This window comes from Bryocella sp., assembly GCF_058498515.1.
Window position 1 is genome coordinate 1 of record NZ_JBMHYI010000049.1, and the last position, 57,671, is coordinate 57,671.

47 protein-coding genes and 2 tRNA genes (1 of these 49 running past the window's edge) are annotated in these 57,671 nt (G+C 62.9%); 24 read left to right on the top strand and 25 right to left on the bottom strand.

Translation table 11 applies throughout. The annotated features are described in order from the left end of the window. Nucleotides 1-16: 16 nt before the first annotated feature. Both AC5E6W_RS15900 and AC5E6W_RS15905 read right to left on the bottom strand, forming a co-directional pair. On the bottom strand, nucleotides 17-1,240 hold the full coding sequence (locus AC5E6W_RS15900) for a phosphatidylinositol-specific phospholipase C1-like protein (protein WP_491753309.1): 1,224 nt from the start codon (nucleotides 1,238-1,240) through the stop codon (nucleotides 17-19). 117 nt (nucleotides 1,241-1,357) lie between these two features. Beyond that, a complete protein-coding gene (locus AC5E6W_RS15905; RefSeq protein WP_491753310.1) occupies nucleotides 1,358-4,867 on the bottom strand; it encodes a TonB-dependent receptor in 3,510 nt (1,169 codons plus the stop codon). Between the two features lie 558 nt (nucleotides 4,868-5,425). Here AC5E6W_RS15905 and AC5E6W_RS15910 point away from each other — a divergent pair. After that, nucleotides 5,426-5,641 (top strand): hypothetical protein, encoded by a 216-nt coding sequence (locus AC5E6W_RS15910; protein ID WP_491753311.1) that lies wholly within the window; start codon nucleotides 5,426-5,428, stop codon nucleotides 5,639-5,641. 44 nt (nucleotides 5,642-5,685) lie between these two features. Here the strand turns inward: AC5E6W_RS15910 and AC5E6W_RS15915 are convergent, their stop codons facing one another. From AC5E6W_RS15915 to AC5E6W_RS15925, 3 genes are read right to left on the bottom strand one after another with little or no spacing between them, the layout of a single operon-like run. Beyond that, complete coding sequence (locus AC5E6W_RS15915) at nucleotides 5,686-6,483, bottom strand: hypothetical protein (RefSeq protein ID WP_491753312.1); 798 nt, start codon at nucleotides 6,481-6,483, stop codon at nucleotides 5,686-5,688. A 21-nt stretch (nucleotides 6,484-6,504) separates the two neighbouring features. Beyond that, a complete protein-coding gene (locus tag AC5E6W_RS15920; protein WP_491753313.1) occupies nucleotides 6,505-7,740 on the bottom strand; it encodes a glycosyltransferase in 1,236 nt (411 codons plus the stop codon). After that, entirely contained in the window at nucleotides 7,737-8,897 is a 1,161-nt protein-coding gene (locus tag AC5E6W_RS15925) for a PHP domain-containing protein (RefSeq protein ID WP_491753314.1), read from the bottom strand. The genes AC5E6W_RS15920 and AC5E6W_RS15925 overlap by 4 nt, the downstream gene beginning before the upstream one ends. Nucleotides 8,898-9,106: 209 nt before the next feature. On the opposite strand from AC5E6W_RS15925, the gene AC5E6W_RS15930 reads away from it, so the two are divergent. Beyond that, a complete protein-coding gene (locus AC5E6W_RS15930; RefSeq protein ID WP_491753315.1) occupies nucleotides 9,107-9,655 on the top strand; it encodes a hypothetical protein in 549 nt (182 codons plus the stop codon). Between the two features lie 318 nt (nucleotides 9,656-9,973). Here AC5E6W_RS15930 and AC5E6W_RS15935 read toward each other — a convergent pair. The 3 genes from AC5E6W_RS15935 to AC5E6W_RS15945 all read right to left on the bottom strand — a co-directional run bounded on the left by AC5E6W_RS15935 (nucleotide 9,974) and on the right by AC5E6W_RS15945 (nucleotide 11,700). Further along, nucleotides 9,974-10,050: transfer RNA gene (locus AC5E6W_RS15935), tRNA-Pro, on the bottom strand. Nucleotides 10,051-10,088: 38 nt separating this feature from the next. Beyond that, complete coding sequence (locus tag AC5E6W_RS15940; protein ID WP_491753316.1) at nucleotides 10,089-10,781, bottom strand: LuxR C-terminal-related transcriptional regulator; 693 nt, start codon at nucleotides 10,779-10,781, stop codon at nucleotides 10,089-10,091. A gap of 727 nt (nucleotides 10,782-11,508) precedes the next feature. Beyond that, nucleotides 11,509-11,700, bottom strand: coding sequence for a Flp family type IVb pilin (locus AC5E6W_RS15945; RefSeq protein WP_491753317.1), 192 nt, complete (start codon nucleotides 11,698-11,700; stop codon nucleotides 11,509-11,511). Nucleotides 11,701-12,095: 395 nt separating this feature from the next. Between AC5E6W_RS15945 and AC5E6W_RS15950 the strand changes: the two genes are divergently transcribed. Then, on the top strand, nucleotides 12,096-14,585 hold the full coding sequence (locus AC5E6W_RS15950) for a putative bifunctional diguanylate cyclase/phosphodiesterase (protein ID WP_491753318.1): 2,490 nt from the start codon (nucleotides 12,096-12,098) through the stop codon (nucleotides 14,583-14,585). A gap of 111 nt (nucleotides 14,586-14,696) precedes the next feature. On the opposite strand, the gene galE is transcribed toward AC5E6W_RS15950, so the two are convergent. The 5 genes from galE to AC5E6W_RS15975 all read right to left on the bottom strand — a co-directional run bounded on the left by galE (nucleotide 14,697) and on the right by AC5E6W_RS15975 (nucleotide 18,963). Then, complete coding sequence (gene galE / locus AC5E6W_RS15955; protein ID WP_491753319.1) at nucleotides 14,697-15,677, bottom strand: UDP-glucose 4-epimerase GalE; 981 nt, start codon at nucleotides 15,675-15,677, stop codon at nucleotides 14,697-14,699. A 5-nt stretch (nucleotides 15,678-15,682) separates the two neighbouring features. Beyond that, nucleotides 15,683-16,723: a UDP-glucose--hexose-1-phosphate uridylyltransferase gene (locus AC5E6W_RS15960; RefSeq protein WP_491753320.1), complete on the bottom strand. Its 1,041-nt coding sequence runs from the start codon at nucleotides 16,721-16,723 to the stop codon at nucleotides 15,683-15,685. Beyond that, a complete protein-coding gene (gene galK, locus AC5E6W_RS15965) occupies nucleotides 16,720-17,919 on the bottom strand; it encodes a galactokinase (protein ID WP_491753321.1) in 1,200 nt (399 codons plus the stop codon). Before galK ends, AC5E6W_RS15960 begins: the two co-directional genes overlap by 4 nt. Nucleotides 17,920-18,137: 218 nt before the next feature. Further along, a tRNA-Cys gene (locus AC5E6W_RS15970) sits at nucleotides 18,138-18,213 on the bottom strand. 93 nt (nucleotides 18,214-18,306) lie between these two features. After that, entirely contained in the window at nucleotides 18,307-18,963 is a 657-nt protein-coding gene (locus tag AC5E6W_RS15975; protein ID WP_491753322.1) for a peroxiredoxin, read from the bottom strand. 608 nt (nucleotides 18,964-19,571) lie between these two features. Here AC5E6W_RS15975 and AC5E6W_RS15980 point away from each other — a divergent pair. Together AC5E6W_RS15980 and AC5E6W_RS15985 are read left to right on the top strand one after the other, a co-directional pair. Next, on the top strand, nucleotides 19,572-20,474 hold the full coding sequence (locus AC5E6W_RS15980; RefSeq protein ID WP_491753323.1) for a PhzF family phenazine biosynthesis protein: 903 nt from the start codon (nucleotides 19,572-19,574) through the stop codon (nucleotides 20,472-20,474). A 698-nt stretch (nucleotides 20,475-21,172) separates the two neighbouring features. Continuing rightward, nucleotides 21,173-21,601, top strand: a complete 429-nt coding sequence (locus AC5E6W_RS15985; RefSeq protein WP_491753324.1) for a response regulator — start codon at nucleotides 21,173-21,175, stop codon at nucleotides 21,599-21,601. Nucleotides 21,602-21,753: 152 nt separating this feature from the next. Here the strand turns inward: AC5E6W_RS15985 and recG are convergent, their stop codons facing one another. Next, nucleotides 21,754-24,306, bottom strand: coding sequence for an ATP-dependent DNA helicase RecG (gene recG, locus AC5E6W_RS15990; RefSeq protein WP_491753325.1), 2,553 nt, complete (start codon nucleotides 24,304-24,306; stop codon nucleotides 21,754-21,756). A 191-nt stretch (nucleotides 24,307-24,497) separates the two neighbouring features. On the opposite strand from recG, the gene mreC reads away from it, so the two are divergent. From mreC to AC5E6W_RS16025, 7 genes are all read left to right on the top strand, one after another. Then, nucleotides 24,498-25,718, top strand: coding sequence for a rod shape-determining protein MreC (mreC, locus tag AC5E6W_RS15995; protein WP_491753326.1), 1,221 nt, complete (start codon nucleotides 24,498-24,500; stop codon nucleotides 25,716-25,718). 68 nt (nucleotides 25,719-25,786) lie between these two features. Beyond that, entirely contained in the window at nucleotides 25,787-26,311 is a 525-nt protein-coding gene (mreD, locus tag AC5E6W_RS16000) for a rod shape-determining protein MreD (protein WP_491753327.1), read from the top strand. Nucleotides 26,312-26,485: 174 nt separating this feature from the next. Beyond that, the gene (mrdA, locus tag AC5E6W_RS16005; RefSeq protein ID WP_491753328.1) at nucleotides 26,486-28,471 is read left to right on the top strand and encodes a penicillin-binding protein 2; all 1,986 of its coding nucleotides are present in this window, start codon (nucleotides 26,486-26,488) and stop codon (nucleotides 28,469-28,471) included. A 15-nt stretch (nucleotides 28,472-28,486) separates the two neighbouring features. Then, nucleotides 28,487-28,735, top strand: a complete 249-nt coding sequence (locus tag AC5E6W_RS16010; RefSeq protein ID WP_491753329.1) for a hypothetical protein — start codon at nucleotides 28,487-28,489, stop codon at nucleotides 28,733-28,735. Continuing rightward, entirely contained in the window at nucleotides 28,722-29,189 is a 468-nt protein-coding gene (locus AC5E6W_RS16015) for a hypothetical protein (RefSeq protein WP_491753330.1), read from the top strand. Before AC5E6W_RS16010 ends, AC5E6W_RS16015 begins: the two co-directional genes overlap by 14 nt. A 1-nt stretch (nucleotide 29,190) precedes the next feature. Then, complete coding sequence (rodA, locus tag AC5E6W_RS16020) at nucleotides 29,191-30,300, top strand: rod shape-determining protein RodA (RefSeq protein ID WP_491753331.1); 1,110 nt, start codon at nucleotides 29,191-29,193, stop codon at nucleotides 30,298-30,300. 552 nt (nucleotides 30,301-30,852) lie between these two features. Continuing rightward, the gene (locus AC5E6W_RS16025; RefSeq protein ID WP_491753332.1) at nucleotides 30,853-34,539 is read left to right on the top strand and encodes an Rne/Rng family ribonuclease; all 3,687 of its coding nucleotides are present in this window, start codon (nucleotides 30,853-30,855) and stop codon (nucleotides 34,537-34,539) included. 135 nt (nucleotides 34,540-34,674) lie between these two features. On the opposite strand, the gene AC5E6W_RS16030 is transcribed toward AC5E6W_RS16025, so the two are convergent. Both AC5E6W_RS16030 and AC5E6W_RS16035 read right to left on the bottom strand, forming a co-directional pair. Next, on the bottom strand, nucleotides 34,675-35,052 hold the full coding sequence (locus AC5E6W_RS16030) for a VOC family protein (RefSeq protein WP_491753333.1): 378 nt from the start codon (nucleotides 35,050-35,052) through the stop codon (nucleotides 34,675-34,677). A 20-nt stretch (nucleotides 35,053-35,072) separates the two neighbouring features. Further along, complete coding sequence (locus AC5E6W_RS16035; RefSeq protein WP_491753334.1) at nucleotides 35,073-35,744, bottom strand: FMN-dependent NADH-azoreductase; 672 nt, start codon at nucleotides 35,742-35,744, stop codon at nucleotides 35,073-35,075. 42 nt (nucleotides 35,745-35,786) lie between these two features. Here AC5E6W_RS16035 and AC5E6W_RS16040 point away from each other — a divergent pair, with 42 nt between their 5' ends. Then, nucleotides 35,787-36,182 (top strand): winged helix-turn-helix transcriptional regulator, encoded by a 396-nt coding sequence (locus AC5E6W_RS16040; protein ID WP_491753335.1) that lies wholly within the window; start codon nucleotides 35,787-35,789, stop codon nucleotides 36,180-36,182. A 118-nt stretch (nucleotides 36,183-36,300) separates the two neighbouring features. On the opposite strand, the gene AC5E6W_RS16045 is transcribed toward AC5E6W_RS16040, so the two are convergent. From AC5E6W_RS16045 to trxB, 5 genes are all read right to left on the bottom strand, one after another. Beyond that, nucleotides 36,301-36,729 (bottom strand): SRPBCC family protein, encoded by a 429-nt coding sequence (locus AC5E6W_RS16045; protein WP_491753336.1) that lies wholly within the window; start codon nucleotides 36,727-36,729, stop codon nucleotides 36,301-36,303. Further along, nucleotides 36,726-37,052, bottom strand: a complete 327-nt coding sequence (locus AC5E6W_RS16050) for an ArsR/SmtB family transcription factor (protein ID WP_491753337.1) — start codon at nucleotides 37,050-37,052, stop codon at nucleotides 36,726-36,728. The genes AC5E6W_RS16045 and AC5E6W_RS16050 overlap by 4 nt, the downstream gene beginning before the upstream one ends. 117 nt (nucleotides 37,053-37,169) lie before the next feature. Further along, complete coding sequence (locus AC5E6W_RS16055) at nucleotides 37,170-38,684, bottom strand: S10 family peptidase (RefSeq protein ID WP_491753338.1); 1,515 nt, start codon at nucleotides 38,682-38,684, stop codon at nucleotides 37,170-37,172. An 87-nt stretch (nucleotides 38,685-38,771) separates the two neighbouring features. Further along, nucleotides 38,772-39,542 carry a hypothetical protein gene (locus AC5E6W_RS16060; protein ID WP_491753339.1) on the bottom strand — a complete coding sequence of 257 codons (771 nt, stop codon included), beginning with the start codon at nucleotides 39,540-39,542 and terminating at the stop codon, nucleotides 38,772-38,774. 466 nt (nucleotides 39,543-40,008) lie between these two features. Further along, nucleotides 40,009-40,965, bottom strand: coding sequence for a thioredoxin-disulfide reductase (trxB, locus tag AC5E6W_RS16065; protein ID WP_491753340.1), 957 nt, complete (start codon nucleotides 40,963-40,965; stop codon nucleotides 40,009-40,011). 109 nt (nucleotides 40,966-41,074) lie between these two features. Here trxB and AC5E6W_RS16070 point away from each other — a divergent pair, with 109 nt between their 5' ends. From AC5E6W_RS16070 to AC5E6W_RS16080, 3 genes are all read left to right on the top strand, one after another. Beyond that, entirely contained in the window at nucleotides 41,075-41,275 is a 201-nt protein-coding gene (locus AC5E6W_RS16070) for an allantoinase (RefSeq protein ID WP_491753341.1), read from the top strand. Between the two features lie 175 nt (nucleotides 41,276-41,450). Further along, nucleotides 41,451-42,143, top strand: a complete 693-nt coding sequence (locus AC5E6W_RS16075; RefSeq protein WP_491753342.1) for a hypothetical protein — start codon at nucleotides 41,451-41,453, stop codon at nucleotides 42,141-42,143. Beyond that, nucleotides 42,130-45,057 (top strand): choice-of-anchor Z repeating domain-containing protein, encoded by a 2,928-nt coding sequence (locus tag AC5E6W_RS16080; protein WP_491753343.1) that lies wholly within the window; start codon nucleotides 42,130-42,132, stop codon nucleotides 45,055-45,057. The genes AC5E6W_RS16075 and AC5E6W_RS16080 overlap by 14 nt, the downstream gene beginning before the upstream one ends. A 149-nt stretch (nucleotides 45,058-45,206) precedes the next feature. Here AC5E6W_RS16080 and AC5E6W_RS16085 read toward each other — a convergent pair whose 3' ends face one another. Beyond that, nucleotides 45,207-46,631, bottom strand: coding sequence for a sugar MFS transporter (locus tag AC5E6W_RS16085; protein WP_491753344.1), 1,425 nt, complete (start codon nucleotides 46,629-46,631; stop codon nucleotides 45,207-45,209). Nucleotides 46,632-47,150: 519 nt separating this feature from the next. On the opposite strand from AC5E6W_RS16085, the gene AC5E6W_RS16090 reads away from it, so the two are divergent. Both AC5E6W_RS16090 and AC5E6W_RS16095 read left to right on the top strand, forming a co-directional pair. Next, the gene (locus AC5E6W_RS16090; RefSeq protein WP_491753345.1) at nucleotides 47,151-48,128 is read left to right on the top strand and encodes a type I phosphomannose isomerase catalytic subunit; all 978 of its coding nucleotides are present in this window, start codon (nucleotides 47,151-47,153) and stop codon (nucleotides 48,126-48,128) included. 181 nt (nucleotides 48,129-48,309) lie between these two features. Next, nucleotides 48,310-49,203, top strand: a complete 894-nt coding sequence (locus AC5E6W_RS16095) for an FRG domain-containing protein (protein WP_491753346.1) — start codon at nucleotides 48,310-48,312, stop codon at nucleotides 49,201-49,203. 96 nt (nucleotides 49,204-49,299) lie between these two features. Here AC5E6W_RS16095 and AC5E6W_RS16100 read toward each other — a convergent pair whose 3' ends face one another. The 3 genes from AC5E6W_RS16100 to AC5E6W_RS16110 form a co-directional block, all read right to left on the bottom strand. Further along, a complete protein-coding gene (locus AC5E6W_RS16100; protein WP_491753347.1) occupies nucleotides 49,300-49,506 on the bottom strand; it encodes a DUF2188 domain-containing protein in 207 nt (68 codons plus the stop codon). Nucleotides 49,507-49,645: 139 nt separating this feature from the next. Next, the gene (locus AC5E6W_RS16105; RefSeq protein WP_491753348.1) at nucleotides 49,646-50,629 is read right to left on the bottom strand and encodes an ABC transporter substrate-binding protein; all 984 of its coding nucleotides are present in this window, start codon (nucleotides 50,627-50,629) and stop codon (nucleotides 49,646-49,648) included. After that, entirely contained in the window at nucleotides 50,626-51,936 is a 1,311-nt protein-coding gene (locus AC5E6W_RS16110; protein ID WP_491753349.1) for an amidase, read from the bottom strand. The genes AC5E6W_RS16105 and AC5E6W_RS16110 overlap by 4 nt, the downstream gene beginning before the upstream one ends. Nucleotides 51,937-52,016: 80 nt before the next feature. On the opposite strand from AC5E6W_RS16110, the gene AC5E6W_RS16115 reads away from it, so the two are divergent. The 6 genes from AC5E6W_RS16115 to AC5E6W_RS16140 form a co-directional block, all read left to right on the top strand. After that, on the top strand, nucleotides 52,017-52,565 hold the full coding sequence (locus AC5E6W_RS16115; protein WP_491753350.1) for a nucleoside deaminase: 549 nt from the start codon (nucleotides 52,017-52,019) through the stop codon (nucleotides 52,563-52,565). Nucleotides 52,566-52,638: 73 nt separating this feature from the next. Further along, entirely contained in the window at nucleotides 52,639-54,012 is a 1,374-nt protein-coding gene (locus tag AC5E6W_RS16120; RefSeq protein ID WP_491753351.1) for an FAD-binding oxidoreductase, read from the top strand. Nucleotides 54,013-54,104: 92 nt separating this feature from the next. Further along, entirely contained in the window at nucleotides 54,105-54,905 is an 801-nt protein-coding gene (locus tag AC5E6W_RS16125; protein WP_491753352.1) for a creatininase family protein, read from the top strand. Further along, on the top strand, nucleotides 54,902-56,650 hold the full coding sequence (locus AC5E6W_RS16130; RefSeq protein WP_491753353.1) for a CocE/NonD family hydrolase: 1,749 nt from the start codon (nucleotides 54,902-54,904) through the stop codon (nucleotides 56,648-56,650). Before AC5E6W_RS16125 ends, AC5E6W_RS16130 begins: the two co-directional genes overlap by 4 nt. Then, a complete protein-coding gene (locus AC5E6W_RS16135; protein WP_491753354.1) occupies nucleotides 56,647-57,423 on the top strand; it encodes an ABC transporter ATP-binding protein in 777 nt (258 codons plus the stop codon). Before AC5E6W_RS16130 ends, AC5E6W_RS16135 begins: the two co-directional genes overlap by 4 nt. After that, nucleotides 57,420-57,671, top strand: the start of a protein-coding gene (locus AC5E6W_RS16140) for an ABC transporter permease (RefSeq protein WP_491753355.1). The gene runs 564 nt beyond the window's last position; 252 of the gene's 816 nt are visible here — the first part of the coding sequence; it begins with the start codon at nucleotides 57,420-57,422; its stop codon lies off the right edge, out of view. The genes AC5E6W_RS16135 and AC5E6W_RS16140 overlap by 4 nt, the downstream gene beginning before the upstream one ends.

Here is a 57,671-nt window from a genome sequence, read left to right on the forward strand (position 1 = left end):
CGAGCCTGCAGGGCGACTACTTGCTATCCGCCGCAGGCCCTGGATGGTTCGAGGGTGACGGCGTACCACCGCTCTTCGCTCCCGGTTCCAGCAACGTATCCTTGCAGCCTTTCGGTGCGTTGAGAAGATTACACCGCGCGGGCAGCCCATTGCTGAAGCCCACCGAATAACCAGTCCACTGCGAGGGCTCGGACAGCGGATAGTCAGTCGAGATCATCTGCGCTCCGCTGTCCAGCAGCTCATCGCGGCGAGTGGTATCGTTGGTCCGCGCCGCCACCGTGCTGTCATCGGCACGGGCGCGCACGAGGTATCCTTCGCGTACCAGCCCATCGATCCTCTCGCGTGAGCCGCCGTTCTCCTCAGTGAATGCAGCATCAGGCTCGCCCGGAACGGCGTTGGTGAACAGAATGCGCCCCTTCAGCGAAGGATGGCCTTCGGTGTACACCGTCTCCATGGGACGCTGATCCATCAGGAAGATCACCTTGCCGCGACTCTCTGCGAGCGTAGGCCAATGGCCAGCCCTGATCGCCGCATTCAGCGTGGGATAGCTTCCTCGCACGGCATCGGGAAGGATCATCTCGCCATCGGAGAACACTGAGCGGATCTCTGCATCGAGTGCATCGAAGGCTGCCGGAGTAAAGTCCTCCGCGTAAACGCTGCCAGGGATCTCCTTCACGTTCCCGTGCTTCGTCTCGACCAGCAGGAACAGCGGCACATGCTGCGGATGCGCCTTCGACCACGCGCGGATCTCCCTGAGGCATCCTGTAAACAAATGGCACGAGCTGCGCTCGCTCAGGTCCCCGATGTGGATGACCTTCATGCCCGGCTTGTCCATCTCATGCTGCGGATCGAAGTCCGGGTCCGTTGGGAGTCCAGCCTGCTTCGTCAACTCGACGATCTTTGGGTGCGAGAAGCGACCGCCCTTGGCATCCTGCACGATGTCGATCTCGAGCTGCCGCACACCGCCGTCGAGCTGCTTGGTCAGAGTTTCGTGCTTGTACTCCAGCGAGGCATAGCCCTTCGGATTCATCTTCTTCATCCAGGCCTCCTCGCTCGGAGCAAAGCCCAGGTTGTAGCTATTGTGCGAGCCGATTACCTGGATCTGATTCAGGTGCACGCTCTTGTCCTGCTGCGCCACCGTCTGCGCCGCTGAGGGAAGCGCGCCGAGGCTCAGAGCTCCCAAACCTATCGCCAGGCCCATCGTCAGGCACACCATCGGGACGTTCGCCTTGTCATTCAACACTGGAATCTCCTTTGTCCGCGACCCGCGGACCTCTTCATTCAACCAAAGAAAACGGCGAGGAGCCGATATTGCGCTCCTCGCCGTGAATACACGCCATACGGTTCGAGAAAGATCCTAGAAGATGATCTTGCCGGCGAACTGCGCCTGACGTGCGGGGAAAGAACTACCGATGGCGCCAAAGCTGCCGTTACCGTCGGAGTAGGCTCCGTCCGGTGCTGCCCAGTTGGTCACGTTGAGCGCGTTGAACAGCTCCGCGCGGAAGTCGAACTTCACTCGATCCGAACCCAGAGCGAACTGCTTGTGCAGACCGAAGTCGGTGTCGAAGTAGAGGAAGCCGCGGAACTTGTTACGCGAGACATTGCCATACGCCGAGGTGTTGCCATAGGTGGCGTTCGAAGGGTAGGCGTAGCTGGTGAACGGTAGATAGTTCGTCAGCGACGCTGTGTTGGTGGCCTTGGTGAACGCCGACTTCGGGTTGCGCCACGGTGTGCCGGTGATGTGTTCCGGACGCAACGTGACGAGGTCCGAAGTAAACAGCGGACCGGCAGTAGTCGAGCTTGAAGCGGAGCTGGAGTAGGTGAGGTTGAACGGCATGCCGCTGGTCATGGTGTTGATCAGATTCAGCTGCCATCCGCCCAGTACTGCATTCATCAAGCCATGGGCGTTCTGGCCCCAGTGCTGGCCATGGCCATAGGGAAGATCCCAAACCACCGAGGTCGTGTTGTCGATGGGCTGGTCATAGCTCGATGGGCCGTAGTCGTTGCGGGGGTTGGCAAAGTTGACGCGCGAGTTGTCACCGTTGTTCGCATCGAGGTGACCCGAAGAGAGATCGAACGCGCGGCTGTAGGTGAACGAGTTGAGAAACTGCAGAGCGCCCACGCGCTTCTCCAGCTTGGTCTGGACCGAGTTGTAGCTGGATGAACCCTCCGGCATCGAGATCTCGATATCGCCGAAGGTGGGGACCGGGCGACGTGCCTGGTAGGTCTGCCCGGCAGCGTTGCAGAGGGCCACGGTGGCCAGGAGGCAAGGTGCTGCCTGGTTGTAGTCCGCCAGGATCTGCAAGCGACGGCCCGTATTGCCAACGTACGCGACATCCAGCATCACGCCCCAGGGAAGCGTACGCTGCACCCCAAGGAAGTAGCTCTGCACGTAGGCGGTGGAGAAGTTCGAGGGGATGTAACGGGTGGTGACCAGCAGCGGGTTGAAGTTAGCCGAGCTGGTGAGACCGGACGCATAACCCTGCTGCGTTTGACGGAAGCAAGTGGCCTGGTTCTGAGTGTCGCTGGTGCAGAGGTTCGAGCCCACCGGGGTGACGAACGGGCTGGGGTTGTTGATCGCGGCGTTGACTACATTCGGCCCGTTGTAGGTCAGGTTGTTCTCGCCACCCTCACGGTTGTACTGCGCGTATACCAGGCCGTAGCCGCCGCGTAAAGCGGTCTTCGGGTCAATGGCGTACGAGAAGCCGAGGCGGGGAGCGAAGTTCTTCATCGGAACATGGACCAGCGCGCGGTTGTAGATGCTGCCGCTCGAGGCCTGGGTGAGGGTGTTGTTCGTGGGGTTGAAGTTCGCGAGCTTGTTGTCGCGCTCCCACTGCGGCGTCATCACCTCGTAGCGCAGACCGGCGTTGATGGTCAGCTTGGGCGAGACGGAATAGTCATCCTGGAAGTAGCCGGCGAAGTAGCGCTGGCGTAGGTTGACGATCGTGTAGTTCGTAAGGGAGTAGGAGCTGCGGTTGCCGAACAGGAAGTCCGCGACCTCGGCTGCCTGTGCAATTTGGGTGTCGCTGGAAGCTGCTGGATTGCAATTCGTTGTGACGGTGCCACCGCAGGTGGGGAAGAGGCCAGCCGGTCCCGCTGCAAACTTGCTGGCGTAGTTGTCCTGGCCGTAGCTGGGGTTGAAGTCGTTCACCTCGGTGTGGATGATCTGCTGCTCATAACCGAACTTCAACGAGTGGTGTGGAATGACCCAGGTGTAGTTAACCTTCGGGTTGTAGAGAGAGGGGTACTGGAACTGCGGGTTCGACGACTGGTTGCCCAGCTGCGCGAAGCCACTGATGGACTGCGCGTTCAGCGTGCGGATCAGCTTAGGATCCGTCGGGAGGCCGTCCGTGATGCCGTACTGCGTGAGCAGCGAGGGCTGGCCGGCCGAGTAGGGCGTCTTGCCTCCGAGGTTGCGCGTCCAGGCGAAGCGGAAGTCCAGCAGCTTATTCTGGCTGATGATCCACGTTGCGCCGCCCGCGATCTGACGGTTCTGGATGTTCACGTTCGAGTTCGCATTGCCGCCGGACTTACCGCCTACGGTCGGGGGATCGAAGATCTCTTCCTGGTGCTCGCTAAAGCGCCCGAAGATCTGCCAGTGGGCGAAGTGCGCATCGATGCGGCCATCGCCCTTATCGTCGTTGATGGTGCCGCGCGGTGCGTTCGAGTAGTTGTTCGTGTAGTACGACGAGCTGGCGGGGTTCGAGCTCACGTTGTTCGTGGGCAGATACCCAAGCACCGCGAGAGCGAACGGCGTCGCGCCCGATGAGATATCGCCATTGGTGTAGCTGATGCCAGTGATCGGGTTGTAGAGCGGAATAGGCTTAGTGGGGTCGCCGTTATAGAAGAAGTGGCCGAGGCGCTGTTGCGCGTTGGGCAAAGACACCGGCGCGAGCTGGTAGGTAAAGATCGCGCGCAGGCCTTCATAGTCTGTGAAGAAGAAGACCTTGTCCTTGAAGATCGGGCCGCCAAGGGTGGCGCCGAACTGGTTCCTGATGAGGCTCGGCTTCCTGCCGGTCACCGGCTCAATCGGGCCGGCTGCGTTCAGGTCAGTGTTGCGGATGTAATCCCACGCGTGGCCGTGGAACTGGTTGGTGCCACTGCGTGTGGACGCGTTGATGACGGCGCCGGGCATGCGGCCGTATTCGGCCGAGTAATTGTTGGTCTCCAAGCGGAACTCGCTCAGGGCATCCGGCGAAGGCGAGATGTTCTCGTTCTCGAAGCCTTGGTTCGACGTGCCGTAGTTGGAGTTTTCCAGGCCGTCGAGGATGAACTCGTTGAACTCCGAGCGCAGGCCGTTGATGTCGAAGGCTCCCTCGCGGCTGGAGGGGGTCTGGTTCTCCAACACCGACCGGCGCGTGCCCGGCGCGAGCAGCACCAGGTCGGCGTAGGAACGTCCGTTGAGCGGTAGGTTCTCGACCTCGCGGGTGGCGATCACAGTGCTGCGCGAGCTGGTATCGAGGTCCAGCATCTGCGCCGCGCCGGTCACGTCGACCGTCACGTTCGCGCCAGCCTTCAGGTTCACTTCCACGCGCTGACGGGCGTCGGTGGCCACGTTGAAGACTTCCGTCTGCTCGGTGGCGAAGCCCTGCGACGAGGTCGTCACGCGGTAGTTGCCGATCGGCACCGAGTCAAACTCGAACTTGCCATCCTTATCGGTGTTGGCTTTGACCACGACGTTCGTGGCGACATTGGTGAGCGTCACCTGAGCTCCAGCCACGACTGCGCCAGAGTTATCGTGAACGTAGCCCAAAACCGACGCCGCGCCGAACTGGGCGTGGCCGGAGGGTGTGAGCAGCAAAGCGGTGGCCAGGGCGAGTATGCAGAGCATGTTTCTGCGCCCCACAATCGCGTTCAATAGCCTCATGATTTTCTCTCCTAAATAGAACAAATCAAAGTCATTTTGTGGTGTCTTCAGGCCTGCGCGATTCTCAGCCAAAAACCTCGGGCAGCGCGGCATGGAATGGATCTTCGGGAACGGGCCGCAACACTAAATAGTCGTTGCCAGTGGTGTCAACAGCTTTCTCTCTTTTCTTTACCGCTAACGTAAGTTGACCTTGAACTGAGCCTGACCACGGAACCCTTGTTGAACAGCGTAGATAGGCAGCACAGGCAAGCCAGAGCGAATCGGCCTTCGGACGGTAACCTGAACCGGCGGCGCAACGCATCTCGGCCCGCAACCGGACAGGGATGGTTTCGAATTCAAACCTGGCGTGATATCAGCATCTCTGATCGGGGCCCGGAAATTGCGAATGCAGCGTTAATCCATGGCCCCGGAACGCACACTTTCCACATCCCCCGCCCATCGCCATCCATTTTTCGTCCCGATCGGCCCAGCGGCTCCCGTTCCGGGCTTCAGCCGATGCCCGTGCGTGCGGGTACCGCGCTCTCGATGCTTTGTCCATCGCCTGACCGGCGGTAGCGAGTGGAGAACCTTCCCGAGGGCCGGGACAACGCTCACAAGACCTTGAGCCTCGCACTCAATGTGGAGTGGACCGTTGCGCTCGAACTATCGCGTCAGCACGGAGGGTACGACGTCACGATAAGCAGCAAAGGCTCCACGCACGAGATGCACGATGCCCGCCGTGTCGAGACAGGCCCCCCGAGCTTCAGCGATCCGTTGATCGGACGCGTCGTCTAGCCACAACGCGTGACAGCACAACAGGCTGTTGTGCGAGCCAGCCCTCAGCGACCTGCACTCGCGGACGCTGCGTGGGTGATGTGGTAGTCACGGTATTCGATGGTGAGCGTCGCGCGACCACCCATGCGGGTCTGGCTGATGGTTCGATTCTCCGCCGGAAGCCAGAAACCCTCCACCTCGGTGTAGCGGTGTTCGAGTTCGGTCTTGCGGATCCAGAAGGAAGGATTGCGCGCGGGCTCTGCAGCGATGTGCGTCACCGCGAAGTCATGCGCATCGACGACGATATCTCCGCGATAAAGGAACTTGTTCCCGGTCTTCGGCGTGAGGCGCAGTGTGTATCGGCCCTCATCCGGCACAGGCTGGAAGCCCACAAGATCCATCTGGTAGTTCGCGGCCGTGAGCGCAACCTGGCGTTGATTCTCCGGGCTCGCAGCTTCCTGTTCGCTCTCGAGCAGCTTCTTCAGAACTCGATTCACCAGCATCTTCGACCCGCTCTCGGAGATGATGGTGAAGTGCTTTGTCCCCGGAGCGGTGAACTCGACATGCACCGTCATCTCGGCGTCGCGATCACCGGGGAACCCTTTGTACTCCAGGCGATACACGCGCGTTCCCGTATATCCCATCAGAGCCGCGGTGCGTTGCGCATTGCGTTCCTCAAGCCCATGGATGACAGTGCTGACTGGAAGCGGAGCCAGCACCGGAGCGACCGGACTCTCTGCCGCCGCTCCCGAGCTCAGCAGATGCTGCTGTGCAACAACCTGCCGCGTGAAGCCGGAAATCGTGAGGATGCAGAAGCCCGCCAGGGCCAGAACGTTGCCAAGACTCGCTGCACGCTTCATCATCCTTCTCCTTTGTAATGAGGATCAGCCGGCCTGGCTTACGACGACACCACGGCGCATCTTGGCCCGAACGCGCTTGCCATGGTGCGCGGCATCGCGCAAACCTTGCTCGTAGGCAGCATATACCTGCTCGAAGACCGCGTCCCAGGAGGCTTTCAGAGCATGTTCGCGAGCGGCCAGAGCCATTCGCTCACGCAGCGCGGAGTCCTGCGCGAGCTGTAACACGCGCGCAGCCAGCTCTACCGTGCTGCGTGTGACGTAACCGGTCTCGCCATCGCGCACCAGGAAGCGCGGCCCCCCGCTGTCGGTGACGATCGAGGGCACGCCAGAAGCCAATGCCTCCAGCACCACGTTGCCGAAGGTGTCAGTGCGCGATGGAAACACAAACGCGTCCATGTTGGCGAAGGTCTCCGCCAGCGCTTCGCCGCGCAGCACACCTGGCAGCTCTGCATGCCGCATGTTCTCTCGCAGCCACTCCTCTTCCGCACCCTGGCCTACCACGACGAAGCGCAGGTGGCGAGCCCCGGCTTGCAGCAAGGAGCGCTCCAGGTCCGCCAGTTCACGCACACTCTTCTCCGGGCTCAAGCGTCCAACGAAGCCGATGACGAAGGCATCATCATTGCGCGTTCGCCGCCGTGGGTGGAAGAGCTCCGTATCCACACCGCGCTGCATCAACAGTGTGGACTTGTTCGTCCCGCGTTCCAGCAGGTGGCACAACTCCGTATTCGGAGCGAAGAGCACCTGGCCGATGCTGTAGAACCGCATCAGCGCGAAGAGACTCGCACCCCGGATCGCGCTTCCCATCGCCTCGCGCATCGAGGGTGGAAGCATCTCGCGCAGGCCGGCAGAACGCTGCTCCGCATACTGATGCAGGTTCGTATGCCATGACGCCGCCAGCGGAATGCCGAGCCGATGTGCAATCAGCATGCCCAGCAGGCCCGCGTCGCTGGGCCCGGTAATGTGCACAATGTCCGCGTTGAAGGCTTCGACCTTCGCTTCGATCTGGCCAAGGTAGCGCAGAAATGCGAGGTCAAAGCCGTGGTGCTTGTCAAGAGCGAAGCCCATGTTGCCGCGCGGCAGCGTCAGCCGCTCCGTCGAGCCATGCGAGTGTGCCGCCGCCTCCGGCCCACCATGAACCGTGAGGAAGGGAAGCGCTCTCCGTCGTGCGAACGCCTCAAATTGACGGCTGGTGTTCGCAACACCATCGATCTCGTCGAAGGTGTCGGGAAAGAAGGCCACGCGCAGGGGACGGTCGCTCATTGAGCCACTTCCTCGCGTCCGTCCAGCGGCGCGCTGAAGCGATCAGGCTGTCGCAACGCTGCGCGAAGAGTCTGGTCAACAGGACCAACATCCAGCAGGCGGAGCAACGCGAAGAAGCCTTTGATATAGATGGGCGGCTTGCTCCACAGTCGCGCGATGGGCTCCATTTCGCCGGCGCGGTTGCGATGGAAGACGCGCTCATCCCAGAGCTGCGATCCGACCGGGTACTCGGTGTACTCGCGCGTCACCGCGCGGATCGTATGCAGTATGCGTAGCGTGTTGGACTCGCGGTACTGCGGCATGAAGAGAACGTGGCTGCGATGATCGCGGCGTATCTCCTCGACGAACTCTTCAAACGTCTCCGCCGTGCTGAGGTTCAGCGTCGCGTTCGGCTCAGAGCCATGGCGGTCGCCACCGGAGATCAGCATCTGGTTGAAGCCCTCGGCGAGACGACGCACGAGCAGGTTCTCCTCCCAGCTGCGAATGCCGCTCAGCTCAAGGGCGTGGATGCACTCGCCCTCCTCAGCCAGCAGGGTGCACAGCGCCTTCTCGTGGTGGTCGTTGCCGATGTGGGCAAGGTCCCAGTAGGGATGATTGAGTGCGACCAGCACATCGCGCTGTGCGTCGAGCCACTCCAGCAGCTCGGTCAGCTGCGCACGCTGCGGCGCCTTCGTGTACGCGCGAAACCGCTCCATCGTTGCTTCGGCGGCAGACGCGGGCAGGTTGTGAATCCCCATATGGAAGATCGCATCGCCGAAGGGCACGGTCCACTCGACGGAGATCGGCACCTCGCGGCCTTCAGACATCACACGCAGCGCCATCGGAGCACCAATGGTGTCGTGGTCGGAGATGGACACCAGGCTGCGCAGACCAAGGTCCCGCTCGATCTGTCGCGCCTCAACCCGCAGGGCCGCCAACGGTGACAGCGGCGGCGTCCAATAGGCTGTGCTCAGATCCAAAGGTGTCGCGCTGACCTTCTCTGCATAAGCATTCTGCATCTCCAGCCAGCGCTGGAGGATCGAGGAACGTTGGAAGAAATCGCCAAGGAACGAGAGGCTCTCCTGCGAGTAGTTCGTGTGGCTATGCAACGACACCCCGGTTGCATACGGCCTCGCCGCACCCTGTTCCTTCCAAAGGCAGCTTACCTTGCGATCCACTCTGCTTCCTCGTTTCTCCGGGAATTTCCCAAGAGTTCTCTACCTCTCATGGGCCTTTCTCCTGAACTTCCCACAGCTCTGTTAAGAACCGGTTAGGTATCAGGTTTTGTTTGTGAATATGCTTTGGCAGGAAGTTCACCTGGTTCTCTTGCGGGCCTTCTTATACTGGCCGCAACGGGATGCGAACTGCGACTGGAACGTTCGAGAACTTGCCGAAGGAAAACGCCCCTCGCCTCGGGCCGCTTCTGTGGCGAGTTCTCCAGCGACCACAGGTTCTGCTCAGCGTATGGAACTGGAAGTCCGCGCTGTTGAGCGTCACGTTCCGTGGTCCTATCTTTTTCGGAGCTGCGATTTCAAAGGGCCTCGCCGCGGCCCTGTCCGCGCTTTTGCTGGAGACCTTGATCTGCGCACTTGGTGTGGGCCTGTACAACGCCCTGGTGCAGACCCTGCGTACGGCGCAACCATTGTGGGCCACAGGCATTCTGCTTTCGCTCATTTTCCCCGGCTGTGTCCAGGCGATCGAATACACCGTCCATCGCCTGCGCGGAACGCCTCACCTGCATACGGCGGTCATCGTGTCCCTCTGTGTCAGTGGCATCTCGACCCTGTTCAACTGGTATGCAATGCGCCACGGCGCATTGATGGTCGGCCGCAACTCTTCCGGCCTGCTGTCAGATCTCGGCCGACTGCCGCGTCTGATCTTCGGTTTTGTGTCCGAGCCCTTCCGCTTCATCCGAACCCGTGGATGGACCCTCTAGGGACAAGCCGACGGAATTCAGTGAGCAGTTGCCCACGCGTAAGATGGCCGCTTGGCAGCAATAAGATTGCCAGCAGGCCACGTCACGGCCGGTCTGACTCTCTTAGCTCGGCCCAGGCGTCACAAGCTCGGTGGAGGCGGCGGGATCTTCGGGCATCTGGATCTCTCAATGCGCGAACACACCTTGGCATCTACGCCTCGCCGGCCACGCAGCGCCGGTAAGTGCTTACGGTGTTTGCGATTCCGCAGATCACGCACCCCAGCACCCAGCGATGAGATTGCCTTTTGAGAGATATTCAAAAGAGCTCAAAGGAAGGATTGGTCGGGGCGGAGGGATTCGAACCCCCGACCCTCTGCTCCCAAAGCAGATGCGCTACCAGGCTGCGCTACGCCCCGACGCCTCTATGATCGCATCCGCGCCCCGGCGGATGCAATCAGGCTTCGCTGCTCTGCGGCAGCAGGCCTGGCGGGTTGCCGACGATTTTGCTGCCTGTGCCTCCGACGGCGTCCAGCAGCACGCGGTGGTGGATGGTAAACAGCGCGAGCTCCAACCGGTCGCCCACCCCGGTCTTGTCGAAGATGGAGCGCAGGTAATTTTTGATCACCTGCTCGCTGTTGTTCAGCTCCTTCGCAATGTCTTTGTTCTTGTAGCCCTGGACGATGAGTCCGATGATCTTCAGCTCCTTGGCGGAGAGGCGTGCGCGGGCGCGTTCGCCCACCATGTCGGTCTCGAAACGCGCCGAAGCGACATGCGCCGGTTCCATCACGTACTGGCCTCCGCGGCCGACCGTGCGCAGGCATTTCAGCATCTCCGCGCGGCTTACGTCGCGATAGAGAATGCCCTGCACATTCTTCTTTAGGAAGGTCGAGGGGCTGTCGGACTTATCCAGCACAGCGACGAAGCGGGTATTGTTCGCCTTCGCCCTCGCCAGTAGTTGGTCAAGATCGGCCTCGAGCGAAGCGGAGAAGATGATGATAGCGCCCAGCGCAGTTTCCGATGCCTTGTAGAGCCGTTGAACGTCATCGCACTGGCCGACGATATTGAAGTCGTCCTCGACCACGACGAATCGTGCTGTTCCGGCGCGAAACACCGCGTAGTTGTCGGCGATGATGATCTTTTGGCTCATTCGTTCCGGGCTGCAGCCGTCCTCCGCGTCTCATGGTTCCGGTGCGCGGCCTGCGCAGTGCGCGGCCGGAAATCCCGGTCTGAAGGATCGCGAAGTTCAAGTCTAGCAGAGCGCCCACCGCTCCCCTGCCCTCGAAATGCCTTCCGCATCCAGCCGAATACCCTGTATTTACTGGGCTCCGCAAGGATACGACGACGTTTTGTCCCAGCCGGGTGCAGCGTTGCCGGCACGATCCCACCTTGGTTGTAGCGCATCCCCGCCCGCTCGTCCGGTCGTAGGATTCAGGTCACAGAGAGTCGGCGTTACTCTGCCCTTGGATCGCAGATCGCGGACGAGTAACGTGTCATCGGTTGGCAAAGCGTCTGTTGCAGGCGTCAGTGAGTCCCGCGAATTCACGGAGAGATTGCCATGGAATTCGTCTGCCGCACCATCCTGCCGCCTTCGTCGCAACCGCAGCCGCCGTTAGCGTCAGCTGGATGCCGAGCAGCTAACTAGAGGCAGCGCCGTCACTCCATCTCGATTTCATTTCGCAGAGCTTTGCACTCGGCCGCAATCTTCGCGGCTATGGCGGCATTGGTCGATTACGCCGCTCCGCCCTGCAGGTCCGCTCCGCGGAGCCGGGTCCAGGCAGCGGACGAAACGAAGCGGAGAGAGTGACCGATAGCAGACCCCTCTGCCACCCCCAAGGTGCATCACTCTCCCCGCATCCCCCAAGGAGAGGGGAAGACTAGCTCGACGGAATTGCGCTGTCCAGCTGTGACCCGACCCCGTTGAAAGCGCTGGCAATGCTCGTCGCTAAGGAGGACATCGCCGCAACGGTGGTCAGCCCGATCAGGGCCGCAATCAGCGCGTATTCGATCAGGTCCTGTCCCGATTCGTCGTTCCATAGGGCCCGAAGGATTGCGTTCCACTGTGCCATCGATCCATCTCCATTTCAGTTTGAAGAAGCTGCGAGGGCTCGCGTGCGCCCCGTAACTTGACGGTACGATCCTTTGCTCATCACGAGAGGTGAAAGTCCGTATACGCGGCGACACAGGTAATACCACCTTTGCGGAATGTGTCCCCTTTCGTAACTCCTCGGCCGGTCGCTGCAAAAGTTGAGTACTGCGCTCCAACAGGGCGACACAAACGTTTTGCCTCACGACATAAGTAGGGAAACGGTACAACCAACGCGCCATTGTTCGAGTCTGGGCCATCGCTGAGACTCGGAGCTGCATCTGCGTTAGAAGGGCACACCCGTGCCTGACCTACGCAAAATAGAGATCACCTCCCGGCAACATGGGAGATACCCGGACAGCGAAGTCAGGAGCCATCATGACCGCCATCTCCCGAACATCCGCACGGCGCAAGCTGTTCCTCGCCTGCGGCTTCCTGCTGATGGCCTTTCTTCTGCTCTTCCTGCGCCCCGGCTCGGGCTGGACTGAGTTCCTCATCCTATCCTTGCTGATCGCGCTGGCCATGTTGTGCGCCGGGCAGATCGCGTACCTCCACTCCCGCAAGGTGCTGCGTGCTCTGCGCCTCGCCAAGCGTGAGCGCTCGCTCTTCAAGGCCGTCGCAGAAAACAGCCAGGGAGCCTTCTACATCTGCAAGCCGATGTGCGACAGCTCCGGCCGCGTCGTCGACTTCCGCATTACCTACGCCAATCGCAAGGCAGAGGAGCTCTTCGGGCGCTCGCGTCTTGACCTCGTCGGAGAGTCCACCTCGGCCATCATCCCCGACTCGGCTCGCTCCGAGGTTGTAGGCGCCTGGTCGCGTGTTGCCGTTACTGGTGTCGCTGAAGATCTCGACATGGCCTTCACGCCACGCAACAGCACGCCGGCCACCTGTGCCACGCGCATCTCGCCACTGGGTGGCAGTGTTGCTGTCTCCACCCTGCAGAGCAACGAGGAAGCCGTCGCTGCCTCTCGCTTGCAGGAGCTTAGCGCCTTCTCGCAGTCCATCATCGAGAGTGCTCCCATCAGCATGATCGCCACCGACGTCTCCGGCACCATCATGGCGATGAACTCTGCGGCCGAGCGACTCACTTACTTCCGCAAGCATGATCTCGTCGGTCAGCATTCTCTGCTTCTGCTGCACGATCCCGCCGAGATCTCCGCGCGCACCATCCAGCTCAGCCGCGATCTCGAAGAGCCCATCGCCGCAGGCTTCCAGTCGCTCATCGCCCGCGCCAGCTACGGCCAGCAGGACACCCGCGAGTGGACCTATGTACGCCGCGACGGTTCGCGCGCTAGCGTCAGCCTTACGATGATGGCGCTGCAGACGCCCGACAAGCAGATCACCGGCTACCTCGCGATCGCCTACGACATCACCGAGCGCAAGAAGCTCACCGACTCCATCACGCACATGGCGCACTATGACCAGCTCACCGGTCTGCCCAATCGCATCCTGCTCAACGACCGCATCGAGCAGGGCATCGAACGCGCCCGCCGCTTCAACCAGCGAATGGCCGTCTACATGGTCGGCATCGATCACTTCAAGCGCATCAATGAGTCGCTCGGCCACTCCGGCGGCGACACCGTGCTGAGCTTCTTCTCCCGCCAGTTGCTCTCGGCGGTTCGCCGCACCGATACCGTAGCCCGCGTCGGTGGCGATGAGTTCGTCGTGCTCATGCCGGACTTCCGCGACAACACCGATGCCGAGCGCTGCGCCCACCTCATGCTGCAGAAGATCTCCACCCCCGTGAACGTTGGTGGTTCGGAGATCCGTGTAAACGCCTCGATCGGCTACTGCCTCTTCCCTGAGGACGGTGACAACTCCGAGACCCTGCTCCGCAACGCGGACGTTGCTATGCACGAAGCCAAGTCCGGTGGCCGCGGACTCGCCATGGCCTACACCGGCAACCTGCAGCGCGAAGCCGCCGACCGCCTCAAGATGGAAGAGGAACTCCGCCACGCCGTGCAGAACGGCGAGCTCGAGCTGCACTACCAGCCGCAGGTGCGTTGCTCCACCGGCGAAGTCACCGGCATGGAGATGCTGCTGCGCTGGAACAATCCGCGCCGCGGTTTCGTCCCGCCCACCACCTTCATCCCCATCGCGGAGAAGGCCGGTCTGCTCGTTCGCATCGGCGAGTGGTCCATGCGCCAGGCCTGCAAGGATGTCGTCAAGCTGCAGCGCCAGATGGGCCGCGAGCTCACCGTCGCCGTCAACCTCTCGGCCTGGCAGTTCAGCCAGCGCAACCTCATCGACGTCGTCACCGAGTCGCTCAATGAGTCCGGCCTGCCCGCCAAGAGCCTCGAGATCGAGATCACCGAGCAGATGCTCATGACCAACTCCACCACCGTGATGGAGACCATGCGCAAGATCCGCGAGCTCGGCGTCTCCATCGCTATCGACGACTTCGGCACTGGCTTCTCCAGCTTCAGCTACATCCTGCAGTACGAGGTCGACCGCCTCAAAATCGATCGCTGCTTCATTGATCGCAGCACCCAGGATGCGGGCGCTGCCGCTGTGGTCCGCACCATCATCGCCATGGCGCATGGCCTCAACATCGAGGTCGTCGCCGAGGGCGTGGAGACCACCGCGCAGATGAACTTCCTCCTGCGCCGCAAGTGCGACCAGGTGCAGGGCTATCTCTTCTCGCGTGCCGTTCCGATCACTGCCTTCGCCGCTGTGGTCGAGCGCATCGATTCCTTCGTCGCCGACCAGCAGCGCCTTGCCGCCGAGGACAAGAAGGACGCAGTGTCGGGTCTTCCCACCGCAAACGAGGGCGTCCAGAGCATGTTCACCAACGTCGAGGATGACTCCACGCTCGACGAAGAGACCCGCCCGCATCGCCGCAGCAGCGACAACATGCGCGTGCAGTAGCCGCAGCTTTGTCATCGGTACCGAGAGCCAGCAAGGCCGTTGTGCGTTCTACGTTCAAGGCTGGCAGCGGTCCCGCGTACAACATGGAACGCACAACGCACAACGTCTCTTCTACTTCGCGTAGCGCTGCTGGTGCCACTCCCACGCGCTTGCCAAGATGTCCTCGATCTCCGGCACCGCCGGCGTCCATCCCAGCTCCGCCTTGGCCTTCTCACTGCTGGCCACGAGGCGCGCAGGATCTCCATCACGCCTCGGCTTGATCTCCACCTTGATCTCGCGGCCCGTCACCTTCTGCGCCGCCTCGATCACCTGCTTCACCGAGAAGCCGCTGCCATTGCCAAGGTTGCAGATGATCTTCCCCGGCTTGGCATCATCCATCAGCGTCTCCAACGCCAGGATGTGTGCCGCCGCCAGGTCCACGACATGGATGTAATCGCGGATGCAGCTTCCATCCGGCGTCGGATAGTCATCGCCAAAGATGGAGATACTGGCGCGACGGCCCATCGCAGCATCCAGCACAAGCGGAATGATGTGCGTTTCCGGCTCATGCGCTTCGCCGCGGCCAGGCAGCGCTCCCGCGACGTTGAAGTACCGCAGCGCTGCATAACGTAGGCCATGCACCTGATGAAACCAGCGCAGCATGTGCTCGACCAGCAGCTTCGACTCGCCGTACGCATTGGTCGGCGCCAGCTTCGCCGTCTCGAGGATCGGCACGCTCTCCGGCTCGCCATACACCGCAGCCGTCGAGGAGAACACCAGCCGCTTTGTTCCCGTCGCCAGCATAGCTTCCAGCAGGCTCAGCGTCGACGCTGTGTTGTTGCGGAAGTAGATCTCCGGCTTCTGCATCGACTCGCCCGCCTCGATGAGCGCAGCAAAGTGCAGCACGCCATCGAAGTTCTTCTCGCGCAGCAGAGCCTCCACGCACGGACGGTCGGCGATATCGCACTCCACAAACTCCATGCCCGCAGGTACCTCATGTCGCTTGCTGTGGCACAGGTTGTCGAGCACGGTGACCTTGTGCCCCGCCTGCATTAGGATGGTCGCGACCGTCCCGCCGATATAGCCCGCGCCGCCGGTTACAAGAACATTCATGCGTCTTACACTCCAGCTTTCTTTACGGATTGGCGCAGCGTCTCCGCCGCGCTCTCCGGGGTGATGTCGCGTTGCGGCGAGCCCAGCAGCTCGAAGCCCACCATGAACTTGCGCACCGTCGCCGAGCGCAGCAGCGGGGGGAAGAAGTGCGCATGCATCACCCACTCCGGATGATCCTCTCCATCGGTTGGCGCACCATGAAAGCCCATCGAGTACGGAAACGGCGTATCGAAGACCTGGTTGTAACCAGCAGTCACCGTCTTCAGGATTGCAGCAAGCCCATCGTGCTCGGCCTCATGGAGCGCGAGGAAGCCGCTCACAGCACGCCGTGGCACAATCATCGTCTCAAATGGCCACACCGCCCAGAAGGGAACCAGCGACACCCACGTCTCGTTCTCCGCGATGATGCGCTCGCCCTCACTCAGTTCTTTGGCGAGGTAGTCGATCAGCAGTGGCGACCCATGCTGCGCGAAGTACTCCTTCTGCGCTGCCAACTCTAGCGCAGGCTCATTCGGGATATGCTCCGTCGCCCAGATCTGCCCATGCGGATGCGGATTGCTCGCACCCATCATCGCCCCGCGGTTCTCGAAGACCTCAACGTACGCAATCTCCTTGCGGGCTCCAAGCTCACGCACCTGCTCGGTCCATGTGTCCACGACGTTGCGGATTGCAGCAAAGCTCATCGTCGCCAGAGTAAGGTCATGGCGCGGATCGAAACACAGCACGCGACACACCCCACGCTCCGTCGAAGCCCGCAGCAGGCCGCCATCATCGAAGCTCGCTGGCATAACGTCATCTTTCAGTGCCGCAAAATCATTCTCGAAGACGAACGTGCTCGCGTACTTCGGCGTAATGTGCCCACCCGCGCGCGTATTGCCCGGGCACAGATAGCACGTTGGGTCATACTCCAAAGCGAGCGGCTTGACCGTGTCTTCCGTCTGGCCCTGCCACGGCCGCTGCGTGCGGTGCGGCGAGACCAGCACCCACTCGCGCTTCAGTGCGTTCCATCGCCGGTGCGGCGTCTGCAGAAACGACTCGGGAATCATCGCGTCACCTCCGCGGCTTTAGCAACCTCAGGATGCCGCGCCACCGCGCCATCCACGGCCTCACAGATATAGCACGGCGCCTCAATCTCGAAGCGCTCGCGATACGCTCCCTGTAACGCTGCAACGAAGCTCGGCACATACTCCGCATTCACCAGGCTCACCGTGCATCCGCCAAAGCCGCCGCCCGTAAGCCGAGCGCCATAGCAGCCCTCCAGCGTCAACGCCGTATCGGCGAGGAAGTCCGTCTCCGCCACGCTGCATTCAAAGTCATCACGCTGGCTCGCATGCGAACCCACCATGAGCTTGCCAAACGCCGCAGCATCGCCCGCAGTCATCGCTCCACGCGCCGCACGCACGCGCCCATTCTCGCTCACGATATGCCGGCAACGCTTGTACGATTCAGCCGACATCTTGCTCTCACACGCCGCCAACTGCTCCAGCGTCGCTCCGCCCAGGTCCTCGACGCCAGGAAACTGCTCGCGCAACACCCTCTGGCCATCCATCACCTGCGCGTAGCGCACGCCATACTCGCCCGCCGCAATCGAGTGCTTCACCATCGAATTCGTGACCACGATCCGCGTCGTCGCCAGCGTGCCGGTCGCAATCGGCAGGTGCTCATAGGCCAGCGTGCGTGTGTTCAGCAGCAGCGCGTGACCGGCCTTCGCCGCCGTGCACACAAACTGGTCCATGATCCCCGACGGCGCTCCCACATACTGGTTCTCCGCCCGCCGGCACAGCACTGCAATCTCTTCCAGCGGAAGCCTATTGCCACTGAAGCCCAGCAACGCAACCGCCGTCGCCACCTCGATCGACGCCGACGAACTCAGCCCTGCCCCCAGCGGAACATTGCCGTCGATATGCAGCGTGAACGCCGGCAGTTCAAGCCCCAGTGCCTGCATCTCTCGCAGCACACCGATCGAGTAGTCCGCCCAGTCTCCCTGCTTCGGCCCGCGGTCCGCGCGTGTCATCGTCCGCCGCTGCGGAAAGCTCGCGCTGTCGAAGTGATAAGCATCATCCGTCGCCGGAGAAATCGTGGCCGTGGTCGCAAAGTTGATGGCCATCGGCAGCACTAGGCCGCCGGTATAGTCCGTATGTTCGCCCAGCAGGTTCACCCGCCCCGGTGCGCTCCACGATCCCGTGTTGGACCCAGCGTTGAAGCGCGGCGCTCCCTGCGCCGTCGCAGATAACTCAGACAAGCAATGACCTCCACCTGGCCCTTTCCCTCGCTGCAGGGGGCGCAGCGCACGCAGCAGCTTCCGTGCCTGCAGATCTCACTTCGAGGGCCTCACAACATTATGCCCACGCATAAGCGGCAACGGGAATGTAACCGCAAACCATTGCGGTCAGGCAGGAGGATCGCGACCAGACGACAATGGCCGCCCTTCTGAAGGGCGGCCATTGTTATCGAAATCTTTGGAGCACCGGGCGGGGATCGAACCCGCGAATACTGGTTTTGCAGACCAGCGCGTTAGCCACTTCGCCACCGGTGCGTGAAGCACAGACCTCTAGGGTACAGGGGTTGGTGCGCAGGGTCTAGACAGCGGGTTCTCTGAACCCTGAAACCTAAGCCCTGGCCCCTCGTTCTACTGCGGTTGTGTAGTCGTCCGCAGGTAAGGCTTCACCGTCTTGAAGCCCGGGAACTTGATCGCCGCTTCATCGTTCGACACCGCAGCAGTAATGATCACATCCTCGCCCTGCTTCCAGTTCGCCGGTGTCGCCACCTTGTGCTTCGCCGTCAGTTGGATCGAATCGAGCGTGCGGATAATCTCGTCGAAGTTGCGGCCAGTGGTCATCGGATACGCCAGCGCCAGCTTGATGCGTTTGTCCGGCCCGATGACGTACACCACGCGCACCGTCGCATTGTCCGCAGGCGTGCGGCCCTCGCAGCTGTCGCCGGCATCGGCTGGCAGCATGTCATAGAGCTTCGCCACCTTTAGATCCGTATCCGCGATCACGGGATAGTTCACCGCCGAGCCCGTGACCTCCTCGATGTCCTTCGCCCACTTGCCATGGTTCTCGGCTGTGTCCAGGCTCAGCCCAATGACCTTCGCGCCGCGCGCCGCGAACTGATGCTCCAGCGCACCCACCGCGCCCAGCTCCGTCGTACATACCGGAGTAAAGTCCTTGGGGTGCGAGAAGATCACGCCCCAGCTGTCGCCCAGCCACTCGTAGAAGTCGATCGGTCCCTGGGTCGTCTGCGCGGTGAAGTTCGGTGCAACCTCGTTGATGCGGAGAGACATTGCGTGTACCTGCCTTTTTCGTGGGAGCGTACTCCCTGATGTTGGGGCTAACGGCCGGATGCTGCTGGTGATGACCGTCACGCCGTGAACACTTGCTGTTGCCGCAAAGCAGAAGACCCACCCTCGCGGCTGCGGTGGGTGGGTCTGGAGTTCGTTTCTTGACGCCTTTATCGTCTCGACTCGCTCATCCACACACCCGACCGCTCACGCACATGGCGTCGCAGCAACAGCAGCGGCAGCGGGCGGCGGTCATCGAGAGGATGCGAGCTGAGTTCATGAGGGAGCGACCTGTGTTCATGGTCCCGGAGTTCCGGGAAAGTCGTACCGCAGCTGAAGCCCAAGGCCTCAGCAACGAGAGCGGGTTGGCTCTCGCGCGGTGATTCCTACGTTACGGTGCGACCGCGAAACGTGTCAAACGGGGAGGCAGCGCGCGGAGCGCGTTGGAGGCTCCGCGGGGTAGCGCTACGCGTCAGCGAGCTTCGCTCGTTAGCTCCATGTCCTTATGGCATCCGCCGCAGGCCACGCTAACGCGAAGCGCCAACGGCGAAGCCGCTAACCGCCGAAGGCGGCTATCGCGCAGCGCTAACGCAAAGCGCTACTCTCTTCCCATGCCGACCACCCTCGACTACACCGTCCTCGACGTCTTCGCGGAGCGCGCTCTCGAAGGCAATCCTCTCGCGGTCTTCCACGATGGCAGCACGCTCACCACTGACCAAATGCAGGCCATCGCGCGCGAGACCAACCTCTCCGAAACCACGTTTATCATCCGCAGCGGCCCTGATGCCTGCGCGCCCGACGATGATGCTGTCCGCGTGCGCATCTTCACCACGCAGGAGGAGCTGCCCTTCGCCGGCCATCCCACGCTGGGCACCGCCACGTGGCTTTGGCTCAACGACGAGCGCCTGAGCGGCCGCGAGACCATCACCCTCGCCTTGACCGCAGGCCGCATTCCCGTGCGCTTCTTCGCCGCTTCCACCCAGCACAAGACCAACGCCGAGATGCGTCAGAACGATCCCGTCTTCCATCCCTCGCTCGATCCGGCAGAGACTGCACACGCGCTTGGCCTCAGCGCAGACGATCTTCTCCCCGGCCATGCTCCGCAAGTCATCTCCACCGGCATGGCCCAGTGCATCGTGGCTCTCCGCTCTGTCGAGGTGCTCTCGCGCCTCGCCGTGCCGCAGCAGATCGCCGCACCCTGGCTCGCGAGCAAAGGCGCCAAGTTCGCTTACTGCATAGCCCCCACAGACGACCCACTGCACTGGCGTGCGCGCATGCAGTTCTATGGCGCCGAAGACCCTGCCACCGGTTCCGCTGCCGGCTGCTCCATCGCCTGGCTCGTGAGCGAAAACCTCGTGCCTGCTAACCAACTGGTAACCATCACCCAGGGGGTGGAGATCTTCCGTCCGAGCGAGTTGCGCGTGCGTGCCTCTTTCGAGGGGGGCAGGGTGTATGACGTCCGCGTGGGAGGCAGCACCATTCCCGTGGCACAGGGACGCCTTTTCCTGCCCTGAGTTCAGGGTTATTCACAGCCTTGTAACTTCGAATCCCCAGCACTGACGCGCATGGGCACATTCGCGGTGGACAGGCAATCACAGTTCGACCGCAAGTTCGTCGAATCTTCGCCATTGTCTTCAGGGGTACTTCCCGTTAGGCTCACCGAAGTCGTCAGCCACCGAAAGGTAGGCGACGACAAAGTTTTTCGCCTGATTTACCGAAAATTTTAAGGAGAAGCCCGGGAGCGGCTCACTGCACTTTCTGCAGCGCGCCAACCTCCATTGCGGGGCCAACGCGCGAAAGGACGCGCTGACCTCTCTCGGTCCGATCCGAACATGATCCGGCCCGCCGGCAACCGGTGGGGTAGGGGATAGCCAAGCTGTGCTTCCGGGACTGGAGCGCGGCGGGGACGGGATTTCCACGTCTTCCGCAGCCTCCACAGCCCGTGGAAATCAGCTGTCAGTGCGCGGACACCGCCAATGCGCGGCGTCCGCGCCAACGGCCCTTCGTGCCCTGTCAGCCACCCGCCGCTTCATGCCAACCTGGCGCTCGCTACCCGAGCGGAAGCCAACGTGCCACAACGGCGCGGACGGCCCCGCTCGGCCCAAAACAGCTATCTATCTGGCCCACGCAGGCCTCCCGCTATGGCGGCCTGCGCGCAACGGCAACATGGAACCGCGAGCCGCCAACCAACGGCCGCGAAGAAGGACCAACGATGCGCCCCCGTAAGACGATCCTCTGCGTTGACGACAATGAGCAGGTACTCTCCATCCGCAAGTTTCTGCTCGAAACCCGCGGCTACCGCGTGATGGCTGTAACCACCGGCCAGGAAGCCCTCGAGATCCTGCGCGAGGCGCCCCTCGGCTCCATCGACCTTCTCCTCTGCGACCTGCTGCTGCCCCAGATGGACGGCAACGAGATCGTCCGCCGCGGCAAGCAGCTGCATCCCATGCTGCCCGCGCTGCTCGTCTCCGGCACCGTCACCAGCTTCGAGCGCGCCTCGCACGCCGACGCCTTCCTGCCCAAGGGAGCCTTCACTCCTGCCGAGATGCTCGACCGCATCCGCATCCTCGTCACCCGCAAGCGCGGCCCCAAGAAGCACGTCCAGCCAAGCGTCGTCGACGACATTGCCATCGCAAGTTAGCAGAGCAGTCGCAGGGATCAAGTAGCAAGGGCTAAGTGAGAGACGACGAGCACAGAGCACGCTGTGAAGTCGTTTCGGGATTGGATCGTGTGGCATCGAACTTCAGCGTGGCAAGCCGCGAGTTCACACGATCAAATCCTGTGCCTTACGGCTCAGGCCTCCACTAGCCCATACTTCCTCTGCCACTGCTGCTTCAGCCGTGCCCAGACGGCATCGATCTCCACTCGCGGCATGGTGGGGTCCTGCGCTTGCGTAAATCGCGCCGCCTCCACCTTGGCCAGCTCCAGCATCTCGCGATCGCGAATCAGGTCGGCGACGCGCAACTCCGGCATCCCCGCCTGGCGCGTCCCGAAGAACTCCCCCGGCCCGCGCTGCTTCAGGTCGATCTCTGCAAGCTCAAACCCGTTCTCCGACCGCACCATCGCTTCCAGCCGAGCTTCACCCTCCGGGCTCACCTTCTCGCCCGTCATCAACACGCAGTAGCTCTTGTTCGCTCCGCGTCCCACGCGCCCACGCAGCTGGTGCAGCTGCGCCAGCCCAAAGCGCTCTGCATGGTCGATGACCATCACCGTCGCGTTCGGCACATCGACGCCCACCTCGATCACCGTCGTTGACACCAGCACATCCAGCTCGCCGCGCTTGAATCGAGCCATGGTGACTTCCTTGTCGTCCGCGCTCATGCGGCCATGCAGCAGGCCGAGCTTCAACCCGCTCAGCGCACCCCGCTGCAACTCCTCAAACATCTCCGTCGCCGACCGCAGCTTCGCCCGCGAGAACATCGCCGGCTGCTTCGGTGCAGGCTTGGCCTTCCCACGCTTCGCCGCCTTGCCATCCTCGGCCTTTACGCTCGCCGAGCGCTTCTTCGCTCCTGCCTTGGTCCTCGCGCCGCGTTCCGCTGCGTCCTTAGCGTCCGCCGCGTTCGCCTTTTCTCCATCGACATCGGGTTCTCGCGCAAAGTCCAGCTCGGCCTGATCATCCCGCTCGCCCTCGATGATCGGATACACGATGTACGCCTGCCGCCCCAGCGCCACCTGCTTGCGCACAAACTCCCACACCTCGGCCGCACGTTCGCCCGGCATACGCCGCGTCGTGATCGGCGTCCGTCCCGGCGGCAGCTCATCCAGCACGCTCACGTCGAGATCTCCATACAGCGTCAGCGCCAGCGTGCGTGGGATCGGCGTCGCCGTCATCACCAATACGTCCGGCTCTGCAGGTGTCTCCCCGGTACCGGGCTTCTTCATCAGCCGGAACCTCTGCTGCACGCCAAACCGGTGCTGCTCGTCCACGATCACCAGCCCCAGCTTCGCGAAGTCGACCTTCTCCTCCACCAGCGCATGCGTGCCGATTGCAAGGTCCGCCTCGCCACGAAAGATGCGACCACGCACCTCGCGCTTCTCGCGCTCATCCAGCGATCCCGTCAGGAGGCTCACGCGATACGGCTTGCCCGTGGTCGGTGAGATCGCCTCACGCAGCAGTTTCTTCGCCTGCAGATAGTGCTGCGTCGCCAGGATCTCCGTTGGCGCCATCATCGCCACCTGGTAGCCGTTCTCGATCGCGATCAGCGCGGCCTCCAGCGCCACAATCGTCTTGCCCGAGCCCACATCGCCCTGCAGCAGCCGCCGCATCGGCCGCGGGCTGCGCATGTCGTCGGCAATCTCTCCCAGCACGCGCTTCTGCGCCCGCGTCGGCTTGAAGGGAAGAATCTGCTTCAGCGCCTCGCGCACCCGTTCATTGGTCACGAACGAAGTCCCCTCGCGCTCCCGCATGCGCCGCCGCTTCAGCTCCAGCCCCAGCTCGAGGTAGAAGAACTCCTCAAAGATCAGCCGCCGATGCGCGGGCGTAATCGCACTCTGCAGCGCCTCCAACTCCGTGCCTGCAGGAGGGAAGTGCAGAAACTCCAGCGCCTCCATCCGTCCCGGCATCGCCAGCCGCTGGCGCAGCGTCGCGGGTAGAGTCTCAACGTTCCCAACCGCGCCGCTATTCTCCGCAAGCTCGCGGAAGACCGTCCACATTACCCGCCGCGTCCAGCGGGAGGTTAGCTTCGCTCCCCAGGCCGTCGTCCCGCCCAGCGAGTGATACACCGGCACGATGCGCCCCATCTCCAGCATGGTGAACTCGGCGTCCTCGCCCGTCGCGCCCTCCGCAGGCAGAATCTCGAACGTCGGCTGCACCATCTTGAAGCGCGTCGAACCCATCGGCGCATTCAACGCATTCCCGCTGCGCGAGCCTTCCAGCTTCCCGTACAGCGCAATCCGCTGCCCCGCATGGAACTTGTCCTTCAGATACGCCGCATGGAACCACAGGCACTTCACCGTCTCGAAGATCGGCGGCGGCTTAAGCAGCCCATCCATACCCGGCTCCTCGGGCTCGGGGTCCTCTCGCGTCTCGTCTCTCGCATCTCGAATCTCCGGTAGAACTCCCACCGTCATTTCGAAGATCGGCGCCGAGCGCGTCTTCAGCACCACCGCGCCCCGTACCTCGCCAATCACCGTCGCCATATCCCCCACCTGATAGCTGGAGAGCGGCCGCGGATGCAGGCGGTCTTCATACCGGAACGGCAGGTGATACAGCAGGTCCTCGACCGTCTCGACGCCGCGCTCGGCCAGGCTTCCGGCCACACGTTCGCCTATCCGCCTGATGAATTTGACCGGCGTGGAGAGCTCAATCCGCACGGTCTTGATCGTACTAGCCGCGGCAGAGGACATCTGGCCGACATCTGGCTGCGCCCGTTCCGGCGACACCACGTGCCTGCGACGGCAACGTCTTCACAATGCTTGCAAGCACGCCGCGCGCCTGCGTTGGATAATGGCATAGGGCGTGTCGCTGCCCAGCATGTTGAAATTTGCGAGACTTTGCCGTGCGGCGAGTCTCCCTGGGCGGGCAGGTCGCTTTTCTGATGGATTCTTTTCTCCAGCGCTTCAAGAACCCACTTGTGCTGATCGTCATCGTGCTAGCGCAGGTGCTGGCCCTTGCCGTGCAGGTGCAGAAGCCCGCGCACGGCTTCACCGCCCACGACGGCGCGGACGGCAAGCGCGTCAGCCTGCTGCGTTCCTGGATCAGCGCCGTCTTCACGCCCATCGAGCGCGGAAAGCATGCCTCCAGCTTCGGCGTGCGCCGCATCTGGTCCGGCTACATCAATCTCCGCCACGCCCACCAGGAAAACGACGAGCTCAAGAAAGAGATTGCCCGCCTCAAGCTCGAGCAGGACGAGTTCGCCGAGGACGCCGCCCAGGGCCGCCGTCTCCAGGCCCTGCTGGCCTTCCGCCAGCGCTACGTCCAGCAGATGGTCGTCGCCCAGGTCATCGGCTCCAGCGGCTCGGACCAGTCGCAGATCCTCTTGCTCGATAAGGGCGCGGACTTCGGCCTTAAGCCCGACCAGGCTGTGATGACTCCTGACGGCATCGTCGGCAAGATCCGCGACGTCTTTCCGCACACCGCCCAGCTGCTCCTGCTCAACGATCCCACCTCCGGCGCCGGCGTCCTTCTCGTCTCCACCCGCATGCGCGGCATCCTGCGCGGCACGGTCACCGGCCAGGTGGTCATCAACAACCTCACCGCGGATTCGCGGCTCAAGCCCGGCGAGACCGTCGTCTCCTCCGGCGGCGACTTGGTCTTTCCGCGTGGGCTGCCAGTGGGTGTCATCACCACCATCGCGCCCGACCCGCAGCACCAGCCCTACCTCACCATCACCGTCAAGCCCAACGCGGATCTATCCCGCCTGGAAGAGGTCCTCGTCATCACCGGAACCTCCGGCACGCTGCCCGCCGACGCCCAGGCCGATGCTGCCACCGCCGAAGCCGCTGCCGAGGCCAACAAGCGCGCCGCCGACGTCATCGCCGAGAGACTCCCCAGCCTGCATGAAGACTCCGGAGCGGCAGCGGCCAACGGAGCTCCCGGCGCGACCGGGGCAACCGCCGCAACCGGCCCGCACCAGAACGATTCGGTCCCCGGCCTCGTTGGTGGCGTTCCCGGAATTCCCAACTCCGGCCTGCCCAAGCCCAGGCCCGCTCTGCATCCCGACCGTTACTCGCCTGGCACCGTCGCTCCGGCTGAAGACCTGAAGCCCGGAGCCAGACCCAGCGGCCAGCAGCCCGCCACGCCTCCGCCAGACGCCTAGTCTCTCCGCGATATCCTCAACCCGATAGCTCCCGAAAGCAGCACACACAGGAAGAATCAAGACAGCTGATGCGCGAACGCAGTTACACATCCCGGCAGGAGCTCGACCAGTACGCCTTTCGTCCCGCGATTGCGCTGCTGGTGCCGCTGGCGTGCATCGTCATCCAGGTCCTGCTGCGGCCATGGATGCTGGCCCGCGTCGGCCTCGACCTCCCGCTGCTCTCGGTCATCTACTTCGCCGTAGCACGTCGCAGCCCCATCGCCGGAACCATCACCGGCACGCTCACCGGGCTCTTTCAGGACGGTCTCACCAACCTTCCCTTCGGCATCTACGGCATCGCCAAGGCCATCATCGGGTACATCGCGGCCAACATCGGCTTCGCGGTGGACATGGACAACACGATGAACCGCGCCATCATGAACTTCGTGTTCTCGCTCGCGCAGAGCGGAATGCTCTACCTCATCAAGCGCTGGGTGCTGGCCGACATCACCGCCCGCATGCTGCCCGTGCATGAGCTCATCGCCGCCGTCGCCAACACCGCCGTCGGCATCCCGCTCTTCTTCCTGCTCGACCGCTTCCGCATCCGCGAGTAGCTGCACCGGTGCCGTGTGGACCTAAACTTCTGTCCCGCAACGGATATCCATCGCCCAGTACCCAAAGAACACACAACGCCGCAGCGCGTCCTATGCTCCGAAGCCCTATAAAATAAGGGTGCGGCGCAACGTTCTCCGCTCGTGACTTTCTCGTCGCAGGAGCGTCCCTTCCCCATGCCCAGGCTCTCGCCTTTCGACCCCAGCCCCTTTGACCGCGAGGAGAAGGTCTCGATAACCAAGCTCAACGCCACGCAATACATCGTGGCGCTGGTCATGCTCGTGCTCGTCTCGGGTCTGTGGAAGCTGCAGATCCTGGGAGCGGACAACTACCGCGTGTTGGCCGAGCAGAATCGCGTGCGCAAGGTTCCCGTGCTCGCCCCGCGCGGCAAGATCTTCGACCGCGAGAACCGGATCATCGTCGATAACTACCCCTCGGTCACCTGCTTCCTGGTACGCGAAGAGCAGAAGAACCTCGAGACCGACCTTCCCCTCATCGCCCAGGGCCTGCACATCCCGGAAGACCAGATCCGCGCCACCATCAAGCGCTTTGCGCTCGCGCCCAAGTACCAGCCCATTCCGCTCAAGCAGGACATCACGCCCGACGAGCAGGCCTTCATCGCCGCCCACCGCGACGATCTGCCTGAGCTCGAGACCCTCGACGAACAACGCCGCCTGTATCCCAAGGATGGCTTCGCCGCCCACCTCATCGGCTACGTCGGCGAGGTTAGCGAAAACGACCTCAACTCCGCCAAGTACGCCTTCTATACCCCCGGCGACGTGGTCGGAAAGTCCGGCGTGGAAGAAGCCTACGACGCCATTCTGCGCGGTACCGACGGCTCCCGCGACGTCATCGTGAACTCCCACGGCAAGGAAGTCGGCATCCGCGGCCAGGAGATGGCCACGCCCGGCCAGGACCTCAAGCTCACCATCGACCTCGACCTCCAGATGGCCGCCGAGAAGGCGATGGAAGGCAAGATCGGCGCCATCGTCGCCATGGATCCGCACACCGGCGAGATCCTCGCCATGGTCTCGCGCCCCACCTTCGACCCCAACCAGTTCTCCGTGCGTCTCAGCCGGTCCTACTGGAACGAGATCATCACCAACCCCGACCACCCGCTGATGAACAAGGCCATCCAGGCGCAGCTCGCCCCGGGTTCCACGTTCAAGGTCATCATGACCCTCGCCGGCCTGCAGGAAAACGCTGCGCAGGATCTCCGCGTGAACTGTGCGGGCGGCGCCACCTTCTACGGCCACTTCTTCGCCTGCGACAAGCACCACGGCGCAGTCGACATCCACAACGCGCTGCCATTCTCCTGCGACACCTACTACTACACACTGGCCAACAAGCTCGGCATAGACACGATTGCCCGCTACGCCACCAGCGTCGGCATCGGCCAGAAGACCGGCATCGATCTCCCCGACGAAGCCACCGGCATCATGCCCTCGACCCAATGGAAGCTGAAGACCCAGCACGACAAGTGGTACGCCGGCGAAACGATCTCCGTCGGCATCGGCCAGGGGGCCATCCAGGCCAGCCCGCTGCAGCTCGCCCGCGCCCTCAGCGGCATCGCCTCCGGCGGCGCTCTGGTGCGGCCCCACGTCGTCTTCCCCGATGAGGTCTCCGCGGACATGCAGCAGGCCATCCACGACACCTACCCCGGCTCCGGCGTCAAAAACATCGAGATCACCAAGGAGAACTGGCAGATCGTCACCGACGACATGGCCGGCGTCACCACCTTCGGCACCGCCGCCGAAGCCCACATGGAGGGTGTCGACTTCGCCGGCAAGACCGGCACCGCGCAGGTCATGAGCCACGACGCCCTCTCAAAAACCAGCAAGGGCCACAGCACCATCCCCAACGCCTGGTTCGTCGGCATGACCCCGCGCCGCAACCCCGACATCGTCGTTGCCGTCCTCTGGGAGCACGGCAACTGGGGCAACAACTCGGCGAAGCTGGCCGCCCAGGTCATCAACGCCTACGTCACCAAGCAGCGCACCCGCTCCGGCAACCTGATGAAGCTGGCGGACAATCCGACGCCGGCCACGCCCGCCGATCAGGCGCCTGCCGAGAAGCCCAAAACACCCGCCCCGAACCCCGCCACCGCCAACACCGCCGCCCTCGAGCCTCAGCGCGGTCTCCCACGCCCAGGTGGAAGGTAAAGGTATCATCCACTCATGGCCCTCGAGACCGAGATCGCGCGCTACAACGAGCTGCTTCCGGAGCTGCTGAAGAGCAGCGAAGGGAAGATTGCGGTCATCAAGGATCGCGACTTCCTCGGCGCATTCGATAGCGTGGATGAGGCCTACGTGGTTCTGTTGGAGAAGTACGGGTTCGTGCAGTGCCTCATGCGCACGGTTCGCGTCCACCAGCCAGTGATCGATTTGAGAAACCTCCACTTGGGGCTGATTCGTGTCCAGCGTTGAGTTCTCATGCGTTGGGCCCGGCGATTTCGACGAACTCTATCTCGATGGTCCGCTGATCGAAGTCGAGATCACGGCGCCTCTGGCGATGGTGCGCTATCTCAGGGCGGCCTCGCTGCCCCCCTTTCCGGTGGCACGTGGGTTGGCGCAGATAGATACCGGCGCTGCCGTGTCAGCGGTGGATCCTTCCGTCTTTGTGAGCTTGGAAATTCCCGCGGTGGACAGCGAGCTGATCCAGACAGCGCATGGAGTATCCGCGCTTGATCGCTACAACGCCAGTGTCGTCTTTCCGCAGCTTTCGCCCGACCCGCTCCCCCTCGACACCGTGCTTGGTGGGCATATCCTCAGACCCTCCGAACGCGGAGCCCCTATCATCATGTTGATCGGTCGCGACCTGCTCAAGGGCATGGTCTTCACCTACGACGGTCCCAACTCGCGCTTCTCGATCGCCACCTGACATGCTTCGCTCCCGCTTCCGTGACTTCGACTGGACTCTCCTCGGCTTCGTCCTGACGCTGTGTGTCATCAGTGTCTTCGAGATCCGGTCCGCCACCGCAATGACCAAGTTCCACGGCTTCGACAGGAAGCAGATCATCTTCCTCGTCGTGGGCACTGTGGCCATGTTCGGCATCTCGCTACTGGATTATCACAAGCTCCTGGACATCGCGTACTGGGCCTATGGCCTCTCCCTTGCCGCGCTGGTCGGCGTCTTGGTCCCGCACATCGGGCAGAAGGTGCTCGGCGCCCGGCGCTGGATCAACCTCGGCGGCGGAGCGCACTTCCAGCCCTCGGAATGGGTCAAGCTCGTGCTCATCCTCGCCATGGCCCGTTTCCTGTGGGAGCGAGCGTCCGAAGCCCACGACATGGGCTGGCGCGACATCGGCAAGTGCTTCGCCTTTGTTGGCGTGCCGATGCTCCTCGTCCTCAAGGAGCCCGACCTCGGCACCTGCCTCACCTACTCTCCCGTGCTGCTGATCGGCCTCTTCCTCGGCGGAATTCGCATCAAGCAGGCCTCCATTCTCATCCTGAGCTTCCTGCTCGTCGTCGGCATCGCCTGGAAGAGCGGCAAGGTCCTCAAGCCCTACCAGAAGGCCCGCCTCACCGCCTTCGTCAACCCGGATAACGACCCCAAGGGCTCCGGCTACCAGATCCGCCAGTCGCTCATCGCCGTCGGCTCCGGTGGCCTGTGGGGCACGGGCGCCAACAAAGGCTCGCAAACCCAGGGTGATTTCCTACCCATCCCCTACACGGACTTCATCTTCGCCGCCTTCTGCGAGGAGCATGGCTTCCTCGGCGCGGTCGTCATCCTGCTGCTCTATTTCATGATCCTCGTCCGCCTCGTCCAGAACGCCCAGATGGCCTCCGACGCGCCCGGAACCCTCATCACCATGGGGGTCATGGCCATCATGCTCTTCCAGGTCGCCGTCAACGTCGGCATGTGCCTCGGGCTGATGCCCGTCACCGGAATCCCCCTGCCGCTGCTTAGCTATGGCGGCTCGTCGGTGATCTTCACCTTCCTCTCCCTGGGGATCGTAATGAACGTCCGGATGCGCCGTTTTGTGAACTAGGTCGGTGACCCCGCGCACAGCGCCGCCAGTTTGGTGCATACTAAAGGCAAGCTGTCTCGCCCCTCCGGGCCGGACAGGCACGCTCAGCCGCGGACGCGACCAACTTTCCCGCCGGCTGGGAACCCAAGATTTTCATCCAAAAAGGGCCGGCCAGGCGCGAGATCACTCGACGGTCGGACAGGTTTCGAGAATGAACGTAAACGGACGGTTAACGGCCACCCCTCAATGCGAGGAAGTGCTGGTCACAAACTCCGTTTGCGCCCGATGGATTGCGGATGTACGTAGTGGATCCGCAACCCATGGCAGAACACTGGAATCGTCTTTCCCAGGACACCGTCTCCCCGGAAAAGCTTCAAGGAGGTGCGCTTCGCGAGTTTCTTCGCGCGGTGCATCCCCTGCTGTGCCCGCAAGCTCAGCTCCAGCGTCCTCCTCTCTGCTCCTGTCCCTCGTCGGGGAGCCTGCTTCGCGGAGCTGATACCACGCTCCCTGAAGAGTTGATCTTCGCCTCGTCTGCCCGCCGCTGCGCACTGCGCATCGGCAGAAAGCAGAACGATGTCGAAGGAAATTTACATCTCCAGTACGCCGCATGAGACGCGGCTAGCGATCGTCGAAAAAGACGAGCTCACCGAGATCTACTACGAGCGCGAGAACGAGTACACGCTCGCTGGATCCATTTACAACGGGCGCGTGACCCGCGTTCTCCCAGGCATGCAGTCGGCTTTCGTCGACATCGGCCTGGAGCGCGACGCCTTCCTCTACATCACCGACTTCATGGAAGAGGCCGCCGACACCGCCGACTTCGAAGCCGGCAGTGGAGACAGCCAGGGCGGCGGTGGCCGTCGTGGCGGTGGAGGACGTGACCGCGACCGTGGCGCACGCCGTGGCCCCAAGCCCGAGCAGGCCGCTGCTGGCGGTGACCGCGAGCGGCCCAGGGGCGGCGAAGAAGCCCGCACCGAAGCTCCCCGCGACGAACAGGACGACATCGATCTCCCGGAGACCGCTCCCGCCGAGGCAGGCGCCGACTCCGGCGATGCCGAGGGTGCCGAAGGTGGCCGCCGCTGGCGTGGCCGTCGTGGCCGCCGTCGTGGCCGTACCGGGCGTCCCGAGCAGGCAGGCGCCGAGCAGCCCAACGGCGAACAGGCCGCAGCCGCACCCCGTGGCGAGTCCGGCCAGTTCGACGACGCCGACGACATCGCTCCCGAGTTCTCCTCCGAGCCCGTCGAAGACCTTGATGCCGCCGCTGAGCTCGAACCCGCCGCCGACGGCCGACCGCACCGTGACGGCCGCGACCGCCGTGGCCGTCGCGATCGCGGCGACAACCGCGCTCCCGAAGCTCGCAGCGGCAGCCGTGAAGAGCGTCCCCGCCGCGACGACCGCCCGCGTGGCCCTCGCGAAGATCGTCCCCGCGAGGACCGCAGCTCGGAGCAAGCCAGCTTCGACTCCGGTCCCGCCGCCGAGCCCTTCATCCTTCCCGGCGAGTCCCTCTCCAAGTACCGTGGTGGCGACGCCGCCGCGCAGACCTCCGCTCCCGCAGCGCCGATGTCTCCCGTTCGCGCCCGTCCCTCCAGCGAGATCGATCTAAGCGCCGCAGGCTGGGATGGCGGCTTCGTCCTCCCTGGCGAGACCCTTTCGCGCCGTAGCCGCAGCGACGCTGCTCCCGCACCCACGCGCCCACAGACCTCTGAGCCTGCGACCGAGGATCGTCCGCACCGCGAGGGCACCGACCGCCGCCGCGAGCGCGATGGCCGTCGTGGCCGCCGCGAGCGCCCGATTGACCCGTCCGAGGCCGTGCAGCCCGCCGTCACCTCGCAGCATGAGGCCGAAGAGACCGTGCTCCCGCTTGGCGACAACGCGCCCGAATACCTCGTCGAGGCCACCGAAGTCCGTCTCGAAGTCGAAGAGCAGATCGACATCGTCGATCCGGTCATCGAGCCCGTCACCGACCTCGCCCCGGTTGAGGCCGAGACCTCTGAGGTCACCCCCATCGCTCTCGAAGCCGCCGCTGAGGTCCACGAGCAGGTTCTCGAGATCGAAGAGACCCAAGAGCTCGAAGAAACTCACGAACTCGAGGAGACCACCCACGAGTACGAGCCCGGAGACAATGCCGCCGCCTCGTTCCGCGTCGACCCCACCGGCCCGCGTGAGTTCCGCCAGTTCATCCCCACGGAAGAGACCCACGAAGAGGAAGTAGCCGAGACGGCCGAGGTCGCCGCGGCTCCGGCCCAAGAAGCTCCAGCGCCCGCAGCTCCTGAACATGCCTTCACTACCCTCCAGCCCACCGGCGACCTCATCTCGGAGACCCCCGAGACCGATGCCACTGCCGCCGGCATCGAGCACCCCGCCGCGCCCATCGAGCATGAGCGCGCCGTCCAGGCCGTCCACCTCAACGAGGTCGAGGCCCCGGTTGTCGTGCCCGCAGCGGAGACGGAAGCCCAGTCCGCTTCCCACGAGTTCGCGCCCGGTGACGGCGAGCTTGAGGAAGAGCTTCTCGACGACGAGGACATCGACTACCTTCCCCTCCGCGCCAGCGCTGCGGACGATGACATGGAAGAGGAGACCCTCGAGAACGCCGCCGACCTTGGCGTCATGATCCGCGAGATGGCCATCGACCAGATCACCCGTCCCGAAGATCCCGCCCTCGACGACGAAGACGATGAGGACGACGACGACTTCGACATCGACGAAGAAGAGATCGCCAACGACGATGCCTACGCCGCCGCTCATGCCCACGGAGACGAGTTCTCCGGCAGCGATGTCAGCGAGACCGAGGAAGACGAGTACGCCGTAAGCTCCAACTTCGAAGGCCTCGATGAGGCCTCCGAAGGCAGTGAGGAATCCAGCGAGTCCGGCGACGCCGAAGCCACTTCAGCCGACTCCGAGTCCGCTCCCCGCCGCGAAGGCGGTGGCCGCGATAAGCGCTTCCGTCGCGGCGGCGGACGCAACAACAACCGTGGTGGCCGCGAGTCCAGTGGCGGTGGCAGCAACAACGGTGGCGGAGGCGGCAATCGCCGTCGTCACTCCGTCCAAGCCACGGACCTTCCCGCTATCAGCGACCTGCTGAAGCCCGGCCAGGAAGTGCTCGTCCAGATCGCCAAGGAGCCCATCGCCAAGAAGGGTGCGCGCATCACCTCGCACATCGCTCTTCCCGGCCGCTTCCTGGTTTTCATGCCCACGGTCAATCACGTCGGCGTCTCGCGCAAGATCGAGTCCGACAGCGAGCGCCGCCGACTCAAGGAGATCCTCCTCAGCGAGAAGGGCGACGCCTCCGGCGGCTTCATCGTCCGCACGGCAGCCTCCGGCGCCACCGAAGAGGAACTCCGCTCCGACCTTCGCTTCCTCCTGAACCTCTGGAAGGACATCAAGGGTCGCAGCGATACCTCGAAGTCGCCCGCACTCATCTATCACGACCTCAACCTCGTCGAGCGCATCCTGCGCGACCAGGTCACCGACAACTTCTCCGCCATCTGGGTAGATACCGAACAGGAGTACGAGCGCGTGCTCCGCTTCCTGCAGCGCTTCCAGCCCGCCCTGCTCCGCCGCGTCAAGCTCTACACCAAGGAGACGCCGCTGTTCGAGCAGTTCGGCATCACCGAGGAGATCAACAAGGCGCTGCGTTCGAAGGTATGGCTCAAGTCCGGCGGCTCCATCGTCATCAACCAGACGGAAGCCCTCGTCGCGATCGACATCAACACCGGCAAGTACGTCGGCAAGACCGCCCGCCTCGAAGACACCATCGTCAAGACGAACCTCGACGCGATCCCCGAGATCGTCCGCCAGATTCGTCTCCGCGACCTCGGCGGCATCATCATCATCGACTTCATCGACATGGACGAGCGCAAGAACCGCAACAAGGTGATGGCTGCGCTCGAGGAAGAGCTCAAGTCCGATCGCGCTCCGTCGAAGGTTCTCCAGTTCAATGATTTCGGCCTCGTCGCGATCACCCGCAAGCGCGTCAAGCAGTCGCTCGAGCGTACCCTCTCGACCACCTGCACCATCTGCGCCGGCACCGGCATGACCAAGGCGCCGATCACGGTCTGCAACGAGATCTACATCGAGCTCCGCAAGATGTATCGCCACATCGAAAAGGCCGACATCATGCTCCGCGTCCATCCCGACGTCGTCAAGCAGCTCAAGGCCACCGGCGGCAAGTGGCTGCAGGAGATGGAAGACCTCTCCCGCAAGACCATCCTCGTCAAGAGCGATCCCAGCCTCCACCCGGAGCAGTTCGACATCCACTAAACAGCAGCGTCATCACTCGACAACAACGACGGCGGCCTTCGGGCCGCCGTTGTTGTCTCATGTCTCACGTACGAGAAGAGTATCTCTTTGGATTAATCCAGGCTGTGTGACTGTTACCCACCGCCGAGCCTGGCCTCAGCTCTTATGGACGACCTCGAACGAGTACCCGTCCGGATCGAACACATCAGCGGCATAGTATCCCGCATAGTATTCGAGCCGAGCCCGCGGCGAGATATTGTCCTTCGCGCCAGCGGCGATCGCCGCCTTATAAAACTCATCGACCTTCGCATTGCTCTCAGCCTTGAAACCCCAGTGAATCGCAGCCGGTTCAGGCTTTCCTTGCTGCAGCCAGAAGAATGCCTGCTTCCCATCGCCAAATCCCCACAGGTCAGGATGGCCGTCTTGTCCCTTGTACGGTAGGAAGTATTTGATATCAAGAGGCGCCAGGGCTGCCTCATAGAACGCCAGCGAACGTTCGATATCGCTGACAGTCAAAATCATGAAACTAAGCATGGTTCTCTCCTTCTGATACTTCAGATTGCGAGTGCTTCAATGGCCCTTTCACCATTGGGTACAGCATGGTTGGCAAGCTGCGGAATGTTCATGCCCTCTGCCCTTACAGTTTGAACGTCGTCGATTCCGATGAAGCCCAGGATCCGGCGGAGATATGGCTCAACGGTATCCCACGCCTTCCAGGGTCCCTCGCTGAAGACGCCACCGGATGCGAGCACCAGGATCGCCCTCTTGCCCTTCGCCAGCCCCTCTACCCCCGCACCTGCATAGTTGAAGGTCCTGCCGGCGCGTACCACATAATCAATCCACGCCTTCAGGGATGATGGGATTCCGAAGTTCCACATGGGCGATGCAATCACCACAAGGTCCGAGGTCATCAACTCCTCAACGAGCGTGTCGGAAAGATACGCCGCTTGCTTCAGCGATTCCGCCTCCGCCGGATCCTTCGTGGAAATTGCTTTCAGGGTTGGTCCATCCAGGTGGGGAAGCTTGTCCGTCGCAAGATCACGCTCAACAATCGTGGCCTCTGGGTATCGCGCCTCAAGCCGCTCTCGCAGCGCTTCTGTCAGTTTGCGGCTCGCCGACTCGGCTCCGCGAGGGCTCGATTCGATGATCAAAATTTGCTTCACAGTGCACCTCCCTTTGCTGCTTACCTTTTGTGCGTTGATTCTATTTTGGAGGCTTATTCTCAACAATAGGGCACTTTCAACTACGCAACGCACATGGAGGTAAGCATGAAGAAGAGCACCAAAAATCCCCTGGATTCGGCTTCAGTCTGCGGTCATGAAGACCCAGCCGCCGTCCGCGAGCTGCTGACCAAAGTTGGGGACAAATGGAGTATCTTCTTGATCCTCTCGTTAGCGCAGCTGCCCGGCGAGCGTGCTCGGTTTTCCGAGCTTGAAAGAGCGATCCCCGGTATCTCGCAAAGGATGCTGACCCTCACCCTGCGAACGCTGGAGAGAGACGGATTACTCACCAGAGAGTTATTCCCCGAGGTGCCTCTACGAGTGGAGTACGAACTCACGCCTTTGGGCAGAAGCCTGCTTCGACCCATGTGGGGGCTGGTGGACTGGGTGAAAGAGAACTGGCAGCACGTAAAGCAATCGCGGATCGAATTCGATGCAAAGTAGCCGATGCGGCGGTCGCATGTTTCCTCGCCGAGACCAAAGCATGTCGACCACGGCCAGCAAAGAAAGCGCCTGCAGACCTTCATCAGATCTGCAGGCGACAGCATCCCAATCTCGGCACTTATCCTAAATCTCGAGCGAGCACCTCTTCCAGCCTGCCGAAGAACCTCTGCCAGCCATATGTCGCTCCCTTGAAGGCTGCCTGCTGATCGGCACGGAAGCCCGAGTGCTCCATGCGGAGATGCGTGCCACCCTCCGTTGGAGTCAGCGTGAACAGCACAACGGACTCAAGCCCCATCGAGCCCCAACTGTACGAAAGCTGCTTCAGTGGCTCAACAACCAGCACGGTACAGTCGATCACTCCATCCCACTGCGGCACCGGCTCGGCGCGAAACTGAAACCTTCGCTCCACCACAGGTTCAAAGTCGTTGTTCATCAGCCACTGCGCGAGGAGGGGGCTTTCCGTAAGAGCGCGCCAAACCTTCTCTGACGCATGCGGAAACGTCCTCTCGATGACGACTGTCTGCGTAGTCTCTGCGGTGTTACTCATGGCTCCATCCTTTCCAATAGTGATTCAAGTCGGTCGAACCTTTCCTGCCAGAACGCGCTGTACAGCCGCAGCCAGTCGACCATCGGCGTAAGTGCATCCGGCTGCACACGATAGTGCGTCTCGCGTCCCTCGCGCCGATGCCGCACCAGCTTTGCCCGCTTCAACACCAGCAAATGCTTGGACACCGCCGGCTGCGACACTCCCGCATACTGTGTGAGCGCATGAACGGTCTGCTCGCCCTGTCGCGTCAGTTCCTCGAAGATGGACCTTCGTGTTGGATCCGCGAGGGCGCGGAACAGGTGATTGGTCGCTGTTGACTTCACTCGCCAACCATAACCGTATGGTTATGGTTTCGTCAAGCCGATTTGACCACCCTTGCCAGCAAACAGAAACGCCTGCAGACCTCATCGGATCTGCAGGCGCATCCGCTTCGTGATAACTCAGTGCGCAGCCACCATCGCCTCCACCGCCGAGTGCAGCCCCGCTCCGTTCGCACTCCGCGTGTAGAACATGTGCCCGCCGGGAAACTCCTTGACCTCAAGCTGCTTGCCCAGCGTCGCCGGAAGCTGGTTCGCCACCAGCACCGAGCCCATGAACGGGCACGAGAGGTCGTTCCATCCGTGCACGATCAGCACCTTGAGCTTCGGATCAGCAGCCAGCGCCTCGCGCAGATCAGCCGCAGCCTCGCCGCGATTGCCGTTGGTGTCGCGCTGCCACAGCCGGTTCACCTCGTAGCTGAGCGCGTTGTAGCGATCATCGGTCCGCCAGCCCACGGTGTGCGTGATGAAGTCCACCGCGGCCGAAGTCGTTGGAGCAATGATGCTCTCCAGGATCGGATCGCCACCTTGACCCTCCGACGAATAAGGAAACGGATCCGGCAACGTCACGTTGGAGTCGTACACCGATCCAATCGCTCCCTGCTCGCGATGCACCTCGCGCAGGTAAGCACCCGTCTCCAGCCGGCCGCCCGAGTAGCGCACATACAGCGGATCGAGCCCCGTCATCTCCGTCACGTGCTGGATCATCGCATCCGTCTCAGCCTTGTTCGCCGGCCCATGCACCAGCGCCTCGAGATACGGCCCCTGGGTGTACTTGATGACATCCTGCATCGCCGCATCGGTCAGCTGGCCCTTGCGCTCCAGGTTGGCCGCGGTGATCGCCGGCAGCGTCACCATCCAGTTCACCGGAGAGATCGTCGCATCCCCGGCAGGTGGCCGCAGCGCCGGACTCACCAGCACCACACCGTTCACTCCCACCCCAATCTGCGACTGCAGATAGTGCGCGATCCTAGGCCCGCGATAGCCGCCATAGCTCTCGCCCGCAAGATACTTCTTCGCCAGCATGCGGTCGTTCTTCACCAGCCACTTGTAGATGATCAGCGAGAGGTACTCGACGTCCTGCTGCGCGCCGTAAAAGAGCTTCTTGCTCTCCGCCTCGTCCACCAGCGACTTCGAGAATCCCGTCCCGATGGGATCGATGAACACCAGGTCCGTAAAGTCCAGCCATGTTGCAGGATTGTCCTGGAGCACAGCCGGATCCGAGGCGGAGTCGCCCTCGTTCGCAAAGTGAATCCGCTTCGGTCCGAACGCTCCCATGTTCAGATACACCGACGACGCTCCTGGTCCGCCGTTGAACGCGAACATCACCGGCCGGTTGGGTCCATCGACGATGTACGACGTGACCACCACCTCGCCCGTCGCTTTACCCTCAGCATTCTTCACTGCGATCGTGCCGACGGTCGCCGTGTAGTGGATCGTCTTGCCATTGACTGTGATCGTCTGCGGCACGCTCTTGTCCGCAGGCAGGGGATTGGCCATGGGTTCGGCCTTGGCCGCGCCGGCAGGAGCGGCAGCTGGAGGGGCACTGGCGCCGCCGCGCTGTGCCACGCAGGAAAGCGCGACAGCAGGCAGCATGAGAGCCAGCAGGAGTGCAGGAGAAAACGTGCGCGGAGTCATGCGACATAGTGTAGGGCAACTACCCCGGAAACGCAGAAGAGGCGGCCGAAGCCGCCTCTCTTGCTCTTGCACTTGCGCCTGTCGTCTTTACGGCTTCGGTGTGGAGGAAGAAACGCCCGCCGCCTGCGCGTCGCGCGCTGCCATCGCGGCCGTCTTCTCGCGATGCTTGCGAATGTAATGCGCCGCAATGTCCGGATAGAACTCGCGGATGCTCGAAAACGCCACGTCGCGCATTGCGGAGTATCCGAACTTCGTTGCCAGCACGCTGAAGCTGGTCGCGCTCGACGGGTAGTATTCGCGCGAGATGATCTGCGTCAGCACCTTGCCGCCCAGGCCCGCAATGTTCGGCGTGTTGCGGCCCGAATACGTCCGCGCCACACCCTGGCGGCTGATCACGTACAGCGCGCGCACAAAGATCGGATGCCCCGCACCCAGCGGGTAATAGCGCGTGTCCTCATGCAGCAGGCTCGGCAGGAACCAAGCTGAAAGATACGTGCCATCCGTCTTGTCCAGGAAGCCGCGCCACGTGTACGCGTAGAACCCGTCCGCGCCCTTGCCCAGTGCCGGATGAGAGTTCATACCCTCCGCCGTAATCGAGGTCAACCCGAGGAAGAGGAACGAAGAATAGTCGAACGCCTGGCGCGTGGCGACCTGGAAGTTGTAGCCCCAGCCCGGAGGATGCACCACCGCTCCCGCCGACACCGTGCGGAAGTTCGGCATGAAGCCCAGAATACGGTGCGGTTGGGAGCGCTCCAGTGGGATCGGCTTGCAGTTCCTGTCTACCTCTACGCCCGGATCGGCGACACAATGTTCATGGTCGTCGAGATGGGCCTGAGGCGTAGTGGGTTGGGCGGGCATCTGGTCTTGGTCGGAGTCTGAGTCTGAAGAGCTCGCGAACGGGCTCTCGGGGACGGCCGGAAGACCGCTGTCGGGAGCCATCCCATACGACAACGCATAGGAGTCGTCCGCTGCGGGATACAGGGCCGAAGAAGGTGCGTTTGGGAGACTTCCAGGTGTGTCGGTCACGCTTGCGCGCGCAAGAGACCACGAGGTCAGCGCCGTGAGTGCGATGCAAAGAGTACGGAATGAATGCAGCAAGAGAAAAAACTTCCTGGGGCCGGAATGCGGCACGGTCCCTATGACGATGGTTCGGATCTGTCGTTAGAGGATTAGACGGCGCTCGTCCCCCCAGGTTGCGGCAGGATTTTGCTCTGGCTGCGATGGGACTCTCGCCGCCCGCGCCTCGCACTTCCGCGCTAAAACCAGGAGGCCCATGGACTTCCATGGGCCTCCTGAGTTTTCACGCTGTCCGGTGCCGCAACGCTTATCGCCCAACCTCTTCCAGATACTTCTCTACCTCGAGCGCCGCCATACAGCCCGTGCCTGCAGCCGTAATCGCCTGGCGATAGCGCCGGTCCTGCACATCGCCGCAGGCATACACACCGTGCATCTGCACGCCCTGCCGCGTCACGAACACGTTGTGCTCGGTCTTCACGTAGCCGTCCGCGTCCAGGTCGATCTGCCCGGTAAACATCGTCGCATTGGGCTCGTGCCCGATCCCCAGGAACATGAAGCTCACCGGCAGCTCCGACCGCTCGCCCGTCTTGCGGTTGATCAGCTTCAGCGCCTTCACTTCCTTCTCCTCCACGCCCACAACCTCTTCCACCAGCGTGTTGTGCAGGAACTCGATCTGCGGGTGCGCGATCGCGCGCTCCAGCATGATCCGCGAAGCCCGGAAGTTCTCGCTGCGATTGATGATCGTCACCTTGGTGGCAAAGCGCGTTAGAAACAGAGCCTCTTCCATCGCCGAGTCTCCGCCGCCGATCACCGCAATCTCTTTGCCGCTCGCGAAAAATCCATCGCATGTCGCGCAAGAGCTCACGCCGAAGCCAATCAGCGCCTGCTCGCTGGGCAAGCCCAGCCACCGCGCCGAAGCTCCCGAAGCGATGATCAGCGACCGCGTCAGCACGATCTCCTTGCCGATGCGCAGCTCGAACGGCGAGCGCGTCAGGTCGGCCGAGCTCAGGTGAGCCATCCGCAGCTCCGCGCCAAAGCGCGTCGCCTGCTTCTTCATGTTCTCGATCAGCTCCGGACCCTGCACACCGTCCGGCCAGCCCGGAAAGTTCTCCACCAGCGTGGTGATCGAAAGCTGCCCGCCCGGCTCATGGCCTTCCAGGACGAGCGGCTTCAGGTTCGCGCGGGCCGCGTAGATCGCGGCGGTAAGCCCGGCACAGCCGGAGCCAAGGATGACTGTGTCGCGCACTTCGTACGTTTCAGACATAACGTATTCGATTGTAGCCGGGCCGGAAACGATGCGACGCGCATCGTCGGCCCGCTGCGGATCATCTTGATCCATAAGCGTATTGATTTCGGGAGAGTAGCATCGAACCATGGCAAATCTGGTCCTTGTATATGGAATGCGTCTGTTGCCGGCCGACGAGCTCGAAGCCGTCGAAGCCGCGCAGGTCAAGCTGAAGAACGGCAACGAAGCCCAGGTCACAATGCACGTCCTCGAAGGCAGCCGCGAGAGCATCGAATCCCAGCTCAAAACCTCCGTCGACGCTTTCTTCGACTTCTACCCCGAGATCTAGCGTCTTCCGCACGAGTCCGGCTTCCCCTTTTGGCCTGCCTCCGCATTTCATCTGTGTCCCAACCTGAGAATCCCCTTCTCCCATAGCTGTCCCGCGACGAAGTAGTTCGTGGGAGCGCTGTGAAGAGATGTTGCAAAGACAATCCCCCCGAGCTCGAGTCGTCCTCCTTCTGGTGATGGGACTACGCCTGTTACTGCTTCCCGCGGCACAGGCGCAAGTCCCGACGCCTGACACCACACTCGGCGTAGCACTGCGCAACCTGGCTTCCCGAGCCGGTGTCGCCTTCGTCGGCCAGGTTACCCAGATCGAGCGCACCGGAGACGTCGTCCTGGTGCACTTCCGCGTCGACCAGAACCTCCTCGGCGACGCTCCCAACCCTTACATCCTTCGTGAGTGGGCCGGCCTCTGGCCCCACGGCGAGCAGCGCTACTACCCCGGCCAGCGCGCCATGGTCTTCCTGCACACTCCCGCCAGCTCGGGCTTCAGCTCGCCCGTCGACGGCGCCGAGGGCATGGTCCCCGTCATCCCGCAGGGCGCGGAGAACACGCCCCTCCTTGACGTTCGCCGGCTCGACACCCGACTCCTCCGCAACGTTGGCGACCCGCTCCCCGACAGCACCACCAGCGCGATCCTCCTCACCGATGCCGCCACCGTCGTCCAGCGCTGGCACGATCCCACCTGGACCGAGCCCGTCCGCCGTCCGCTGCCAGTCGAAGCCATCCCCACCATCGTCTCCACCGACCCCACCACCGGCGCACCTATCAGCAGACACCGCCTCGTCCCTTCCATCCCCAAACCCCAACAGCCCCAACCTCAGCCCTTCAGCGTGCTTGCTCCCCGCGTCCCGGTTACCAATGCTCCCCGCTAACGCCCTCGGCGTCAGGCAGTTCCGAGCCAGCCGCCATCGCCTCGCCACGCTCCTGCTCGCCGCCCTCGCGCTCGCCCCCGCGCTGTATGCAGGCGGTCCCCGCTTCATCACCGGGACCACCTTCAGCGGCATCGGCCCCGGCAACCTGATGGCCTTCTATACCCCGAACCTCACCTACGCCACGGATCCCGGCAACCTCGCCTCCAACGTGACCCACGCCCAGGCTGACTCCCTCGTCGCCGCCGCTGCCGCAGTCTGGAACGTGCCCTACTCCAGCCTCACCCTCGCGCAGGCTGGCACCCTCGCCGAGCACGTCTCCAGCGGCAACGCCTACTTCAACGGCACGCAGATGGTCTTTCCCGCCGACGCGAGCGCCTCCAACTACCTCACCATCCCCATCGCCGTCGTGTACGACACCGATGGCAGCGTCACCGACCAGCTCCTCGGAGCCGGAGCCAGCGGATCGTCCTCTTGCCGGCAGAACGGCGTCACCAGCACCGTCGACAGCTTCAGCCCGACCGGCCAGATCCTCCACGCGGTCCTGATCCTCAACGGCCATTGCGTCGGTTCCACACCCCAACAGCTCACCCAGATGCAGTACCAGGTCATGCGGGCCTTTGGAAGAGTGCTGGGCCTGGCCTGGTCGCAGCTCAACGACAACGTCTTCACCGGCAGCCCTGCTCCCACGGCCTCCGATCTATCCTTCTGGCCGGTCATGCACCCCATCGACATCATCTGCGGCCCCTATAGCTACCAATGCATGCAGAACCCCTTCGTGCTGCGAGTCGACGACATCTCCTCTCTGTTCCTGCTCTACCAGCAGAGCACCACCGATAGCGCTACCGGCAAGATCGCAGGCCTCGATGGAAGCGACCTCATGAGTGGCATGGTTTACTTTCCTTCCGGCGCCGGCATGGATTACGTCAACGTCACCGTGAAGCGCTGGTTCGCCGGCGCCAATGGCGTCGAGTCCTCTCAAGCCGCTTCCGGCATCTCCGGCTTCACCTTCCAGGCCAATGAAGGCAATCGCGTCACTGGCGTCGAGGACACCACGCTCAACTCGGGCCTCAACGATAACTACCGCGAAGGGTATTACGTCATTGGCCGCGCCCCCATCAACACCGGCACCGACCTCTTCCTCACCACCGAATCCGTCAATCCGCTCTACACCGGCAGCTACTCGCTCGGAAATTCCCAGCGTCCCGTCCCCACGCTCTCCGGCCCCTCCGCAACCGTCGTTGGCTACTCCGAGTGGCCCGATCAGGGCTACCTCTTCAACATTCCCCAGGCCAGCACCATCACCACCTGCGCTCCGGGTGCCGACGGCTCCGAGAGCGCTCCCGCCTCCTTTGATCCCAGCGGCCTGTGGCTAGGCCAGCTCTGCGGCGTTGGCCATCAATCCTGGTTCAGCGTCACTGTGCAGCCTGGCCGCACCTGGACCCTCGAAACCAAGGCTCTCGACGAACTCGGAACCGCCACCCTCTACAAGGCCCAGCCTGTGCTCGGCGTCTGGAACACCTCCGACCCCGTCGACGGCAGTCTCCCCACAGTCGCCTCCGCACCCTTCGCCATGAACGCCATGGCCCCCGGCGTCACGCAGGTCAGGATGTCCTCCGCCGCATCCACCGCCAGCTACCGCTTCGTCGTTGAAGACCAGTTCGGCGGCGGCCGTCCCGACTTCCGCTACCAGGCCCGCATCCTCTACGCCGACTCCGTCTCGCCCAACGTCGTCGGTATCGGCGGAGGCCTGCTCACCCTCACCGGAACCGGCTTCGTCAACGGCAATCGCGTGCTCGTTAACGGCGTCATCGCCACCGTCACCAGCACCTCCGCGACCCAGATCCAGGCCATCGCGCCCACCCTCGCCGCCAGCGGCGCCACGCAGGGCACACCCGTAGACGTCGAAGTCTACGACGCTGGCACCGGCGGCTCCGCCACGGTCCTCTCCTCGCTCAGGTACAACAACGCACCCGACCTCATCCAGACCGTCAGCGCGCCCTCCGCGATCTACACCGCCGTCGCCTCCACGCCCTTCACCGTGCAGACGCTCACCTCCGGTGGTTCCGCGCCGGCCATCGGCGCGACCGTTACCTTCACCGTCACGCAGGGCTCCGCGCAGCTCGGCTGCGGCACCACCACCTGCACCTACACCACCGACAGCAACGGCCATGCCGCCACCACCCTCTTCGGCCTCGCCGTCGGCAGCGTCACCGTCACTGCCACCGAGCTCAGCGGAGGCAACAGCGTCTCGCTGACGGTGGCCGACACCACGCCCACCCTCGCCCTCACCCTCGCCCAGCCCACGGCTTACTTCGCCGCAGGCTCCTCTGCCAGGTGGACCCTCACCTCCGCCGCTACACTGAACAGCGGCCCTGGCCTCTCGGCTCCCATGGCCTGGACGCCCTCCGCCGGCATGCGCCTCGCCTCAGCGAGCACCACCGCGGATGCCAACGGCAACGCCTCCGCCACGGTCAGCGTGACCTCGGCCCCAACCGGCATCTACACCCTCCAAAGCTGCGCCTGGAACCTCATCTGCGCCACCTGGACTGCCATCGCAGTCGACAGCTCTCTTTGGACGCCCGCCATCGCCTCCGGCGCAGGCCAGAGCGTCTCCCAAACCTCGACCCTCGCTCCGGTCACCATCAACATCACCGACGGCTCCGGCCACGCCCTCCCCGGAGCCTCGGTCACCCTCAATCAGCAGGTCAACGCCTGGGAAGGCCCCTGCATCGGCGCGGCCATCTGCCCCGCCGCGCCCCTGCTCGCCAAGTCCACCGCCACCGCCGCCGCCGACGCCAACGGCAACGTCCAGATCACCCCGCTCCAAGTCCCAGGCCAGCCCCAGGTCGTCAACCTCGCCATCATCACCGGAACCCAGGGTTTCGTCTCCCTCTCGCTGATCAAGACGCCCTAGCCGCATCGTCAATACGAATCCTGGATGATGTGTCATTTCGACCGGAGCAGGATAGTTTCATCATCCTGCGGAGTTGAGAAACCTGCTGCTGGAAAGGCGAAGGGCATGGCCTCAGCCATGCCCTCCCTATTGCAACTCCAGCTCGACCCCTACGCAGTCTCCACCGAAACCAGCCCATCGTGCGCCGGCGCGCGCCCAATCGACGCAATCCCATAGCACGCGATGTACACATAGCAGATCACCGGCATGAAGAAGCTAGGATGCAGCCCGATGTGATCGGCGATGCGCCCCTGAATCTCCGGCATGATCGCGCCGCCCAGGATCGCCGCGATCAGCAGGCTCGAGCCCTTGCTCGTCAGAGGCCCCAGGTCCTGGATGCCCAGCGTGAAGATCGACGGGAACATGATCGAGTTGCAGAATCCCACCGCCAGCAGCGTCCACATTGGCACCGAGTGCGGCACCACCATCGTCCAGTGGTAGTGCAGGAAGTGCATCGGGTAGCTCGCAATAATCCCCGACGTAAAGTGAGTGTTCATGCTGATCAGCACCAGGATGCCCGCAAGGATCGCTCCCGGCCCAAGCACCATACCCGTCTTGATCTTCTGCAGGATCGCCGAGCCCACGAACCGGCCCAGCATCGCGCCACCCCAGTAGCACATCAGGAAGTTCGCCGCGATCGACTCCTTCAGCCCCGCCACATCCGGCAGGCCCATGTAGTTCACTAGCAGGCTGCCGATCGAAACCTCCGCACCCACGTAGGTGAAGATCCCCAGCGCCGCGAACAGCAGCCAAGGATGCCGCCAGATCGTATCCGGCCGCGACAGCGCCTCGGAGAACGCACCCGGTCGGAAGTCCTGCGTGTACTGGCTCACGCCCGTGGTGGTCTTCAGCTTGATCGCAGCCAGCGCCAGCGCCAGCAGCACCAGCGTCAGCGCAATCCCGATGTACGGAAACTGCACGGTAGACGCCTGCGCCGCGCGATACGCCTGCCGCGCCACATCGCTCATCGTATGCAGCGTCGCCACCGACGCCATCGGCGGAGCGGTCGCCAGGATCAGCTGCGATCCGAAGAACGGCGCAATGAATGTGCCCACCGAGTTGAACGCCTGCGCGAGGTTCAAACGGCTCGAGGCCGTCGCCGCCGGCCCAATCACCGTCACGTACGGGTTCACCGCCACCTGCACCACCGTCATGCCCGCCGCCAGCACAATCAGCGCGCTCAGGAAGACAGGGAACAGCGCCAGGTGCGCCGCTGGGATAAATCCCGCCGCGCCCGTCGCCATCACCAGCAGCCCCACCACCATCGTCTTCTTGTAGCCCAGCCGGTCCACCAGCATGCCGCCCGGATAACTGAACACAAAGTACGACGTGAAGAACGCGAACTGCACCGTCATCGCCTCGGCATAGTTCAGCTCGAAGATCGACTTCAGGTGCGGAATGATGATGTCGTTCAGGCAGGTGAGAAATCCCACCATGAAAAAGAGGGCGGTAGCGACGCTCATCGCGCGCGTGTCGGTGCGCACAATGTCGTCGTGATAGCCAGGGGCACTAACGTTCTTTAGCGGTACGGCCAAGCGGACTCCTCGGGCAGCGCATCCGGCACGCGCCCAACCATGCAGATTTTCCACTCCAGACTACCTTCTTCGGGCCGCCCGTGTTTTGTCCTTTCGGAGCTCAAGCCCCTGGCCCACGCTAGACCATCGCTTGTTTGCGCGGACTCAGGGCATGTCGGACAAGACGCGAACAGGCGCGCAAGGGACACAAAATTCTTGCCAGGTGGCACCTTCGCCTCCAGGTCGTATCAACATTCAGCCCCACCTAAGATGTGTCATTTCGACCGAAGCGGGACAGTTTCATCGTCCCGCGTAGTGGAGAAACCTGCTTCATTTGCCAGCACATGCAAACAGCAGGTCCCTCGACTTCGCGGCGCTTCGCTCGGGATGACACATCTTGCAGGGATTTTCCCCAACAGGGCTCGCCGAATTTCGAATTTGTCGATACAGCCTCGTCAACCTCACACCTCGCTCCTCTACAGCAGGCAGGAGCGTAGTAGCCTGAAATCCCGGCGCATCACGAGCCGCGGCAAGCTCACTATGCCCAGCACCCATCCCACGCCTTCGTCCTCGACGCCCGCCGCCTCGTCCGCCACCAGTCTCGGCCCCATCCCCCTCGCGCCCATCTTCATCGCCCGCGTCTGGGGAGCCCACGACCTCGGCCCCTGGTTCCCGCCCGCTACCGGCGGCGCCATCGGCGAAGCCTGGCTCACCTCAACTGACTGCACCGTCGAGGCCGGCCCGCATCGGGGCCGCACGTTAGACGAGCTGCTCGCCGAGCATCCCGCCGAGCTCGCCCGCGGCGTCCAGGGCGAGTTCCCGCTGCTCATCAAGGTCCTCTTCCCGAAGGAAAAGCTGAGCGTCCAGGTCCATCCCGACGACGCCCGCGCCCAGGCCCTCGGCATGCCCAACGGCAAAACCGAGTGCTGGTACATCCTCTCCGCCAACCCCGGAGCCACCGTCGCCGTCGGCCTCACCACGCCCATGTCCACCGACGACATCCGCACCGCCATCCAGCAGGGAACCATGGAGCAGTACCTCAACCAGGTCCCCGTCCAGGCCGGCGACATGGTCTTCGTCGACGCCGGAACCGTCCACGCCGTCATGCCCGGAGTCATCGTCCTCGAGACCCAGCAGTACTCCGACACCACCTACCGCCTCTTCGACTACGGCCGCCCTCGCGAACTCCACATCGAAGAAGGCCTCGCCGCGACCAAGAACAACACCCGCGCCGGCCTCGTCCCGCCCGTCGCCATGGACGGCTTCACGAGGATCATCGACGAGCAGTATTTCTTCGTCGATCGCTTCGATCTCGAAGCCACTGCTAGCGTTCAGCTCGGCAGCTTCACCGGTCTCCAAATTGTGGTTGCCCTCGGCGACGGAGCAACACTCAACATCGGCTCCCCGAATCCGATCCAGCTCAAACCGGGCCACGCTGTCGTGCTACCGGTGGGCACATTGCATTACGACGTCGCCGCAACGGAACCAGTTCAAGTCATTCGTATCGGAAGACCGTAGCTTCTTCACTTCCATAAGCCGACATCCCGGTACTTCTGTGGTGCCCGGCTCGCAAACGGCGTCTGCGCCAATGTTGCGGGCGACCCGTTCGTCCATTGCGGACCCTGTCCTTGCGATCTATCATCAAGCAGCCCCAGACAGCTTCGCACCACTCTTTTTATGACGAATTGGCAGGTGTCGCATGTCTAAGAAACGCACGAAAACATCTGTCCCGCTTAGATCTCTAACTGACTTCATAGAAGAGTTTGATCGATACTTCTCGGGCTCTACCCAACTGAAATGTTATCGAGGCCAGCGGAATTCCTCTTGGCAAAACGTAGCAGGGATATTTCGTCCTGACTTCAAAAAGCTTCTCAAAGATGAGAAAAGGGCAATTCGGAAGCTGATCTCAGTTCAGCCTCATGAGTTTGCATCGGACGAAACCATGTTTGATAAGCTCGTCCGGATGCAGCATTTTGGACTGCCCACTCGATTGCTGGATGTTTCGCGAAATGCAATGGTGGCGCTTTTCTTCGCAACCGATCCAGGCCCTGTCGATAGCAAACCAAGCGACGGCTCGGTGACTGCATTCGCGATTCCGCCGGAAATTGAGAAGTATTATGACAGCGATTCTGTAAGTTGCATTGCCAACTTGGCCAATATGACCGCAGAGGAGAAGGGCAAGATTCTGGAATTGAAAGAGGCGCTAACCGAGGATCTTTCAGAAGCTCGCACCATTGAACTTTTCAACCAAGACGACGTTGTAGATCGACTTCTTCAATTCATCCGGGCCGAAAAATCATACTTCCGGCCGATCATGAATCCCGCAGATTTATTTGTGCGGTATTACGTCCACCCTAAAATGAGCAACCGAAGAATCCTTGCGCAGTCCGGCGCTTTCATCCTTTACGGCTTTGAGCCGCCTAAGACGATGTTCTTTCCCTACCAGATCGAAGAAACCTCATTCAATGTCCCGCAAGATGTGAAAAGCTCCATTCGAGAGGCGCTCGATAATATTGGCATCAATGAAAGCACGCTATTCCCAGAGATTGACAAGGCTGCTGCTTGGATTAAAAACAGCTACCCAAGCAGTTAGGCATCGGGCACGACTATGCAAAAACCGAAAACTGGAATGGGACCGATGCGAGCGTTATGGAGGCTCTTTGGAGCGCCCCGGTGACGCCTCTGGTTCCTAGACTTTCCTCCACTTGTCCCTACCGCCAACATTAGTGTCTCGGACGCGCTCCACTAGAACGGCTGAATCGGGGTTCATCTCACGAGCTCGCTCAATCGCCTGAGCCTGGGTCGGAAGCACTGCACTGGCTCTTTCCGAGCCTGGTTTTCTCACCGCATAATCTCCCTGCTCGCGTCTTTCGATAAACAGTTCGTTCTTAGCCATGGAATCCTCGCTTTTCTACGGGATGCGCTACACCGTCTAGCATAAATTGTACTGCCGCGCGAGTCGAATCGGTCTGATTGATCCCGAGAAGCGCGCTTCTCATTTCCGATCCCGCAGCGTCACCACCGCTCCATCCTCACTACCGATTGAACTCCGTCGTATACGCGCTCTTCACATCCATAGTCTTCTTGATCACATGCAGCGCCAGCAACTGGTCATACATCTGCTGCCATCGCGCCGGGTCGAACTGCCCCACCGCCTCGCCCTTCGCCGCATCGCCCGTCACGAAGTTACCTTCCTTCAGCTTCCGCCAGCTGAACTGCTCCCAGTCCGCATTCAGCGCGGGGTTCAGCTTCAGCAGCAGGGCATTGGTCTCCTTCGGATCGTTCATGTAGTCCTTCCACCCGTGGATCGACGCCCGCGTAAACTTCGCCACAATGTCCGGATGATCCGCCGCATACTGCCGCGATGTGAAGAACACGCGATACGGATCGAACCCCGCCTCGCTGTTCAGCAGCATCCGCGTATGCGCCCCCTCACGCTCCGCAAAGTACGGCTCCGACGTAACAAACCCCTGCTGAATGTAATTCGGATCATGCAGGAACGTAGCGACGCTGTAAGTCGCCGGTATCTCGTGTACATGCTCCAGGTGGAATTTCTTCACGATGAACTCCCACCACGTCGACCCCGGCCTGACCGCAATCGTCCGCCCATCAAGATCCGTCCACGTATGCACCGGTGACTCCGCGTGGACCATGATGCCCTGCGGATCATGCTGCATCGTCGCGCCCACCGCGATCAGCGGCTCATTCGCATTCGCAATCGCCTCAATCACATGGTCCGACGAGTTCATCCCAAACTGCGAGATCCCCCGCGCCACCATCGCCTCGCCGCTCGCATACGGGCTGCTCGGAATAATCTCGACGTCCAGCCCCTCAGCCTTGTAGTAGCCCTTGTTCAGCGCCGTGTAGAACCCGCCATGCTCCGGCTGCGGATACCAGTCCGCCTGCAGCTTCACCACCACCAGGCCATCATGCCGCTCACGCTGGCAGCCGCAGACCAGCATCAAGACAAACACAATCGCACAAGAGAGAAGCACGGTCACCTTCGCCGTCAGCGTCATGGTTGCAGCGTAGCATTGCTCTCGGCCAACGCCATCTCTCCCAGCTTCGCAGTCAGCGCCAGCAGCTTGGCATCCTCGCCAATGCGCCCCACAACCTGCAGGCCGCCAACCGCTCCCGGCATCGTCACCACCGGCATACCCGCCATGCTCATCGGCACCGTGTAGCGCAGGATCTGCCCCCGCACGGCGCTCAGGTCTTCCCCCGCGCGCAGCGCCGAGACCGGGCTCGCCGGCAGCACCACATAGTCGAAGCGCTCCATCAGCTCGCGCATCTCCTGCCGGAAGACATTCAGCCTCACCCGCAACGACGCCATCTCGTCATCCGTGATCGAAGCTCCCCACGTCAGCCGTTCCGCAATCGGAGCTTCGAACTGGCTGAAGTTCCCGTGATGATGCACCGCCGCCTCATGCGCCTGGATCGGCGCGAAGATCTCCATCGCCGGCTCCCAGAACGACGCATCGAACTCCTCCACCACCGCGCCCAGCTGCGCCAGTTTGCCTACCGTGATCCGCTGCAGCCGGAAGATCGGCGGCTCCGTATCGCGCAGGAAGTGCGCATGCGGATACCCAATCCGCAGCCCCTCAATCTTCGGCGCATCCGCCATCCCATACCCGAACAGCGCATCCCCGAGCACCGGGCCATCGCGCAGGTCGCGATACAGCCAGCCGATGGTGTCGAACGTCTCCGCCAGGTGCGCTCCGCCCTTCCAAAGGTCCTCGCTGAACTTCGCCGACGACCGATAGCCTGAAATCCCGCACAACGCCGCCGGAACCCGGATCGATCCACCCGTATCCGTCCCAATCGCCGCCAGCGCCGAGCCCTCCTGCACACTCGCCGCCGATCCACTCGACGATCCCCCCGTCAGCAGCGCAGCATCTCGCGGCTGCAGGCAATCCCCGTAGTCGCGGTTCTCTCCCGTAATGCCATAAGCCAGCATGTGCAGGTGCGTCTTGCCCGTAATCACTGCGCCCGCGGCCCGCAGCCGCCGAGCCACCTCGGAGTCCTTCGCCGCAATCCCGTGGAGCTGCTCATAGAACTTCGATCCGCACGACGTCGTAAACCCCGCGAGATCGAAGCAGTCCTTCAGCGACACCGGCACGCCCCACAACGGCTGCCTCGCAATCCTGTCCGGATCCAGCCTCTCCGCCTCAATCTGGGACCACACCTCGTTCCGTGCCAGGTACACATTCTGTCCCGCATTGCTGTCCGCCAGGGCCAGACAATCGCGCAGCGCACCGAAGGGCGTTACCCGTCGTTCAAGAAGGGCCGCCTGCAACGCGGTGATGGGACTGGGTTTCAAGACCATGGGGGTGATTCTATCGGCATGCTGTGACATCCCGTCCAGCGTTCGATGCGGCGCCCCTGACTCTCGTGCTACGTTCGCATATGGCACCCCAAAAAACCGCCATTCGGTCCCGCCGGCTCAGCCCCGAGGCCCAGGCCGCGTTCGACTCCGAGCGCATGCGTGGCCTCGTCACGTTCGCCTCCCGCACCCTCGACACCCCCGCGCCCGTCGCCTTCGCCGCCGAAATCGTCAACACCAAAACCGGCGAGCGCCTCGTCCGCGCCCTCAACAACGTCGCCAAATCCAAGGACCCCAGCCTCCACGCCGAGCTCCGCGCCGTCGGTCTCGGCTGCCGCAAGCTGGGCGCCTTCTCGCTCGCCGGCTACACCCTCTACACCACCTGCGAGCCCTGCCCCATGTGCATGGCCAACGCCATGTGGGCCCAGCTCGATCGCGTCGTCTACGGCCTCACCATCACCGAGGCCGCAAAGTTCGTCCGCCAGATCCACATCCCCGCCTCCGAAGTAGAACAACGCGCCGACTGGCGCTGCAGAGTCGATGGCCCCTGCGAAGACCAGCTTTGCCTTACACTCTTCTCACACCCCAACATGCTGAAGGCCTTTCGCAGCTGGCGTACCCGCAAAGCCTGACCCAGAACCAGCCCGACGACCCGACCCTCGACCGCACCCGCATTCCACGTAGCTGAATCGCTTGGAGCTCTCGATGTCCGACCTCGCCGCACACCTGTCTCCTTTACTCGGCGACCCCGCACGCATCCTCACGCAGCCCCAGGTCGTCGAGCGCCTCTCCCGCGACTTCTACTGGTACTCGCCCATCCTGCGCCCACAGCTCGATGGCAAGCACGCCGACATCGTCGTCCAACCCATCAGCAACGCTGAGATCATCGCAGTCCTGCGCTGGTGCTTCGCGCAGGATGTCCCCGTCACCCTCCGCGGCGCTGGCACCGGCAACTACGGCCAGGCCGTGCCGCTCCAAGGCGGGGTCGTGCTCGACCTCCAGCTCATGCAGGCCATCGAGTCCATCGATAGCGACGGCATCGCAGTCTGCGAACCCGGCGTCAAGCTCGGCGTACTCGAGACCGAAGCCCGCAAACAAGGCTGGGAGCTCCGCTGCTATCCCTCCACCATCGCCAAAGCCTCGCTCGGCGGCTTCCTCGGTGGAGGCTCAGGAGGCATCGGCTCCATCGCCCACGGAGGATTGCGCGACTTCAACACCGTCCGTGCGCTCGAAGTCATCACCATGGAAGCCGAGCCCCGCGTCCTCCTGCACGAAGGCGAAGCCGTGCACGACATCCTCCACGCCTGGGGCACCAACGGCGTCATCACGAAAATCTGGTTCCAGCTCACTCCATGCGTCGAGTGGGCCCAGGTCGCCATCACCTTCCCCACCTTCGCGCAGGCCTTCGACTTCTCGGAGACCCTCGCCCTCGATCCCTCCTGGATCAAGCGCCTCATCACCGTCTTCGAGTGGCCCATCCCATCCTTCTTCTCGCCCATCAAGACCCTCATCCGCGAAGGCCAGGCCCAGATCTTCGTCCTCATCGCCGAAGCCCAGCGCGAGCTCTTCGTCCAGGCCGCACGCGAAGCCGGCGGCGAGATCACCTTCGCCGAGCCTTACCTCGGTCTCCGCTCCACGCCGCTCCTTTCCGACTACACCTGGAACCACACCACCCTCTGGGCCATGAAGTCCGACCCCGCCTACACCTACCTCCAGTGCGGCTTCGACCGCGAGCGCTCCCGCGAGCAGTTCGCCACACTCAAGGCAAAGTTCGGCGACGACTTCCTCCTCCACATCGAGTGGATGAAAAACGGAACCGGCAACATCTTCCCCGTCGCCATCCCAGTCGTCCGTTTCACCGACGAAGCCCGTCTCAACGACATGATCGAAACCTGCCGCGCCAACGGGGTCTTCGTCGCCAATCCGCATGTCAATCACGTCGAAGGCGGAGGCCGCTATCGCGAAGACAACGTCCAGCTCCAGGCCAAGTACCGCTACGACCCCCACGGCCTCATGAACCCCGGAAAGATGGTCACCTTCGTCCGCCGCGATGCGGTCATAGAGAATTTGTCATCCTGAACGCAGTGAAGGACCTGCTGTTAGCGATTTACAAGGTAGCGATGGCACCGCCCGAATCGACAAACTGAATGCCGCCTCGCAAGGAACCTCGCATGAACACCGTTAGCACCTGGATCCCCGACGCCCGCAACTTCGCTTACCTCAACTGGAAGCAGGTCGACGCCCTCCCGCGCGAATCCACCGTGCTCGTGCTCGGCACCGCCGCCATCGAACAGCACGGCCCGCATCTTCCGCTCGCTACGGACACCCTCATCAACAACGTCATGCTCGGCCGCGCGCTCGAGCAACTCCCCGCCGAGATGAGCGTCTTCGCTCTGCCACCCATCTGCTACGGCAAGAGCAACGAGCACATCGGCTTCCCCGGAACGCTCTCCGTCTCGGCCTCCACCTTCATGGCCGTGCTCCACGACCTCGGCGCGAGCATCGCCGCCGCCGGCTTCCGCAAGCTCGTCCTCTTCAACACCCACGGCGGCAACAGCTCCCTCGTCGACGTGATGGCCCGCGATCTCCGCGCCGAATTCAACCTGCGCACCTTCACCATCTTCGGCTCAGCAGGAGCCAAGTTCGAAGGCCTCAACCCGCAGGAAGCCAAGTACGGCTTCCACGCCGGCGAGCTCGAGACCGCATGGCTATTGGCCGCCACGCCGGACCTCGTCGATACCTCCGCCTACACCGCCCGCTACATCGCGAAGCTCGAGGATGACGAGCTCCTGCAGCCCGAACGCGGCGCGGCCAACTTCGCCTGGCTCACCCGCGACATCTCCGACACCGGCGTCCTCGGCGACCCCACACCCTCCACGCCCGAGAACGGAGAGCTCTGGCTCGCCTCCGCCGCCACACAAGTAGCCAAGGCTCTCACCGCCATCTACCACTACGAAGGCAAGGGCGAATGAGCGCCGTGCGAGTCGACTGCGGTAGCGGCGTGACCCTCGAACGCTCCGTCGCGTTCCAGCTCTCCGACGGCACAACCCTCGTCTCCGATCACTACTACCCAAGCCAGAAACAGCACGGCCCCGGCCCGCACCCCACGCTCCTCATGCGCCAGCCCTACGGCCGCGACATCGCCTCCACCGTCGTCTACGCGCACCCCATTTGGTTCGCCCGCCACGGCTACAACGTCGTCATCCAGGACGTCCGCGGCCGCGGCGGCAGCGAAGGCCACTTCTATCCCTTCCGCCACGAGGGCCGCGACGGCGCAGAGACCATCGCCTGGCTGCGCACGCGCCCCGAGTGCAATGGCCGCATCGGCATGTACGGCTTCAGCTACCAGGGAGCAACGCAGCTGCTGGCAGCCGCCGAGCAGCCCGAAGGCCTCCAGTGCATCGCCCCTGCGATGACGGCCTGCGATCTCTATCACGGCTGGTTTTACCACCACGGAGCCCTGCGCCTCGCATCATCGCTGGGCTGGGGCCTGCAGATGCTCAAGGAAGACGCCCGCCGCCTCAACCTCACCGAAGCCAGCGCCAAGCTCGAAGCCGCCTGGGCCAACGTCCGTGCCCAGGCCTCGCATCTCCCCTACGCGGATCATCCAGCGATTACCGACCCCGCGCTGCCCTCCTACGTCCGCGACTGGTTCGCGCACGACGCCCCCGGCGAGTTCTGGTCCACGATGGATGTAAGCACTCGAGCCGAGAAGATCAATATCCCCGCCTTCCACATCTCCGGCTGGTGCGACACCTACCTCGAAGGCGCTATCGCCGGCTTCGAACTCCTCCGCGATCAAGCCGCCACGCAGCACGCCCGCGACAACCAGTACCTACTAGCCGGTCCCTGGGCCCACATCCCCTGGGGAGATCGCGTCGGCGAAGCCAGTCTCGGGGCCGCCGCGCTCGTCGACACCGACGATCTCCTCCTCCGCTGGTTCGATCACTGGCTCAAGGACGCCAACACCTTCGCTGCAGAACCCCGCGTCAAGCACTTCGCCATGGGTGCAAACAAGTGGATGGACGCCGACGACATCACAAGTTCCAACGCCCTCACTCTTCATCTAGCGAGCGGAGGCCGCGCCGAATCCCGCAAAGGCGACGGCATCCTCGCCGACGATCCCTCCGGCCCTCCCGACGTCTTCGTCTACGACCCGGAGGTCCCCGTCTTCGCTCCCGGCGGTCCGCAATCCATGAGCGGCGTCTTCGACCAGTCCGCGATGGAGCAATCGAACAACCTCCTCGTCTACACCGCCGATCCCCTCGACGCTTCACTGCACGTCTTTGGTCGCCCCAGCGTCTCGCTCTATGTCCAGACCTCATCCCCCCACGCCGACGTCGTCGCCAAGCTCGTCTGCGTCAAGCCCTCAGGCCGCGCCGAATTCGTCTGCATCGGCATAGCGCGCTCGACGTTTCTGTTCGGTGACGCAAGCCTCGCCGACGTCCCACAGCGCTGGACCTTCACCCTCGAACCCACCTCCTTCGTCTTCGCGGAAGGAGACCGCATCCGCCTCGAGATCGCCGGCTGCGCCTTCCCGCTCTACGACCGCAATCCCTCCAACAGCACCAAGCCATCCGAGATGACCGTCTTCAACTCGCAGCGCTGCACCCACATCCTCATCCACGATCCCGAACATCCGTCCTCACTGCGCCTGCCCATCCTCTCTGCCGAAGCCGCCATTGAACTCCCAAGCAAATGGGAGGTCGCCGCATGAGTGTCCCCGAACTCCTCCTCACCAACGTCACGAAGCGCTTCGGTTCCGACAACAAACCTGACGCCGCACCCGTCCTCGATTCCATCTCGCTCACCATCGACCGCGGCGAGTTCGTCACCCTCCTCGGCCCCTCCGGCTGTGGCAAATCCACGCTGCTCAAGCTCGTCGCCGGCCTCTCGCCCCTCACCTCGGGAGAGATCGCCGTCAATGGCATGACCCCCATCAACGCGCGCCCCATGGTCTCCTTCGTCTTTCAGGACGCCACGCTGCTCCCCTGGCGCACCGTGGAGAAAAACGTCGCCCTCGCGCTCGAACTCGAAGGCCGTCCCCGCGACGAGACCGCGCAAACCACGCAGTCACTTCTCCAGCTCGTGGACCTGTCGCACGTCGCGCAGCACTATCCCCGCCAGCTCTCCGGAGGCATGAAGATGCGCGTATCGATCGCCCGTGCACTCGCCACACGCCCCCGCGTCCTGCTCATGGACGAGCCCTTCGCCGCGCTCGACGAGATCACTCGCGACCGCATGAACGAAGAGCTCCTCCGCCTCCGCGCCGAGCAGGACTGGACCGTCCTCTTCGTCACCCACTCCGTCGCCGAAGCCATCTTCCTCTCCTCGCGCGTCATCATCCTCGCGCCCAACCCCGGCCGCATCGCGCACGAGCTTGCCGTCGATCTCCCCTACCCACGCACCGCAGCCACACGCGAATCCGAAGCCTTCGACGCTCTCGTCAACCGCGCCTCGCGCCTGCTCCGGGAGACCCATCGCGCATGAATTCGATGACTCCGACGCAACGCCAACGGCTCCTCTTCTCCTTCAGCTCGGTGCTCGTACTCCTCGCGATGCTGCTCGCATGGCGCCTCACCATCCTCGCCTTCAGCGTCCCGGCCTACATGCTGCCCACGCCATGGATGGTCGCGAAGGCCTTCGCGCAACATCTCGATGGCATCTTCAGCGCGCTCCTCATCACCACCGAAGAAGCCGTCCTCGGCATCGTCTCCAGCGTCATCATCGGCGTGCTC

Excerpts from the sequence above, each read along its gene's own strand:
- AC5E6W_RS15905 (WP_491753310.1), bottom strand. The coding sequence starts at position 4,867 with ATGAGGCTATTGAACGCGATTGTGGGGCGCAGAAACATGCTCTGCATA.
- AC5E6W_RS15915 (WP_491753312.1), bottom strand. The coding sequence starts at position 6,483 with ATGATGAAGCGTGCAGCGAGTCTTGGCAACGTTCTGGCCCTGGCGGGC.
- AC5E6W_RS15920 (WP_491753313.1), bottom strand. The coding sequence starts at position 7,740 with ATGAGCGACCGTCCCCTGCGCGTGGCCTTCTTTCCCGACACCTTCGAC.
- AC5E6W_RS15940 (WP_491753316.1), bottom strand. The coding sequence starts at position 10,781 with ATGAGCCAAAAGATCATCATCGCCGACAACTACGCGGTGTTTCGCGCC.
- AC5E6W_RS15945 (WP_491753317.1), bottom strand. The coding sequence starts at position 11,700 with ATGGCACAGTGGAACGCAATCCTTCGGGCCCTATGGAACGACGAATCG.
- AC5E6W_RS15950 (WP_491753318.1), top strand. The coding sequence starts at position 12,096 with ATGACCGCCATCTCCCGAACATCCGCACGGCGCAAGCTGTTCCTCGCC.
- galE (WP_491753319.1), bottom strand. The coding sequence starts at position 15,677 with ATGAATGTTCTTGTAACCGGCGGCGCGGGCTATATCGGCGGGACGGTC.
- AC5E6W_RS15960 (WP_491753320.1), bottom strand. The coding sequence starts at position 16,723 with ATGATTCCCGAGTCGTTTCTGCAGACGCCGCACCGGCGATGGAACGCA.
- AC5E6W_RS15975 (WP_491753322.1), bottom strand. The coding sequence starts at position 18,963 with ATGTCTCTCCGCATCAACGAGGTTGCACCGAACTTCACCGCGCAGACG.
- AC5E6W_RS15980 (WP_491753323.1), top strand. The coding sequence starts at position 19,572 with ATGCCGACCACCCTCGACTACACCGTCCTCGACGTCTTCGCGGAGCGC.
- AC5E6W_RS15985 (WP_491753324.1), top strand. The coding sequence starts at position 21,173 with ATGCGCCCCCGTAAGACGATCCTCTGCGTTGACGACAATGAGCAGGTA.
- recG (WP_491753325.1), bottom strand. The coding sequence starts at position 24,306 with ATGTCCTCTGCCGCGGCTAGTACGATCAAGACCGTGCGGATTGAGCTC.
- mreC (WP_491753326.1), top strand. The coding sequence starts at position 24,498 with ATGGATTCTTTTCTCCAGCGCTTCAAGAACCCACTTGTGCTGATCGTC.
- mreD (WP_491753327.1), top strand. The coding sequence starts at position 25,787 with ATGCGCGAACGCAGTTACACATCCCGGCAGGAGCTCGACCAGTACGCC.
- mrdA (WP_491753328.1), top strand. The coding sequence starts at position 26,486 with ATGCCCAGGCTCTCGCCTTTCGACCCCAGCCCCTTTGACCGCGAGGAG.
- AC5E6W_RS16010 (WP_491753329.1), top strand. The coding sequence starts at position 28,487 with ATGGCCCTCGAGACCGAGATCGCGCGCTACAACGAGCTGCTTCCGGAG.
- rodA (WP_491753331.1), top strand. The coding sequence starts at position 29,191 with ATGCTTCGCTCCCGCTTCCGTGACTTCGACTGGACTCTCCTCGGCTTC.
- AC5E6W_RS16025 (WP_491753332.1), top strand. The coding sequence starts at position 30,853 with ATGTCGAAGGAAATTTACATCTCCAGTACGCCGCATGAGACGCGGCTA.
- AC5E6W_RS16030 (WP_491753333.1), bottom strand. The coding sequence starts at position 35,052 with ATGCTTAGTTTCATGATTTTGACTGTCAGCGATATCGAACGTTCGCTG.
- AC5E6W_RS16040 (WP_491753335.1), top strand. The coding sequence starts at position 35,787 with ATGAAGAAGAGCACCAAAAATCCCCTGGATTCGGCTTCAGTCTGCGGT.
- AC5E6W_RS16045 (WP_491753336.1), bottom strand. The coding sequence starts at position 36,729 with ATGAGTAACACCGCAGAGACTACGCAGACAGTCGTCATCGAGAGGACG.
- AC5E6W_RS16055 (WP_491753338.1), bottom strand. The coding sequence starts at position 38,684 with ATGACTCCGCGCACGTTTTCTCCTGCACTCCTGCTGGCTCTCATGCTG.
- AC5E6W_RS16060 (WP_491753339.1), bottom strand. The coding sequence starts at position 39,542 with ATGCCCGCCCAACCCACTACGCCTCAGGCCCATCTCGACGACCATGAA.
- trxB (WP_491753340.1), bottom strand. The coding sequence starts at position 40,965 with ATGTCTGAAACGTACGAAGTGCGCGACACAGTCATCCTTGGCTCCGGC.
- AC5E6W_RS16070 (WP_491753341.1), top strand. The coding sequence starts at position 41,075 with ATGGCAAATCTGGTCCTTGTATATGGAATGCGTCTGTTGCCGGCCGAC.
- AC5E6W_RS16075 (WP_491753342.1), top strand. The coding sequence starts at position 41,451 with ATGGGACTACGCCTGTTACTGCTTCCCGCGGCACAGGCGCAAGTCCCG.
- AC5E6W_RS16080 (WP_491753343.1), top strand. The coding sequence starts at position 42,130 with ATGCTCCCCGCTAACGCCCTCGGCGTCAGGCAGTTCCGAGCCAGCCGC.
- AC5E6W_RS16090 (WP_491753345.1), top strand. The coding sequence starts at position 47,151 with ATGCCCAGCACCCATCCCACGCCTTCGTCCTCGACGCCCGCCGCCTCG.
- AC5E6W_RS16095 (WP_491753346.1), top strand. The coding sequence starts at position 48,310 with ATGTCTAAGAAACGCACGAAAACATCTGTCCCGCTTAGATCTCTAACT.
- AC5E6W_RS16100 (WP_491753347.1), bottom strand. The coding sequence starts at position 49,506 with ATGGCTAAGAACGAACTGTTTATCGAAAGACGCGAGCAGGGAGATTAT.
- AC5E6W_RS16105 (WP_491753348.1), bottom strand. The coding sequence starts at position 50,629 with ATGACGCTGACGGCGAAGGTGACCGTGCTTCTCTCTTGTGCGATTGTG.
- AC5E6W_RS16110 (WP_491753349.1), bottom strand. The coding sequence starts at position 51,936 with ATGGTCTTGAAACCCAGTCCCATCACCGCGTTGCAGGCGGCCCTTCTT.
- AC5E6W_RS16115 (WP_491753350.1), top strand. The coding sequence starts at position 52,017 with ATGGCACCCCAAAAAACCGCCATTCGGTCCCGCCGGCTCAGCCCCGAG.
- AC5E6W_RS16120 (WP_491753351.1), top strand. The coding sequence starts at position 52,639 with ATGTCCGACCTCGCCGCACACCTGTCTCCTTTACTCGGCGACCCCGCA.
- AC5E6W_RS16125 (WP_491753352.1), top strand. The coding sequence starts at position 54,105 with ATGAACACCGTTAGCACCTGGATCCCCGACGCCCGCAACTTCGCTTAC.
- AC5E6W_RS16130 (WP_491753353.1), top strand. The coding sequence starts at position 54,902 with ATGAGCGCCGTGCGAGTCGACTGCGGTAGCGGCGTGACCCTCGAACGC.
- AC5E6W_RS16135 (WP_491753354.1), top strand. The coding sequence starts at position 56,647 with ATGAGTGTCCCCGAACTCCTCCTCACCAACGTCACGAAGCGCTTCGGT.